Consider the following 55,384-nt stretch of genomic DNA (forward strand, 5'->3'; position numbering starts at 1 on the left):
ACAGCGACTCCCCGTCCGATGTCGTGGACGCGCTCTTCCTCGGCCGTTTCGCGACGGGCGAGCAGCCCTTCTCGCACAGCGCGAACATCGAGCGGGTCAAGTCCGGTTCCACGCTGCTGCCGCCGGGGGCGAAGGTGCTGCGCCAGGCCCGCGACGACGACCGCAGCGCGACGCTCGCCGAGGGCGGCGGCTGGACGCTGCTGGTCTCCCGCTGGAACCGCGGGGCGGACGTCACGGTGACGGCGACCACCGCCGAACTCGCCGAGAGCGTGCTGAAGCAGGCCACGGACGGCGCGCAGGACGAGCCCGAACCCCAGCCGGAGAACGTGACCATGGGCTTCTGGTACGTCTCCCCGCGGCGCGGCCCGCACCGCACCACTCGGCAGATCTCCGCCGGTACGTGGGAGGAGGTGCGGCCCAACTACACGGCGCCCGTCGCCGACGCCATGGACAAGCTGATGAAGACGGTGCCCGAGGACATCGCGGGCCGGCTGCTGCTCCTCCACGGGCCGCCGGGCACGGGCAAGACGTCGGCGCTGCGGACGCTCGCGCGGTCGTGGCGTGACTGGTGCCAGGTGGACTGCGTGCTGGACCCGGAGCGGCTGTTCAGCGACGTCGGCTACCTCATGGACATCGCGATCGGCGAGGACGACGGGACGGCGAAGGGCCGCTGGCGGCTGCTGCTCCTGGAGGACTGCGACGAACTGATCCGCGGCGAGGCGAAGCACACGGCGGGCCAGGCGCTCTCGCGCCTGCTCAACCTCACGGACGGGCTGCTCGGCCAGGGCCGGAACGTGCTGGTGGGCGTGACCACCAACGAGGACCTGGAGCGCCTGCACCCGGCCGTGGTCCGCCCCGGCCGCTGTCTGGCCCGCATCGAGGTCGGCGCGCTGACCCGCTCCGAGGCGGTGGACTGGCTCGGCACGGAGGAGGGCGTGGGCCGCGAGGGCGCCACCCTCGCCGAGCTCTTCGCCCTGCGCCGGGGCACGTCCCCGACGTCGGTACCGGACCAGCGGGAGGGCGCGGACTCGGGGCTGTATCTGTAGATCCCCGCCGAAGGCCGCGCGTCCCCGTCGGCGGCGCTAGCCGGAGGTTCCGTAAGCCGCGCGCAGCGCGTCCCGCGCCACGGCGAGTGCGTCCTCCTCCGAGAGCCCGACCCGCCGGGCGCGCTCGGCGAAGGCCTGCGCCTCCGCCGAGGCGGCGCGGGCCGCCGTACCCGCCGCCGCGACGAACGTCCCGTTGCGCCCCCGCGTCTCGATGACCCCGTCGGACTCGAGCGCCCGGTAGGCCTTGGCCACCGTGTTCGCGGCGAGCCCGAGGGTCTCGGCGAGTCCCCGGACCGTGGGCAGCTTGTAGCCGACCGGCAGCGCCCCGGACCTCGCCTGCTCGGCGATCCGGGCCCGCACCTGCTCGTACGGCGCGTCGCCCGCGCCCCCATCGATGTCGATCTTCAGCGTCACGGAGCGATTGTCCCGCACGCCGCGCCCCCGGCGGCACCGCCGTGCGCCGCGGCGGCCGAAAAGCCCCGCCGGTGAAAAATGGGAGGCGGCCCGGCGCACCCGCCCGTAGCGTGCCGCTCCATGACAGTGATCGTCCGAGCCCTCGACCGCGACGTGCCGACCGCCGCCGCGGACGACGCGGGCTTCGCCGCCGTGCGCCGCGCCTGCGTGCCCGCCATGCTCGCCACCCCCGCCTCGGTCGCGTTCGACCGGGCCCACGCCCATCCGGACTGCCGGTACCGGCAGTTGATCGCCGAAGTGGACGGCGAGATCATCGGCACGGCGCAGGTGGGCATCGCCTACGACAGCCCCGATCCCGGCCAGGGCTTCGCCAACATCTACGTGCATCCCGAGCGGCTCGGCAGGGGTGCCGGGACGCTGCTCCTGCGCACCGCGGAGGAGTACCTGGCGGACGCGGGCGCGCAGACCGTCTACTCGTGGGTGCTCGACGCGCCCGGGAACCTCGCCTTCGCCGCACGCCACGGCTACACGGCCCGGCGCAGCGCGCACTTCCTCCGCCTGGACCTGGCGCGGGGCACGCTGCCGCCCCGCCGGGAGCCGCCGGCCGGGGTGGAGCTGGTCAGCGGTTCGGTGTTCGCGGACGACGCGCGCCCGCTCTTCGCGCTGGACGCGGAGACGGTGGCGGACGAACCGAGCGACGTGGCGGCCGAGTTCACGGACTACGAGCACTGGGTCGCCGAGACCTGGCGGCACCCGCTGGTCAGCCAGGAGCTGACCACGGTGGCCCTGGTCGACGGCCGCCCGGCGGCGTTCAGCCTGGCCCGCGCGGACGGCGCGGGCCGCTACGGGTCCAACATGACGGGGACCGCGCGCGCCCACCGCGGCCGCGGCCTGGCCAAGCTCGCCAAGAACGACTCCCTGCACCGGGCCCGCGCGGCGGGCTGCACGGAGGCGTTCACGGGCAACGACGCCGGGAACGGACCGATGCTGGCGATCAACGAGTGGTTCGGTTACGAGATCTGCGCGACGGAGGTCCGCCATGTCCGCACCCTCGGCTGACCCGGCCCTGGCGGCCACGCCGGCCACGCTGGAGATCGCCCTGGTCAAGGCGGGCCGGACGAAGATCCGCTATCCGGCCCGGCTTCTCCACGACGACGGGGTCCGCATCACCGTCCGCGCCCCCTGGGCGGCCCCCGGCGCCCGGGACTTCGGCTTCGTGCGCTTCGAGCCGGGCGACGTCTTCACCGAGCACTACTGGCGCGACCGCTGGTACGCGATCAAGGAGGTGTACGCCGCGGACGGCACCCTGAAGGGCTGGTACTGCGACGTGACCCGGCCCGCCGTCCGCGACGGCGCCGTCCTCACGGTGGAGGACCTGGACCTGGACCTGTGGTGCTCGGCGGACGGCGGCACCGTACTGCGCCTGGACGAGGACGAGTTCGCGGCGAGCGGGCTGTCCGCCGCGGACCCGGTGGCGGCGGCCGCGGCGGTCCGCGCCCTGGACGACCTGGAAGCGATGGCCCGGGGCGGCGGCCTGCTCGTCGGCTGATCGCCGTGTGGAGCGTCAGATGGCCCGGGCCGGGGCGTGCGGCGCCACGCCCACCACTGCGTACCGCTCGTCGTCGACCTCTCTCCCCCACAGGCGCGCGTCGCCCGACAGGCGCTCGGGGCGGAGGTGCGAGACGAGCGGGGTCAGGGCGGAGACCAGGCGGGACATCGGCAGTCCGGCGGGGGCCACCGTCCCCCACACGCCCTCGATCAGGACCAGCCGGCCCCCAGGGCGCAGCAGGCCGCACCAGCGCCGCAGGGTCGCCTCGGGGTCGGGCATCATCCACAGGATGTGCCGGGCCAGGACCACGTCGAACTTCCGCTCTCCGACAGGCGGTTGCTCCGCGTCGCCGACCAGAACCTCGGCGTCCCGGCCCGCCAGTTTCTCGCGGGCCCGCTCCACCATGGCCGGCGACAGGTCGACCGCGGTGACGCGGTGGCCCCGCGCGGCGGCGAGCAGGGCGAGACTGCCGGTGCCGCAGCCCACGTCGAGGACGTCACCGGGGGTGTCGGGCAGCCACTCCCGCATACGGTCCGCCCAGGCCAGGCGCACCGTGTCGTCGCGCAGGCCGTGGTCCGGTTCGTCGTCGAAGGTGGCCGCCGCGGCATCCCAGTCGACTGGCTCGATCGCTTCGTTGTTCGTCATCCCCGGATGGTCGCAGCCACCACTGACAATCGGCCCTCGATCAGAAAGCGGGCGCCGAGAGGTCTACGGCGGGCTCCGAATGGACATCGGTAAGGCAGGGAGTCGGAAGTCAGGGAGGCCGCCATGCGCCGAGTGACCACGCACAAACCCGTCGGCAAGCCCGTCAGCCGCCGGGTGCGGGAGCGCCAGGAGGCCGAGGTGCGGCCGCGCGAGAGGCCCGAGGTGCGCAAGGACATCCAGCGGACCTGGTGGCCCGACGGGTGAGATTCCGCCACGGATGAGACGCCGTCAGCGGTCCTGGAGCCGCTTGCGGTAGTGGATCCGGTCGTACGGCCCGTCCACGCGCCGCTCGACGAACTCGTATCCGTACCGGGGGTAGATCTTCTGGTTCTCCCACATCAGCGCGTTGGTGTAGAGGCGGATCTCGATCAGGCCCAGCGCACGCGCGTGGTCGTCCGCGAAGGTGAGCAGGCGGCGGCCCACCCCCTGCCCGGCGGCATCGGGGTGGACCGCGATCGACTCCAGGAGGAGCCGGCCCTCGTACGGGCGCGGGACGAGCACCAGGAGACCCACCACGGGGTCTCCGGTGACGTACACGAAGCCCGCCGCCACATCGGCCTCGTGGTCGGCCTCCATCGGGCTCGGGACGCGCCCGATGCGTTCGATGTAGTGGTGGTACGCCGCGTCCGTGACGGCCCGCACGGCGGGTACGTCGGCGGCGGTGGCGAGCCGGATGTCCGTGTGCTGCGCGGGGTGTTCGGGTGTCGTCATGCCTCTACGTCTACGTCACGCCGGAGCAACCGCAACACCGCCTTCTTCAACAAGGGCCACATCACGATCAGGACGACGAGTCCATAGACCGTCACGGAGAACGGCGTGTCGACGAGTCCGCGGACGCTGCCGTCGCTGATCTGCAGGGCCCTGCGCAGCTGTTGCTCGGCGTTCGGGCCGAGGATGACGCCGAGGACGGCGGGCAGCACGGGCAGTCCGTAGCGCCGCATGCCGAAGCCGATCAGGCCGATGACGAGCAGGATGACGAGGTCGACGGTTTCGCCGCCGACCGCGTAGGCGCCCACGGCCGCGAAGAAGAGGATGCCCGCGTAGAGGTAGGGGCGCGGGATGCGCAGGAGCTTCGCCCAGAGCGGGGCGAGCGGCAGGTTCAGGGCCAGGAGCAGCACCATGCCGACGAACAGGGAGGCGATGAGGCCCCAGACCAGGTCCGCCTCGCGTTCGAAGAGGAGTGGTCCGGGCTGGATGCCGTACTGCTGGAAGGCGGCGAGCATCACGGCGGCGACGGCGGTCGTGGGCAGGCCGAGCGTGAGCATGGAGACGAGGGTGCCCGCGGCCGAGGCGGACGACGCGGACTCGGGTCCCGCGACGCCCTCGATGGCGCCCTTGCCCCACTCGTCCTTGTGCTTCGACAACCGCTTCTCCGTGACGTACGACAGGAACGTCGGGATCTCCGCGCCGCCCGCCGGGATCGCACCGAACGGGAAGCCGATGAGGGGGCCGCGCAGCCAGGACTTCCAGGTGCGCTTCACGTCGTCCCTGCCCAGCCAGGGGCGGCCGACGGGGATCGCCCGGGCGCTGGTGCGGCGCAGGTGGGCGGCGACCCAGAGGGCCTCGCCGATCGCGAAGAGGCCCACCGCGACGATCACCACGTCGATGCCGTCGGCGAGTTGGAGCGAGCCGAACGTGAGCCGCTGCTGGCCGGTCATCTGGTCCAGGCCGACCAGGCCGATGGTCAGGCCGATGAGGAGCGAGGCGAGGCCGCGGACGCGGGAGGAGCCGAGCACGGAGGTGACCGCGATGAACGCGAGGACCATGATGGCGAAGTAGTCGGGCGCGCCGATGTCGACGGCGAGGTCGGCGACCGTCGGCGCGAGCGCGACCAGGAGCAGGGTGCCGATCATGCCGCCCGCGAAGTGGCCGATGGCGGCGGCCGCGAGGGCTTGTGCGCCCCGTCCCGCCTTGGCCATCGGATGGCCTTCCATGGCGGCGACGACGGCGGCGCTCTCGCCGGGGGTGTTGAGCAGGATCGAGGTGGTGGAGCCGCCGAACATCGCGCCGTAGTAGATGCCCGCGAACATGATGAAGGCGCCGGTCGGTTCGAGTCCGTACGTCACCGGGAGCAGCAGGGCGACGGCCATCGCCGGGCCGATGCCGGGCAGCACGCCGATCGCGGTGCCGAGGAGGACGCCGACGGCCGCCCAGAGGAGGTTGATGGGCGTGAGGGCCGTGCCGAAGCCGTCCATCAGGGAGTTGAAGGCGCTCATGTCACAGCACTCCCATCAGGGGGCCGCCCGGCAGGGGCACGCCGAGCAGGTTGTTGAAGAGTTCGTACGTGACGACGGAGAGCGCGGCGGCGATGAGCGGATCGCGGTCGAGGTGGCGGCTGCCCAGGGCGTAGGCGGAGCCCCAGAAGAGCAGCGCCCCGGCGATGGGGAAGCCCACCGGCTCGATGAGGACGGCGGTGGCGAGGAAGACGCCCGCCAGGAGCAGCACGGTGCGCCAGTCGGCGGGTTCGGACAGGTCGATGTCCTCGCCGCCCTCGGCCTCGCCGCGGCCGCCGCGCAGCACGTCGATGGCGAGCAGGACGGCGACGACGAGCAGTCCGATGCCGACCGCGACCGGTACGGTCTTCGGGCCGATCGGGCCGCGCTGGGTGATCTCGACGTCCATGGTGAGGGCGTCGGTGAGGACGAGCGCGCCGAGGGCGAGGAGCAGGACGGACACGCCGAGTTCGGAGTGTTCGCGCAGCCAGGCGCGGCGGTCCCGCGGCTCGTGGGGCACGTCGGGGACATCGGGGACGTCGGTGGTGGTCACAGTCCCAGCTCCTTCAGTACCGAGACGACGCGCTTGTCCTGCGCGGTCAGGAAGTCGCCGAACGCGTCGCCGGTGAGGAAGGCGTCGTCCCAGCCGTTCTTCTTCAGGGAGTCGCGCCACTCCTTGGAGGCGTGCAGTTTCCTGACGAGCACGGTGAGCTTCTTGCGCTCGGCGCCGCTGAGGCCGGGCGGGGCGACGATGCCGCGCCAGTTGGTGAAGTCCACGTCGTAGCCGGACTCCTTGAGGGTGGGCCCGTCGAGGCCGCGCACCCGCTTCGGTCCGGTGACGGCCAGCAGCCTGAGCTCGCCCGACTTGATCTGGTCGAGGTACTCCCCCACTCCGGAGACGCCGAAGGCGACCTTGCTGCCGAGGATGGAGGCGAGCAGTTCGCCGCCGCCGTCGAAGGGGACGTAGTTGACCTTCTTCGGGTCGATGCCGGCGGCGCGGGCCATCAGCATCGGGGCGAGGTGGTCGGGGCCGCCGGGGGACGAGCCGCCGCCGACGGGCACCTTGCCGGGGTTCTTCTTCCAGGCGTCGATGAGCTGGTCGATGGTCTTGTACGGGGAGTTCCTGGCGACCACAACGACGTCCTGCTCCTCGGTGAGGCGGGCGATGGGCGTCGTGTCGGCGAGGGTCTTGGGCGAGTGGTTGGAGCGGGCGGCGCCCACGACGCCGAGACCCATGGACATGGCGAGCTTGCCGTTGCCGTGCTCGCCGACGAGCCGGCTCAGGCCGACGGTGCCGCCCGCGCCGGGCAGGTTGAACACCTCGATGTTGTGGGTGAGTCCGGCGTCCTCGGCGTTCTTCGCGGCGGTGCGTGCGGTGATGTCGTAGCCGCCGCCCGGGGTGTTGGGGACCATGAGGCGCAGGCCGGGGATCTGGGTGCCGGTGTCGGCGCCGCTGCCCGTGGTGAGCAGTGGCGGCGCCACGAGTACGAGGAGGGCGGCCCCGAGCAGGGCGAGGGGGGTGCGCAGGCGCACGTGTGCCACCACCTGTCGGTCGGTAGTCGGGTGTGAGGTGGCCCACATGTTGCCCGCGCGTTAACAACCTGTCTCTCTTCCGGAACCAACGGACGTTGTGGTCGTTGTGGTCGCGCCCATAGCCTGCGGCGATGACAAGGGTGCTGGTCGTGGACGACGACTTCATGGTCGCCAAACTGCACAGTCGGTACGTCGCCGCGGTGGACGGCTGCGCCGTGGTCGGGGTCGCGCACAGCGGCGCCGAGGCGGTCGACGCGGTGGAGCGGCTGCGCCCCGATCTCGTACTCCTCGACGTGTATCTGCCCGACATGGACGGCATCGCGGTCCTGCGTGAGCTGCGGGCGGCCGAGGAGCGCGATCCGGCGCGGCGGCCGGTGGACGCGCTGTTCATCACGGCGGCGCGGGACGCGCAGGTGGTGCGGGCGGCGCTGCGGGCCGGCGCCCTGCACTATCTGATCAAGCCGTTCAACCAGGCGGCGCTGCATGAGCAGTTGCGGCACGTGGCGGCGCTGCGGGCCCGGCTCGACGGGCTCCGGGAAGCCCGCCAGGAGGACGTCGACCAGCTCTTCGGGACGCGGCCGCCGGGCTCCCGCGAGCTGCCGAAAGGGCTTGCGGCGCACACGGCGGACCTGGTGGAGCAGACGCTGCGGAGGCATCCGGGCGGCCTCTCCGCCTCGGAGTGCGCGGAGGCCGGCTCGCTGTCCCGGGTGAGCGCCCGGCGCTACCTGGAGTTCTTCGCGGACACGCGCCGCGCCGAGGTGACGTTGCGCTACGGCGGGACGGGGCGGCCTGAGCGGCGGTACCGGTGGGTGGGGTGAGGGTGAGGGTCAGCGGCAGCGGGCGTAGCGGCCCGGGGGGACGCCCACCACGCGCTTGAAGTGCCGCGTCAGATGCGACTGGTCGTAGAAGCCGCAGGCCGCCGCCGTCGCACCGGGTGGCCGCCCGGCCAGCAGGAGGCGGCGGGCCCGGTCCACGCGGCGGGCCATCAGGTACTGGTGCGGGGCGATGCCGTACGCCGCTCCGAAGGAGCGCACCAGGTGGGCCGGGTGCGCGTGCAGGAGGCGGGCGGCCTCCTCCAGGGTGATGCCCTCGATCACGCGTGCGTCGAGGAGTTCGCGCAGGGCGCCCGCGACCCGGTGGTCCGGCGCGGGCCGGGCGGCCTCGGCAAGGCGCGGGCGCAGGCGCTCGCGCAGCCGCTCCCCGACGAGGGCGAGCCGGGCGGCCGCCTCCAGTTCGTCGCCCGGGTGCGCGAGGGCCGTGTGGAGCTGTCCGATGCGGCGCCGCAGCAGCGGGTCGACCAGGACGGGGGTGTCCGCGGCGGGCCCGACGAACGACGTGTCGAGCGGCCCGTCCTCCGTCGCCTCCAGATACAGGACGCGTTTGCGGAAGCCGTCCGGGGTGGCGGCGGAGCCGTTGTGCGGGACCTGCGGGGGCAGCAGCGAGACCGTGCCGAGGGGGGTGCCGTGCGCGTTCCGCTCCAGGTCGTAGCGGACGGCGCCCTCGTCGACCATCAGGAGCGTCCAGGTGTCGTGCACGTGCATGGGGTAGGCGTGGTGCGTGAAGTGGGCGTGGAAGACCTCCGCGACGCCCTGCACCGCGGGGCGCCACGCGGTGATCTCGTCGCCGGCCGCCATGCAAAGAACGTACAAGACGGGGGTGCGTGGTGATCGGCAGTCTCGATGCATGAGCACAGACACCGCCACCACGACACCCGCCGCGGTCACCGGGACCGACCGGCGGCCCGTCCGCTTCGACACCAAGATCGCCGTGCTGCTCCGGGACGACCTGGAGACCTGGCAGCGGCTGAACGTGACCGCGTTCCTCGTGAGCGGGCTCGGCACGCGCGTGCCCGAGGTCGTCGGGGAGCCGTACGAGGACGCCGACGGCACCGCCTATCTGCCGATGTTCCGGCAGCCGGTGCTCGTCTTCGAGGGCGGCAAGGAGGTGCTGACCGCCGCTCGCGGCCGGGCGCTGGGGCGGAGCCTGCCGTGCTCCGTGTTCACCTCCGACCTGTTCGCCACCGGCAACGACACCGACAACCGGGCGGCCGTCCGCGCCGTCGCCGGGGACGAGTTGGACGTGGTGGGGCTCGCCGTCCACGGGCCGCGCAACGCGGTCGACAAGGTGCTGAAGGGGGCCCGGATGCACCCGTGACCCTCGCGACGTGGGCTGATCCTCGTGACGGGGGCTCTACCTGAGCCCCCGGTTAGCCCTCCCTTAAAGCGACCATAAGGATCTCCATCGCCCGTCCTCAGCAGGGGTTTTCACGGTTTTCAGGGGCTAGCTTTCTGGTCACCCCCTGAACCGTCGTTGAGGAGAACCACCATGACCGCACGCCGCCGCAAGGCCGCCGCCATCGCCGCCGCCGGTGTCGCGCCGCTCGCCCTGACCGCCCTTTCGGTCACGCCCGCCGCCGCGCACGGCTCGATGACGGACCCGGTCAGCCGGGTCTCCGCCTGCTTCCAGGAGGGGCCGGAGTCCCCGAAGTCGGCCGCCTGCAAGGCCGCTGTCGCGGCCAGTGGCGCGCAGGCCTTCTACGACTGGAACGGCGTGAACATCGCCAACGCCGCCGGCAAGTCGAAGGAGATCATCCCCGACGGCAAGCTGTGCAGCGCGGGCAACGACAAGTACAAGGGCCTCGACCTGCCGCGCGCCGACTGGCCGTCCAGCAAGCTGGCCGCGGGCAGCCACACGTTCCGCTACAAGGGCACCGCCCCGCACAAGGGCTCCTTCGAGCTGTACGTCACGAAGGCGTCGTACGACCCGACGAAGCCCCTGAAGTGGTCGGACCTGGAGGAGAAGCCGTTCATCAAGGTCACCGACCCGAAGATGGAGAACGGCGACTACGTCTTCGACGGCAAGATCCCCGCCCGGGAGGGCCGTCACCTGATCTACTCGATCTGGCAGCGCTCGGATTCCCCCGAGGCGTTCTACACGTGCTCCGACGTCGTCTTCGGCAAGGACAGCGGAGGCTCCGGATCCGCGCCGGCCCCGGCCGCCTCCGCCCCGTCGGACGACGACATCGCGGCGGGCGCCGAGAAGTCCACGGTCGAGCACCACGGGCACGGTGACGACGACGCCGGCACGGGCGCCGAGGCCACCGAGGCCGAGCCGGCCGCCCCGGCCGCCGATGCCGGGGACGCGCCGGGCAACGCGCCCGAGGTCAACGGTGGCGCCGAGAAGCCGGTCACCACCGCGAACGACAACCTCGCCGAGACCGGCGGCGACAGCAACACCCCGTACATCGCGATGGGCGGTGCCGCCGCTCTCGCCGTCGGCGCCGCGGCGATGTTCACCACGACGCGGCGCCGCGCGGCCGGCCGCCACGGCCGCTGACAGGCCCTAGGACAGGCAGGTACTCGGGGTCGCGTGCGCCGGATCGAGGGCGTTCGCGACCTCGTGGTGGGCGACGCGGTCCAGGATGCCGATCGCGACGTGCTCCGACAGGTCGACGGGGCACAGGTCCTGGACGGTCACGTTGCGCACGCCGGGGCCGTCGAGGAACTGGCTGCGGTACGGGGTGACCACCTCGTCGTACTTGGTGGCGATGACGGTGTAGCGCACGCCGGGCACCGTGTCCCCGCCCTCGTTGAGCTTGGTCAGGAAGGGCGATCCCGCGACCTGGTCGGCGAGGCTCGGAGTCTTGGTGGTCAGCAGGTCCTCGACGCCGGGGAAGTACGGCAGCAGCCTGGTGAGGCCGAGCAGGGTGGTGCCGTGGTTGTCGGGGGCGAGGCCGATCAGGGCGTTCACCTCGTCGGCGCCGCCGAGGAACTTGAGGTAGTGGCGGGGCATCATGCCGCCCTGCGAGTGGCCGACGAGGTCCACCTCCTTCGCGCCCGTCGAGGCGAGCACCTTGTCGACGAAGCCGTCGAGCTGCTCGGCCGACTTGTCGATGGGGCCGAGGCCGTGGAAGAACGGCACGCCCTTCAACTGGCCGTAGTCCAGGGAGTAGACGCAGTAGCCGCGCTTGACGAGGTAGGGCGCGAGGACGAGCCAGTTGTCGACGGAGTTCCCGAACGTGCCGTGCACGAGGACGACGGGGCGGGGGTGCGCGGTGGACGGCTTGCAGCCGTAGTCGTTCCAGCCCCTCGACGTCGCGGACGGGGCGGTGTCGGCGGCGGCCGTGGCGGCGGGGGCGAGGGTGACCGCGCCCGTAACGAGCAGGGCGGCGGCGAGGGCGCGCAGCGCGCGTCTCCAGGGCAGCATCGTGTGATCTCCTTGCGGCTCAAGGGAGGTGCGAGGGGATGCCGTGCGGGGAGTGCAACATGTCGTGCTCGCGTCAAATTACGCGTGAGTAGGCGAGGAGTGAAGCAGCGCGTCGGCAAAACTTCCAGTGTTCACTGGCGCGTTCACCCGAACGCTCACCGGGTGGGCTCCACCAGCCCCACCTCGTAGGCGATGATGACCAGCTGGACCCGGTCGCGGGCGTCGAGCTTGGTGAACAGGCGCGCCACGTGCGCCTTGACCGTGGCCACGGTGATGAAGAGCTCGGCGGCGATCTCGGCGTTGGACAGACCACGCCCGACGAGCGTGAGCACCTCCCGCTCCCGGTCGGTGATGCCCTCCACCGCGGGAGGCTCCGGCGGCGGCCCTGGCTCGGGCCGGGCGGCGAACTCCTCGATCAGGCGCCGGGTGACGCTCGGCGCGATCAGTCCGTCCCCGGCGGCGACCACCCGGATCGCCGCGAGGATGTCGTCCAGCGCCATGTCCTTGACGAGGAACCCGCTCGCACCCGCCCGCAGCGCCCCGTAGACGTACTCGTCGTCGTCGAACGTCGTCAGGACGACCACGCGCGCCTCTCCCCCGCCCTCCCTGATCCGGCGGGTGGCCTCGATCCCGTCCATGCCCGGCATGCGGATGTCCATGACGACGACGTCCACCGGCCCGTCCCCGGCCAGCCGCACCGCTTCGGCCCCCGTGCCCGCCTCCCCCACGACCTCGATGTCGGCGGTGTCGGCCATCAGCACACGCAGCCCGGCGCGGACGAGCGGCTGGTCGTCGGCGAGGACGACACGTACGGTGCGGCCGCCGCTCATCGGACCACCGTGGGCGTTGCGGCGGGGGCGGGCAGCCGGGCCGTCACCCGGAAGCCGCCCTCCGGGCGCGGGCCCGCCGTGAAGCCGCCGCGCAGGAGGCCGACTCGTTCGCGCATGCCGACGATGCCGTGGCCCGTGGCCCCGCAGAGACCGCCGTCGCCGTCGTCCTCCACCTCGACGCGCACCTCGTCCGCGTCGTACGCGATGGTCACCCGGCACTTCTCCGTCCCCGCGTGCCGTACGACGTTGGTGAGGGACTCCTGGAGGATCCGGAACGCCGCCAGGTCGATGTCGGCGGGCAGCGGCCGCCGTTCACCGCGCAGGCGCACGTCGGCGCGGACCCCCGCGTCCGCGGTCGAGGCGATCAGGCGGTCGAGGTCCGCGAGGCCGGGGACCGGGTCGAGCGGCACGTACGGCTCGGACGAGGCGCGCAGCGCGACCAGTGTGCGGCGCAGCCCCGCGAGCGTCTCCCTGCTGGTCGCCTCGATGGTGGCGAGCGCGTTGCGCGCCTCGGCGGGCCGGGTGTCGATGACGCGGCTTCCGACGCCCGCCTGGATGGCGATGACGCCGATGCTGTGCGCGATCATGTCGTGCAACTCCCGCGCTATGCGCAGCCGTTCGGCGGCCACCGCCTGCTCGGCGGCCCGCGCGCCGAGCGCCTCGGCGTGCGCACGGCGCTCCCGTACGGAGTCGCCGGCCAGCCAGGCGGCGAGCGTCGCGAGGGCGATGAACGCGCCGAGCTGGACGCCCCGGGCCGGAGTCTGGCCGAGGCTGGTCAGATGCGTGCCGAGCTGCGCGCCGAACGCCAGGGCCGCCGCGACGACCGAGGTGCGCCGGGGCCGGACGGCGGCGATGTGGCCGACGGCGAGATCGCCGAGCAGCACCTGCAAGTACACGATCTCCGAGTTCTGCATCTGCGTGCGCGCGACGGCCCAGCCCGCGAGCAGCAGCGCGAGCGCGGGCAGCGGCCTGCTCCGCAGGAGGACGCCCACCAGCGCGGTGAGGAGGATCAGCGGAACGACGGTCGCGGCGCTGAAGCCGCCGCGTCCCTCGCGCATCGCGAAGTAGAGGGCGAAGGGGTAGGCGAGCGCGGCACACCAGGCGACCGGTGTGAGCCAGGCGTTCGGTGCCAGCCGGCCGCGCGGCGTCAGCCAGGCACGCGGCGGCCGGACCCGTGACAGCCGGGGCTGCGACAGCCGGGCGCGCGACGACCCGGCGACGGCCGACCGGGCACGCGGCAGCCGGGCACGTGACAGCCGCGTGTGCGACAGTCCGGCGGCGGCCGACCGGGCGCGTGACAGCCGGGCGCGTGCCCACGGCCACCGGGCCTGCGAAGCCGCCCGGGCCGCCGCGGTCGCACCGCCCGGCGCGGTCGGCGAGGTGGGCGGGGCAGGGGCCTCCGGCGTCGCGTCCATGCATCGATCGTAGGTGCGCGCCCCTGACCTGGGCATGGGCCCGAAGACGTACGTCCACGGGCTACCTTCACCGGCCCGGAGGGGCCGGAGGGCCGATGCCACGAACGCCCCCCTCGCGGCAGCGTGGAGCCCGTGATCGAAGTGCACGAACTGACCAAGCGCTACGGCGACATCACCGCGGTCGACCGTCTCTCCTTCACCGTGCTCCCCGGCAGGGTGACCGGCTTCCTCGGGCCGAACGGCGCGGGCAAGACCACCACCCTGCGGATGCTGCTCGGCCTGGTTTGCCGCGGGCCAGGGCCGACAGGTGGGCCGTGGCGGTGCGGCCGCCGTGCACGTCGCCCGCATCGAGCAGCGCGCCGACGTGCCGGCAGGCTGCGCGGGCGTGTCCGGAACGGGCGGCCGTCGATCGTGGCAGTCCCGCCGGTCGGCCGGAGACCCTCCGGTGTTGCTGTTCGACGAGCCCCTCAACGGGCTCGCGGTGATCGTGGCGGTGGCCGTGGTGTGCCGCCGCGACGCGTGACGCCATCACCGGACAGGTGACCGGACGGCTCACGCCGCCAGCGTGCCCGGCACGATCGCGCCCGGCCCGAACTTCTTCCGTGCCCGGTCGGCCACCTCCTCGATCCGGCGGGCCTTCTCGTCCGCCGGGTCGAACGTCAGCTGGTGGGCGGCGTGTTCGGCGGGGGCGATCCCCTCGGCGCGCAGGGACACGGCGCGCACCCGGGCCCGCTGCAGGCCGAGCGCCTCGTACATGCGGTACGCGGCCGTGGTCAGCGCGGTGGAGTGCGCGGTCGGCTCGGGCAGGGCCCGGGTGCGCACGGTCGTGCTCCGGTCCGCGTACCGCACGGTGAGGGTCAGCGTGCGGCACACCTGGTCCTCGCCGCGCATCCTGGCGCCCAGCTCCTCGGCGCCGGAGAGCAGGGCGCGGCGGTGCCGGAAGGGGTCCAGCTCGTCGCGGGGGAAGGGGCGTTCGACGGAGAGCGAGCGGGCGGCGGCGTTCGGCACGACGCGGGTGCGGTCGACACCCCGCGCCTTCTCGCCCAGTTCGCGGCCCGCGCGGGCGCCGACGAGCCGTTGCAGGGTGGACAGGGGCGCGGCGCCGACCTTCCCGAGGGAGTCGAGGCCGTACTCGCAGAGGGTGCGGGCGGTGGCGCGGCCGATGCCGGGCAGCTCGCCGACCGGCCGGTCCGCGAGGAACTCCCGTACGCCGTCCGGGCCTTCCGGCACCGAACGGGTCACGCCGGGGGCGGCGCCGCGCGCGGCCATCCGCGCCAGCATCGGCCCGGGGCCGGCGCCGATCGCGCACTCCACCCCGTACAGCGCGAGTGCCCGCACCCGGATCAGCGCGGCGAGGCCGACGGCGCTCCGCCCGAAGTACCGGCGCGCGCCGCGCACGTCGACGAGTGCGGCGTCCGGCGGCAGCGCCTCGACCTGCGGGGTGAACTCGCCGAGCAGGGCGAGCAGTTGGGGCAGCAGCGCCTCGTACATGGGGGGCAGCAGGAAGCGTACGTAGAGGGTGGTGATGCCATCGTCGTTCATCCCGCGCTCCCCGGGCTCTGGTGCCACAGCTTCCGTGTCGATGCCGTCCCCTCACCCGCCGGGCGCAGGTCCGCCCAGGGGTGCATCTCGTATCCGTTGGCCATGCGGATGCGGCGCCCCTCCGCCGCCGGGGCCCCCTCCTCCGGCTCCTCCGGCTCCGGTCCCGGTTCCGCCAGGCGCCGCGCCACCGCGTCGAGCCCTCCCTCCTTGCGCAGCTCCACCAGCTCCGCCAGGTTCCACGCCGCCGCGCCGACCACACTGAGGCTGCGCGGCCCGCGGCGCTGCACCACGCCGCGCACGAGCAGCAGCCAGGAGTGGAAGACGGTGTGCGCGCACCGCTCGTGGGCGTCGTCGAAGAAGGCCAGGTCGACCAGGCCGGTGCCGTCGTCCAGGGTGGTGAAGATGACGCGTTTCCCGGAGCGGATCGGCGGGGTCTGCGTGGCGGCCTTGGCGCCCGCGACCAGGACGGTCGCGCCGTGTTCGGCCTCGCGCAGGCGCCGCGCGCTGAACACGCCGAGCTCCGCCAGGAAGTCGCGGTGGTCTGCCATGAGGTGGCGCGACGAGTCCATGCCGAGGACGCCCAGTTCGGCGCTGAGCCGCTCCGCGTCGTCCAGGTCGGGCAGGCCCGCGGGGGCCGTCTTCCGCCCGCCGGACAGCGGCAGTTGGGCGCCGGCCGCACCCCGCGCGCCGCGCCGCAGCTCGGCCAGGTGCAGTTGCAGGTCACGGCGGTTGGCGCCGAACGCGTCGAGCGCGCCGACCTGGGCGAGCCGCTGGGCGACCGGCTTGGAGGGCCTGGCCCGTTCCCAGAAGTCGACGAGCGAGGCATAGGGCTGCCCGTTGGCGATCCGGGCGGCCTCGGCCTCGCTGATGCCGTGCACGTCGGCGAGGGCGAGCCGCAGCCCCCACCGGTCCGCCTCACCTTCAGAACCAGACACCAGTTCGATACGGTAGGCGACCGCCGACCGGTTCACGTCCAGCGGAAGGATCGGCACCCCCCGGCGCCGCGCGTCCGCGAGCAGCAGCCGCTTCGGGTACATCCCCGGGTCGTGCGTGAGCAGCCCGGCGTAGAACGCGGCCGGGTGATGGGCCTTCAGCCACGCCGACTGGTACGTCGGCACCGCGAAGGCCACCGCGTGTGCCTTGCAGAAGCCGTACGACCCGAAGGCCTCGACGATCTCCCAGGTGCGGCCGATCGTCTCCGCGTCGTACCCCCTGGCCGCCGCGTGCTGCGCGAACCAGAAGCGGATCCGGCCCTGCGACTCGGGGTCGGAGAGCCCGCGCCGCACCCGGTCCGCCTCGTCGCGCCCGCAGCCGGTCATGATGTCCACGATCTGGATGACCTGCTCGTGGAAGACGACGACGCCGTACGTCTCCTTCAGCGGCCCGGCGAGGTCGGGATGCGGATAGCGGACGGGCGCGCGGCCGTGTCTGGCCTCGATGAAGGGCCGCACCATGTCGGCGGCGACCGGTCCTGGCCGGAACAGCGAGATGTCGACCACCAGGTCGTGGAAGGTCGCGGGCTGCAGCCGCCCGACCAGGTCGCGCTGGCCCGGCGACTCGATCTGGAAGCAGCCGAGCGTCTCGGTGGACTGGATGAGCCGGTACGTCGCCGGGTCGCCCGGCGGGACCTGGCGCGGGTCGTCGAGGTCCACGGCGTCCCCCGTGGCCCGCTCGACCTCCGCCACCGCGTGCGCCATCGCGGACTGCATCCGCACCCCGAGCACGTCCAGCTTGAGCAGGCCGAGGTCCTCGACGTCGTCCTTGTCGAACTGCGACATGGGCAGGCCCTCGCCGCTGGTCGGCACCACGGGCGTACGGGCGAGCAGCGAGGCGTCGGAGAGCAGCACCCCGCACGGGTGCATGGCGACGCCGCGCGGCAGCGCGTCGAGGGCCTCGACCAGCTCCCACAGCCGCTTGTGGTCGCCCAGCTCCTCGGCGACCGCCCGCAGTTCGGGCAGCTCCTCCAGCGCGGCACGGGCGTCGCGGGCGCGGATGTGCGGGAAGGCCTTGGCGATCCGGTCGATGTCGGCCGGGTCCATGGACAGGGCGGCGCCCACGTCGCGCACGGCGTGGCGCACCCGGTAGGTCTCGGGCATGGCGACCGTCGCGACCCGCTCGGGGCCGAAGCGGCCGAGGATCGCGCGGTACACCTCGATGCGGCGGGCCGACTCGACGTCGATGTCGATGTCCGGCAGGACCTGGCGCCGTTTGGACAGGAACCGCTCCATGAGCAGTCCGTGCTCGACGGGGTCGGCGTGCGCGATGCCGATGAGGTGGTTGACGAGGGAGCCGGCGCCCGAGCCGCGGGCCGCGACCCGGATGCCCAGATCGCGCACGTCGTCGACGACCTGCGCCACGGTGAGGAAGTACGAGGCGTAGCCGTGGTGGTCGATGATGTCCAGCTCGTGGTGCATGCGCTCCCAGTAGTCGCGCCGGGAGTCGTAGCCGCGCAGCACCATGCCGGCCGCCGCGCGCGAGGCGAGGACGCGCTGCGCGGTGCGGCGCCCGGCGCCGACCAGGTGCGGCTCGGGGAAGCGCACGGATCCGATGCCGATGTCGTCCTCGGCGTCGACGAGGCACTCGGCGGCGGTCGCCCGGGTCTGGTCGAGCAGGCGGTGGGCGGTGTCGCGGCGGAAGCCCGCGGCCTCGACGACGCGCTCGGCGACGCGCAGCATGTCGTCCGCGCCCTTCAGCCACCGCTCGCCGCCGTCGAGCTCCTTGGTCGGGTCGACGGGGACGAGGCGGCGGGCGGCGTCGAGGACGTCGGCGACGGGGCCCTGGCCGGGGTCGGCGTAGCGCACGGCGTTGGTCAGGACGGGGCGCACGCCCTGCTCGGCGGCGAAGCCGACGGTGCGGGCGGCGAGGCGCAGCGAGCCGGGGCCTGTTCCCTCGCGGCCGTGCCAGACGGACTCCAGGCGCAACGCGTCGCCGTACCGCTCGCGCCAGGGTTCGAGGAGGCGGGCGGCCCGGTCGGGGCGGCCCGCGGTGAGCGCGCGGCCCACGTCGGAGGCGGGGCCGAGCAGCACGGTGAGGCCCTCGCCGTGGTTCTCCTGCCAGGACAGGACGGGCTGTCCGTCCGCGGCGTCCCGGTGCGCGGCGGTGACCAGGCGGCAGAGCGCGGCCCAGCCGGTGGCGCCGTCCCGGGCGAGGAAGGTGACGCGCGGGGTCGACTCGTCGATGAAGGCACCGCCGCGCACGGGGGCCCGGCGCCGCTCGCCCCTGGCCGGGGCGGGCGCGCCCACCGCGAGCTCGGCCCCGAACAGCGGCCGTACGCCCGCCTTGGCGCAGGCCTTGGCGAACCGGACGGCGCCCGCGAGGGTGTCCCGGTCGGTGAGGGCGAGGGCGTCCATGCCCCGCTCGGCGGCGCGCTCGGCCAGTCGCTCCGGGTGCGAGGCCCCGTACCGCAGGGAGAACCCGGAGACGGTGTGCAGATGCGTGAACCCGGGCACACGCACCTCCTGAAACCCTGAATCGATCCGATCTCACATCCCCCGCCTCCACCATAGACCAGTTTCGAACTTACGTACGACACGTATGTTCGATTCACGGGTCCGGCGTGCTCCACAGCCCGAGACGTCGTCCGTTCGGCCCATCCCACCTGCGGAGACGCCCCGCGACCCGGAGCGTGGGGGCATGAGGTTCGCCGACGAATTGAAGAGCGCCGTCACTCCGCGAGCAGCCCTGCTCGTCATCGGCGTACTCGCCCTGCAACTGCTGTTCATCGCCTCCTACGTAGGAGCCCTGCACCATCCGGAACCGAGAGACGTGCCCTTCGGGGTCGTCGCCCCGGGTCCCGCGGCCGAGCAGACGTCCGACCGCCTCGAGAAGCTCCCCGGCGACCCCCTCGACACCCGCGTCCTCAAGGACGAGGCCGCGGCCCGCCGCCAGATCATGAACCGCGACATCGACGGCGCCCTGCTCGTCGACCCGCGCGGCACCACCGACACCCTCCTGGTCGCCTCCGGCGGCGGCACCGCCCTCTCCAGGACCCTCACCGAGCTCGTCACCGAGGCCGACGCCGCCCAGAAGCGCACGGTGAAGACCGTCGACGTGGCCCGGGCGTCGAACCAGGACTTCAACGGCCTCTCGTCCTTCTACCTGGTCGTCGGCTGGTGCGTCGGCGGCTACCTGTGCGCGTCGATCCTCGCGATCAGCGCGGGCTCCCGGGCCTCCAACGTGCCGCGCGCGGTCATCAGGCTCGGCACCATGGCGCTCTACTCGATCGTCGGCGGGCTCGGCGGCGCGGTCATCATCGGGCCGATCCTCGGCGCCCTGCCGGGCAGCGTCATGGGCCTGTGGGGCCTCGGCACCCTGGTGATCTTCGGGGTCGGCGCGATCACGCTCGCCCTCCAGGCGCTCACCGGCATCGTGGGCATCGGCCTGGCCGTCCTCCTCATCGTCATCGCGGGCAACCCGAGCGCGGGCGGCGCCTTCCCGCTGCCGATGCTGCCGCCCTTCTGGCAGGCGATCGGGCCCTGGCTGCCGCCGGGCGCCGGCACCTGGGTGGCACGCTCCATCGCGTACTTCGAGGGGAACTCGGTCACCCGGCCGCTGCTCGTCCTCTCCGCCTGGGCGGTCCTCGGCGTCGTCGTCACCCTCGCCCTGTCCGCCCGGCGCAGGACGCGCAGCGGCTCCATCGACCTGAGCGGCACGAACTACGGCAGGGGCAGCACAGTCATCGAGTAGCCGCCGGACCAGGCACGGCAAAGCCCCGCCCCCGCTTTCACGGGGGCGGGGCCTTTCCGCGACCGGTCCGACCGACTCAGCCGATCTCGGCCCCGTACGCGCTCAGCGCCTCGGGAACCGGCTGGAAGAAGGTCTCTCCGCCGGCGGAGCAGTCACCGCTGCCGCCCGAGGTGAGACCCAGCGCGGTGTCGTCGGCGAAGAGCGCGCCGCCGCTGTCGCCGGGCTCGGCACAGACGGTGGTCTGGATCAGACCGTCGACCTGGCCCTCCTGGTAGTTCACCGTCGCGTCGAGCGCGGTGACCTCGCCGTCGTGGACCTGCGTGGTGCTGCCGCTGCGCGTCACCTTCTGTCCGACGGTGGCGTCCCCGGCCTTGCTGATCGCCTGGGAGCTGCCGTTGTAGAGGTTCACCTCGCTCGGGTGCGGGGTGTCGGCCGTGTACTTCACGAGGGCGTAGTCGTTGCCCGGGAAGCTCGACTCCTCCGTGGCGCCGATCTCCGAGCCGCCCTGCGAGTCGGACCAGCTCTTGACCGCGTTGCCGCAGTGGCCGGCCGTCAGGAAGTACGGCTCGCCGCCCTTGACGACGTTGAACCCGAGCGAGCAGCGCGAGCCGCTCCCCCAGATCGCGTCGCCGCCCGCGAGGAAGGCCTTGTACTCGCCCTTGCTGTGCTTGAGCTCGGCCTTGCCGCCGAGGCTCTTCACGACCGAGGTGACCTTGTCGAGCTTCGCGCCGCCGACCGTGCGGTCCGCCGTGACGACGATCTTGTTCGTGGCCGGGTCCATCGCCCATGAGGTGCCGGGCACGGCGGCCTTGTCGTCGAGCGTCGCGCGGGCGCTCTTCAGCTCGGCGAGGGAGTTCTTCACGATTCTGGCCCTGCCGCCCGCCGACTCGACGGTGTCGGCGGCGTCCTGGTTCAGCACGTTCACGACGAGGGCCTTGGCCTTCGCGTCGTAGTACGTGCCCGCGGCGTCCGCGCCGAGGTCCTTGCCGAGGGCCGAGGCGAGCTTTCCGGCCTTCGCCACCGAGAGGGTGTCCGGTGTGGGCGTCGGGGAGTTCTCGCTCGCGTTCGCAGTCTGGAAGGTGATTCCCGCGGCGACCAGCGCGGCGATGCCCGCGCCTGCCACGGCGGCACGCCGCTTGGGTATGCGTCGGTGCTTCAAAACTCACGACCTCCTGTGGGGGGAACGGCTCGCCGGGCGTGGGGGCCTGACGGGCCGCAAGGTTGCACCGCACGGAGTTGCCACGCTGAAAAAGCCGCGTCCATGCCAAAGTTGCCTCGTCTACTATCCCGAGCGCATCCGGTAGCACACAAGGTCGACTTCAGGACGCGCACGCGAGATCGACAGTGCGCCCCCCGCACAACGAGTGAGCCCGGTCACGCCACGTCGGTTCCCGTTGCAAACACCGCGCGCGAGGAACGGTCGTCAGCCTGTGAGGACTAGTCCTGTCCGGTTGTCGACCCTTCCACCGGGGGTACCTGCGGCGGCTGTTGCTGCTGTGGCTGCTGCGGCAGGTTCTGCTGGGCCCGCTCCAGGAAGCGGAGCAGCTCCACCGGGAAGGGCAGGACGAGGGTGGAGTTCTTCTCGGCGGCGACGGCCACCACGGTCTGCAGGAGCCGCAGTTGGAGCGCGGCGGGCTCCTCCGCCATCTCGTGGGCGGCCTCGGCGAGCTTCTTGGAGGCCTGGAGTTCGGCATCGGCGTTGATGACGCGGGCGCGCCGCTCGCGGTCGGCCTCGGCCTGCCGGGCCATGGAGCGCTTCATGGTCTCGGGCAGCGACACGTCCTTGATCTCGACGCGGTCGATCTGCACGCCCCACCCGATGGCCGGCGAGTCGATCATCAGCTCCAGGCCCTGGTTGAGCTTCTCGCGGTTGGACAGCAGGTCGTCCAGATCGCTCTTGCCGATGATGGAGCGCAGCGACGTCTGCGCCATCTGCGAGACCGCGAAGCGGTAGTCCTCCACCTGCACGACCGCCTCCGCGGCGTCGACCACCTTGAAGTAGATGACCGCGTCGACCCGGACCGTGACGTTGTCGCGCGTGATGCCGTCCTGCGCCGGCACCGGCATCGTCACGATCTGCATGTTGACCTTGCGGAGCCGGTCCACGAACGGCACGATCATGGTGAACCCCGGCCCGCGCACGGAGCGTTGCAGCTTTCCGAGGCGCAGCACCACACCCCGCTCGTACTGCTTGACGACGCGCGCCGCCGCCATCACGTAGACCACTCCGACCGACCCGAGGGTCAGTCCCGCCGCCACCAGCTCCTCGACCATGCCGGCCCCCCAGGGTCCGAATTGGGCGTGTTGGCCGTTCTCTTCGAAGGTAGCCCTCCCCCAGGACAAGAGCGAGCCCCCGCCCGGTGTCCGGACGGGGGCTCACCCGCTGCTGGCTGCGGCCTCGAACGCCGTTCCCAGGACTCAGTAGACGCTCACGCTGTAGGCGCGCAGCGCCTCGGTGACCGGCTGGAAGAAGGTCGTGCCGCCCGACGAGCAGTTGCCGCTGCCGCCGGAGGTCAGGCCCAGCGCCGTGGTGCCCGAGTACAGCGGGCCGCCGCTGTCGCCCGGCTCGGCGCAGACCGTGGTCTTGATCATGCCGTAGACGACGTCGCCGCCACCGTAGTTGACCGTCTGGTTCAGCGCGGTGACGCGGCCGCTGTGCGTACCGGTCGTGGAACCGCGCCGGGTGACGTTCTGCCCGACGGTGGGATCGGCGGCGCGGGTGATGTCCTGGCTGCCCACGGTGCCGGACTTGGTGATCGAGTTGTTGGTGTACCGCACGATGCCGTAGTCGTTGGTCGGGAAGCTGGAGCCCGACGTGGTGCCGAGCACGGTGGTCCGCGCCGAGTTGGCGTACCAGGTGGTCGCCCCGTCGGTGCAGTGCCCGGCGGTCAGGAAGTAGTAGGCGCCCGCGCTGTTGCGCACGTTGAAGCCGAGCGAACAGCGCCAGCTGCTCGCGTAGATCGCGTCGCCGCCGGAGATGTACTTCTGGAACTTGCCCGGGGTGCGCTCGATCTTCAGGGCGTCGGCATTGGCTCCAGCCGCGTCCTTGAGCTCGGCGATCTCGGACTTGGAGACCGTGCTGTCGGCGGTGACGACGACCTGCTTGGTCTTCGGGTCGACACCCCAGGCGGTGCCCGCGACATCGGCGTCGAGGACGGCGTCGCTCGCCTGTTCCAGCTGGGACGCGCTGAAGGACGCCATGCCGTCCTGGGCGTTGGCCGCGGGCACGGCGAGCGCTCCGGCGGCGACAAGTCCGGTGGCTATGGCGAGCAGACGGGTGCGTCTCGCCGTGCCGCTGTGGGGGATGGTGCGCTTGATCCTCACGTTGTTCCCTCCCGAGGGAAGTCAGTGGGTCCTTGTGGGTTGAGGACCCGTGAGGCGCAGCCAAAGAGCAAGCCCGGATTCCGGATACGCCGTGCTCCTGACAAGCGCTGCTCGGGAGTATTGAGGGGCGGACACCAGCCGCACAAGGGCGCCTTTCGGCCGCGACCGGTCACTCCTTCCCCGTGGGCGCGCGCAGTCCGAGGTGGGAGCGCAGCGTCGTACCCCGGTACTCCGTGCGGTATGCGCCGCGCTCCTGGAGCAGCGGCACCACCTTGTCGACGAAGTCGTCGAGGCCTCCCGGGGTGAGGTGCGGGACGAGGATGAAGCCGTCGGCGGCGTCGGCGCGCACGAACTCCGTGAGGTCGGCGGCGACCCGGTCCGGGGTGCCGACGAAGGACTGGCGGGCCGTGGTCTCGATGACGGTCTGCCGGATGGAGAGCCCCTTGGCCTCGGAGAGCGCCCGCCACTTCGCGGCGACGGCGAGGGGATCGCCGGTCTTCACCCGGCCCTGGACCAGCTGCGACTCCGGGTCCGGGTCGATGTCGGGCAGCGGCCCGTCCGGGTCGTACGCGGAGAGGTCCACGCCCCACACCTGCTCCAGGGCGAGGATCGCGTTCTGCGGTGAGACCTGCTGCCGGCGGATCCCGGCGGCCTTCTCCTGCGCCTCGGCGGCGGTGTCGCCGAGGACGCAGGTGACGCCTGGCATGATCTTCAGGTCGTCGGCGGTCCGGCCGTACTTCGCGAGGCGCCCCTTCACGTCGGCGTAGAACTCCCGGCCGGCCTCCAGCGTGCCGTGCCGGGTGAAGACGACGTCGGCGGCCGACGCGGCGAACTCCCGCCCCTCCGGCGAGTCGCCCGCCTGGATCACGACGGGGTGCCCCTGCGGGGAGCGCGGCACGGTGAATTCGCCCTCGATCGCGAAGTGTTCGCCGTGGTGCGCGAAGGGCCGCGGCCGGCCCTGCGGCGTCCAGGAGTCCCACAGCTCGCGCGCCGTCGCCAGGAACTCGGCGGCGCGCGTGTACCGGTCGGCGCGGTCGAGGTAGCCGCCGCGCCGGAAGTTCTCGCCGGTGAAGGCGTCCGACGTGGTGACCACGTTCCAGGCGGCGCGGCCCGCGCTCAGGTGGTCGAGGGAGGCGAACCTGCGGGCCAGTTCGAAGGGTTCGTTGAAGGTCGCGTTGACGGTGCCGGCGAGGCCGAGCCGGTCGGTGACGGCGGCGAGCGCGGTCAGGACGGTGAGCGACTCCGGCCGTCCGACCACGTCCAGGTCGTGGATCCGCCCCTTGTGCTCGCGCAGCCGCAGCCCCTCCGCCAGGAAGAAGAAGTCGAAGAGACCGCGCTCGGCGGTGCGGGCCAGCGCCTCGAAGGAGGAGAAGTCGATGTGCGAGCGGGATCTCGGGTCGGACCAGACGGTGGTGCTGTTGACCCCGGGGAAGTGGGCGGCCAGGTGTATCTGCTTCGGCCGCCGTGTCGTCTCGGCTCGCTGTGTCATGCGGACTCCTTCGCGCGTGCGGCGTAACGGTTGGCCGGCCGGGCGAGCCCCAGGTGTTCGCGGAGCGTGCTGCCCGGATAGAAGGTGCGGAACAGGCCGCGGTGCTGGAGCAGCGCGACGGTGCCGTTGACGAGCCGCTCCAGGTCCCGGCGCGGCTCGACGGGCGTGAGGTGGAAGCCGTCGACGGCGCCCGCGCGGTGCCAGTCGGCGATGAGCTCGGCCAGGTCGACGGGTCCGCCCCGGTAGACGGGCCCGTCGGCGGTGGGCAGCGGCCCGCCCCCGTGCCCCGGCTCGGCGGCGCACTCCCCGCCGCCGAGGTCGACGTGGAGGGCCGCGAACACCAGCAGCGTCCGCGGATCGCGCCCCCACCGTGCGGCCACGCCCCGCAGTTCGGCCCGGGCGGCGTCGGCCCGCGCGGCGGAGGCGACCCGCACGAGGGCGATGTCCGCATGCCGGGCAGCCGTCTCACGGGCCTGCGGCGCGGTCGCGTCGACCACCCGCACCGGGTGGCCCTGCGGCGGCCGCGGCACGATGGACGGGCCGCGCACCGAGAAGCCGCGCCCCTCGAAGTCGACGTAGTGCAGCTTGTCCCGGTCGATGAAGCGGCCGGTCCGCACGTCCCGTATCTCCGCGTCGTCCTCCCAGCTGTCCCACAACCGGGCGGCGACGTCGGCCACTTCACCCGCCTCGCGCCACAGCTCCTCGCGGGACGCGGCGCCGCGCCGCCCGAAGAGCCGGGCCTCGGCCTCGGTCGCCGACACGTCGACCGCCCAGCCGGCCCGCCCGTGGCTGACCCAGTCGAGGGTCGCCACGGCGGCCTGCACGTGGAACGGCTCGGTGTGGGTGGTCGTGACGGTCGGCACCAGGCCGATGCGTCCGGTGCGGGGCGCGAGCGCGGCGGCCACGGCGAGCGCGTCGAGCCCGGGCCGGGCGAAGGAGTCGCCGAGGGTCACGAAGTCCAGCGCCCCGCGCTCGGCGAGCAGCGCCGGTTCGGCGTAGGCGGCGGCTTCGTAGGCCTCGGGCTGGTCGAGGGCGGCGGCGAGGCGGAGGGTGTGTGGCGCGTGCATACGGAAGGCTCCTGTGGGGTTCAGCGGGCCGGGGAGGCGCGCAGGAAGTCGAGTACGGCGCGGGCGGTGGCGTCGTTCTGCCGGAAGGTGGGGCTGTTGGTACGCGGCCGGGTGAACGCGCCCGCGCCGCGCGCGTCGGTGTGCGGGCCGAGCGCGAACCGGCGCGGGTGCGCCGCGCCGGCCCGGTCGAGCACCCGTCCGTCCACCGGGTCGACGGCGAGCAGCCCCGCCGCGGTCGACGCGGCACCCTCGGCGTGCAGGGCGCGCAGCAGCGGGTCGCGGGTGCGGGCGAGGGTGGGCTGCGGCAGCCGCGCCTCGACGAGCGCGCGGGCCTCGGTGACCTGCCCGGGCAGGGTGGGGCTCCGCGCGCGGAACACCCCGCCCTCGGCGGCGACCCGCACGTCGGCGCCGAGGAACCGCACGACTCCGGCGCGGGAGAGCGCGAGCAGCTGCCGCAGCCGGGGTCCTGGCGGCCCGGACGCGAGGTAGCTGAAGAAGCCGTGCCACCACGGCCCCACGTCGCCGAGCCGCACCAGCTGCCCGTAGACGGAGAGCAGCCCGAGGAAGACGGCGAGGTCGGGGCTGTGTCCGGGGTCGTGCCTGCGGGCGAGGTCGGCGGCGATGTGGCCGCGCAGCCCGTCCTGCAGCGCCTCGTACGAGGTGTGGCGCACCCCGGCGAGGGGGTGGTCGAGCGCCGTGAGGTCGAGCCGGTCGGCGGGGTCGGGCACGGCGGAGGCGATGAGGGCGTCCAGCGCGGGGCTGCCGGGCTCGCACGCCTCGTACTTCTCGTCGAAGTCCGTCCAGGCGGTCCGGGTGCGCTCGGGGTGGGCGGTGAAGAGGCGGTGGTAGTGGGCGAAGCCGAGCTCCTTCTCGACGAGCGGCCACACGTCCCGCCCGAAGTCGAACCCGCCGGGGGCGGCGAGGAGCGCGTCGATCTCGGCGGGCCCCAAGTAGCGCGGCAGCGGCGGCCGTTCGCCGTCCCAGTCGTAGCCGATCTTCGAGCGGTAGGGGACGCCGCGCCGCGAACCGACGTACAGGACGGGCTCACGCCCCGAGGGCAGGTACGTGCCGTTCGCGTACCGTCCGCCGCGCCCCTCGGTGAGCAGCACCATCAGGTCGACGAAGGCGAGGCCGAAGCCGCGCACGATGACGGGTGCGCCGGGCGCGAGCCGTGACAGGTCGCTGTCGGCGGTGAAGTCGGGCGGCAGGTGGACGAGTCCGTTGCGCTCGGCGTACGCGGCCAACGCGGCCTGCTCCGGGTCGAGTTCGGCGTCCAGGTGCCCTTGGGCGAGGATGACGAGGTCGGCGGCGAGGGGCTCCGCGACGCCCTCCAGGGTCACCTCCTGGCGGGTGTCGCGCGCCCCGGTGACGCGCAGGGCCCTGCGCGGGTGGTGGTGGACGGCGACGCCCGCGGGCAGGGCGGCCACGGCTCTCTCGTACACCCAGCGCAGGTAGTCGCTCTGTTCGCGGCGGCCGAGGAAGGCACGCCCGTCGCGCCCGGCCCACTCGTGCAGGGCGGGGCCCGGCAGGACAGGACCCGCCACCTCCACCGTGTCGTCGGTGAACATCGTGACGTCCTGGGCCTGCGAGTTCATCCAGAGCAGCGGCGACTGGTCGCGCCGCCAGACGCGGCCGCCGCCCGGCGGGTAGGGGTCGACAAGGTGGATGTCCAGACCTGGACTCCCGGGGACCGAATCTCCGTACAGCTCAGGCGCGTTGGCGCCGATGCGCTCCAGGATTCCGGTGGCGCGCGGGCCCGCCCCCACGATCACCAGCGAGCGCCTCATCGGGCGACGGGGGTGGCGGGGAGGGCGAGCGGGGGGCTCTCAAGGGTGCCGGAAGGCATGCGGAAGGCTCCGTGGTGACAGAAGACCGAACACGGGTGACGCCTTCACACGGACCGAGCCCCTCAGCACGATCCGCCCCGAGATTACGGTCTCCTTCACGCGCACTGTCAAGGCTGTCCAGCACACTGTCCAGCATATGAGCCGCACGTCTCACGGCAGTTGACGCGGAAACGGATGCCTGTTCCACTTGGGCCATGCATCCGCAGCAGTGGCTGGTCACGCGCTCCCACATCGACTTCGGTCGAGTGTGGTCGGCGTCCTGTTGATGCTCTTCTGATGCCCTTCTGAGCCGACCCGCCGCGCGTTTCCCGCACTTCCGTGCGCTGCCTCCTGCGGTCGGCACCCCCCGCGCTCTCCTCACGACGCCGCGCGTCCGCACGACGTCGCCCTCGCCTTCACACGCGTACGCCGCCGCCCACTTCCGTCACGGGCGACGGCACCCCTCCCTCGTACGTCCGCTCCACCCGGCCGGGCCGGGCTACAGCCCGCAGTCGCAGCAGGAACAGCACTCACAGATACCGCAGCAGCCACAGTCGCAGTCGCCGCAGTTGCTGCAGCAGCCCTCGCGCTTCTTGCGTGACCAGGGGCCTTCGTACTCGTCGGCACAGCACATCTTGCAGGTGCAGCAGAGCCCGATGGCGACGGCACACCCCGCCCAGAAGCCGCGCTTGCCGGGCTTCTGGGGCGGCTGCGGCTCGAAGGCGGGCCCGCCACCGAAGCCACCGGGCCCGCCGGGACCGCCGGGGCCACCCGGCCCGACCGGCCCACCGGGCGCGCCGCCCCCGTACGGATTACCGCCTCCGTAGGGATTGTCACCCCCGTACGGATTCTGCGAGCCGTACGGCCCACCCTGCTGCGGCGGCCCGAACGAGCCGCCGCCCTGATGCGCTGTCACCTCATGCGCGTGACCGCACGCGGTCGTCCCGAAGGCCCGGTCGACCGACCTGCCCAGCTCGTGGGCGAGCAGCATGTGCGCCAGCTTGCCGTCGGTGAACTCGGCGTCGCGCAGTGCGAGCCGGATGCCGTGCAGCGCGTCGTCGGCCAGCCGGCGCGCCTCGGTCAGGGACGTGCCCGTCGCGGTGAGCGGGTTCCAGGCGCCCGACGCGGCGTCAGCTTCCCTGTCCTCCACGGCGTCGAGCAGGTGCGCGAGCCTGCCGAAGAGCCGGCCCGCCTCGGCGAGCGGCGCCGCGTTGCCGGGCCGTCCGGCGAGCACGGCGGTGTGCGCGAAGGCCGCGGCGGTCGCGGTCTCGGTCGGCTCGGTGACCGTGAGCAGCGAGCTGCCGGGTCCCGCCAAGGCCTCGATGCCCGCCTGCCGTTCGACGGCGTCGACCAGGACCGCCGTGTCGAACCCCACGTCGGCGCCGGTCCGGGCGCCCGCCCTGTCCCAGTTCCTGGCCACGCGCCGGGCGGCGACGGCCACCGGCTTGCGCGCCAGGAGCCCGTCGCCGTCGACGACATGGTCGCGGACCTTCGCCGACGCGAGCACCAGCGAGACGGCGGCGGCGAGCCGCGCCCCCTCCCCCCGGGCCACGGAGGCCGTCCGCATCCCGCGCAGCGGGCAGGGCCCGGCGGTGCGCCGCCAGCCGGTCGACCGGTCGGCCTGAGCCTCCGTCAGGACCGAGATAATGAGCCCGTCGTAGTTGGTGACGACGCGGGCGAACTGCCCGTGGTCTCCGCGGAGCGCGAGACAGAGGCCGCAGAGGTGCGCCATCCACTGCGTCTTGAGGCCCTCACCGAGGCGGTGGCTGCAGGGCCTGACGATTCCGAACAAGACGACTCCCCCGAGTGGCCCGGATATGATCAACTCCGGCATCGTAGCGAGGGCCTCGTTCACCCGTACGCACCGGCCGTCACCCGTACGCCGTGCACCATCATATTTCACTCACAGTCAGCAGCCGTGCACAGCACGACCCTTGGAGCGCACCGCACATCGGCGTGTTGACTCTGCACCAGTACCGTCACGAAAACCCCGCGCGGCGACTATCCACTTGGCGCATCATCCGCATCATGGACGACGATAGGGATGCGGAATTCAGGGAAACCGCTGCGAGAGGAGGCGTCCATGGGATCGGTGCGCAAGGCGAGTGCCTGGCTTGGCCTCGTCGACGACAACAACGACGAGCGTTACTACGACGACGGCTACGAAGACGACCGGGCCGAGGGACCCGAGCAGCCCGAGGCCTGGGTCACCGACCCGCGCGCGCGGGTGGCGAGTGAGCCTGCCCAGGGCCTGGAGCACCGGATCGGAACCGTGACGCCGGACAGCTTCCGGGACGCGCGCCACATCGGCGAGCTCTTCCGGGACGGCGTCCCGGTCATCATGAACCTGACGTCCATGGAGCCCGCCGACGCCAAGCGCGTGGTCGACTTCGCGGCCGGTCTCACCTTCGGTCTGCGCGGTTCCATCGAGCGCGTGGCCACCCGGGTCTTCCTGCTCACCCCCGCCGACACCCAGATCGTCAACGGCGAGGCCGCGGGCCGCCCCTCGGACGGTTTCTTCAATCAGAGCTAGGGGCAGGGACGCTCACCGGAAGGCATCGAGACCGGTGAGCGCCTTGCCCAGTACGAGCTGGTGCATCTCGGAAGTGCCCTCGTAGGTGAGCACGGACTCGAGGTTCGTCGCGTGCCGCATGACGGGGTACTCGAGCGAGATGCCGTTGGCGCCCAGGATCGTCCTGGCCGTGCGGCAGATCTCGATCGCTTCCCTGGCGTTGTTGAGCTTGCCGAAGCTGATCTGCTCGGGACGGAGCCGCCCCGCGTCCATGCGCCGCCCCAGGTGGTGGGCGAGCAGGACTCCCTTGTGCAGCTCGACCGCCATGTCGGCGAGCTTGGCCTGGGTGAGCTGGAAGCCGCCGATGGGCCGGCCGAACTGCTCACGGCTCTTCGCGTACTCCACGGCCGCCTCGAAGGCGGAGCGGGCCGCGCCCATCGCACCCCAGACGATGCCGTAGCGGGCGTGGGAGAGACAGCTCAGCGGCCCCTTGAGGCCGACGACCTCGGGCAGCACGGCGTCCGCGGGCAACCGCACCTCATCGAGGACCAGCTCGCTGGTGACGCTCGCGCGCAGCGACCACTTGTGCTTGATCTCGGGCGCCGAGAAGCCCTGCGTGTCGGTCGGTACGACGAATCCCCTGATGCCGTCGTCGGTCTGCGCCCAGACGACGGCGACCCCGGCCACCGAGCCGTTCGTGATCCACATCTTCCGCCCGCTGAGCACCCAGTCGGTGCCGTCCTTCTTGGCGTGGGTCCGCATGGACGCCGGGTCGGAGCCGTGGTCCGGCTCGGTGAGCCCGAAGCAGCCGATGATCTCACCGGCGGCCATGCCCGGCAGCCACCGCTGCTTCTGCTCCTCGGAGCCGAAGCGGTGAATGGCGTACATGGCGAGGGAACCCTGCACGGAGACGAGGGAGCGGATGCCGGAGTCGGCGGCCTCCAGCTCCAGACAGGCGAGCCCGTACTGCACCGCACTGGCGCCCGCGCAGCCGTACCCCTCCAGCGACATGCCGAGCGCCCCGATGGAACCGAGCTCCCGCGCGAGCTCGCGGATGCCGGGCAGCTCGCCCTTCTCGTACCAGTCGGCGATGTGCGGCAGAACCCGGTCGGTCGCCCACGTACGGACGGTGTCCCGGATCGCGAGGTCCTCCGGTTCGAGGAGATCGTCGATGCCGAGGGGATCGGCGGGATCGAAGGGCGGCAGAAGGGTTCGGGCACTTACGGACATGCGGGCCTCCGGCAACACAAAACTAGCACTGGTAGTTAGCACGACTCGCGCCGACGTTACGACGCAGTGTCCCGCACGTCCAGAGCCCCTTGAGGGGCCGGGGAACCCGGGCTACCCCAGGGGCGCGGGGAACTGCGCGACCAGCCACACCCAACCCGCACCCAAAGAACAACACCGGCCGACTCAGGGGCGCGGGGAACTGCGCGACCAGCCACAAACCACCCGCACCCGAAGAACCGCCACCCCCCGAAGGCTCACGCGTCCAAGGAAGACCCGGCCCGGACCCTCGCGGGGTCCCGAGGCCCAGGCACCCCCCGCTCCCCCGGCTCAACCCGCCCCGCAGGCACCCCACACTCCATCCCCCGAGGCAACCGCAGCGCCGCCACCGCCCCGAGCAGCAGCAGCCCCGCACTCACCAGCAGAGTCACATGCAGCCCGTGCACGAACGAGTCCCGCGCCGCGGCCCGCAACGCCGCCCCCGAATCCCCGCCGAGCCGCGCAGCGACCTCGTACGCCTCGCCGAGCGAGTGCCCCGCCGCGGCGCTGTCCGCGGCGGACACCCCGGGCACGGAGGAGAGCCCCGGCGTGTACGCCGCGTTCATGACGCTGCCGAGCAGCGCGATACCGATGCCCGCGCCGAGCTGGTAGGACGTCTCGCCGATCGCCGCGGCGCCGCCCGCCTGCGCCGGCGGCGCCTCGCTCAGCATCGACTCGTACGCGCCGAAGAGCGTGGTCTCCAGGCCGAAGCCGAGCAGGACGAAGCCGACGAGGAGCAGCGTGTCGTTGGCGTGCGCGCCCATGCCGGTGAGCAGCAGCACGGCGACCGCGGTGAGGCAGAAGCCGGCGCAGACCATGGTGCGCGGCCCGAGCCCGCCGAGCATCTTCGATCCGGCGAGACCCGCGGCCATCGCGGCGACGGTGAGGGGCACAAGTCGCAGGCCCGTCTCCAGCGGCGAGAGCCCCAGCACGAGCTGGAGGTACTGCGCGGCGATCAGTTCGAGCCCGACCAGGGCGAGCATGGCGAGGACGATGCAGCCGACCGACGTGCTGAACGCGGGCCGCGCGAACATCGACAAGTCGACGAGTGGATGCTTGCGCCGCCGCTGTCTGCGGACGAAGCCGGCGAGCAGGGCGCCGCCGACGGCGAGGGCGACCAGGGTCGTGGCGCCGAGCGGCGACTCGCCGCCGCCGAGCCGCTTCACCCCGAGGACGAGGCCGAAGAGCCCGCCCGCGGCCATCAGCGCGCCGGTCACGTCCCACGGCCCGTTCCTGTCGCCGGTCGACTCGGGCAGGAGCAGGCGTCCGATCGGCAGGCTGACCAGCATCAGCGGGATGTTTATGAGGAAGACCGAGCCCCACCAGAAGTGTTCGAGGAGGAACCCGCCGAGCAGCGGTCCGACGGCCGCGCCGACCGCGGCCACCGCGCTCCAGATGCCGATGGCGAGGGCCCGCTCGCGGCGGTCGGGGAAGACCTGGCGGAGGATCGACAGGGTCGCCGGCATGATCATCGCGCCGCCGACGCCGAGCAGCGCGCGGGCCGCGACGAGGACCTGCGCGTTGTCGGCGAGGGCCGCGATCGCGGAGGCGACGCCGAAGAGGGCGTAGCCGAGGAGTAGGACGCGTCTGCGGCCGACGCGGTCGCCGAGCGTGCCGAAGAGGATGAGGAGCGAGGCGCAGACGAGCGGATAGATGTCGACGATCCACAGCAGTTCGATCGCGCCGGGCTTCAGGTCCTCGGTGACCGCGGGAACCGCGACGTGCAGGACGGTGGCGTCGACGGCGACGAGCAGCAGGCTGACGCAGAGGACGACGAGCACGACCCAGCGGTTGGCCCCGGCACCGGCCCCGGATCCCCGACGGCCCTGCGGTGCTGCGGCCGTGGTCGTCCCGGACATGTGCGTACCTCCCAGTGGTCCCTCGCATCAGCGGCCTGCGGGATGGGAACTCCCTGCTCCGGCGGCACAGACAAGGCGAGTGAGCCGTCAGAGTACGCGAGTCCACCGCTGAGGCACGTGGCGGACCTCTCACGGTTGTACGGATGCGGTGTGGCGTGCACCACGCCGTCGGCTTCCGGCCATGCCCCGCCGAGGTGTCCGGCTGTCCCGACGGCCGATAATCGAGCCCGTGACCGATCTTGATCAACGCCGCACGCCGTCCCGGGCGGGCCACGCACTGCGCCGCGCGGCGCCCGCCCTCCTCGTGTACGCGGGGGTGCGCGCGCTGGGCCTCGCCGTCCTCGCGGTGTGGGGCGCGGCGGTCGGCAAGAGTCCGCACACGCTGCTGTCCGCCCGCTGGGACTCGCTCTGGTACACCCGGGTCGCCGAGCACGGGTACGGCTGGGAGGTGACGCTCCCGGACGGCAGCGTCCACTCGAACCTGGCGTTCTTCCCGCTGCTGCCCTGGCTGGAACGGCTCGTGGCGGCGGTCAGCCCCTTGTCGTACGCCGACGCGGGTCTTGTGGTGAGCTGGCTCGCTTCGCTCTTCGCCGCCGCGGGGATCTTCGCGGTCGCCGACCATGTGTACGGGCGGCGGGCGGGGGTCTGCGCGGTCGCGCTGTGGGCGGTGCTCCCGGTCGGGATCGTGCAGTCGATGGCGTACAGCGAGTCGCTGTTCACGGCGTTCGCCGCGTGGTCGCTGTACGCGGTGGTCAGGGGCCGCTGGGTGGTGGCGGGCGTGCTCGCCTCCGGCGCGGGGCTGACCCGGCCGGTGGGTGCCGCGGTGGTCGCCGCGATCTGGGTGGCGGCGGCCGTGCAGGTATACCGGGAGCGGCGGGCCGACCGGCGCATGCTCCTCGGGGTGGTCCTCGCTCCGCTCGGTGCCGCGGGCTACGTGCTCTGGGTCGGGCACCGCACCGGCGGCGGCCTCCTCGGCTATCTCGACGTCCAGGCGGGCTGGGGCAACGGCTTCGACTTCGGCTACGCCTTCGCGCGTTTCGTCGGGGAGAAGTTCACCTCGGTACCCGGCGCCCTCGCGGGCCTCGGCCTCATCGCGGGTGTCGTCCTGGTCGGTTGGCTGTACGTCCTCGGCGTTCGCGGGAAGCAGCCACTGCCGCTGCTCGTCTACTGCGGGATCGTCGTCGTGCTCGCTCTGTGCGCGGCGGGCTACTTCGGCTCGAAGCCGCGGCTCCTGATGCCCGCGTTCCCGCTGCTGCTGCCGGTCGCGGTGGCGCTGGCCCGGCTGCGTACGTCCAGGTCGGCGCTGGTCCTCGGGGGTGTGGCCGTGCTGAGCGCGGTCTACGGGGCGTTCTGGCTGCACGGCTCGGGCCCGCCCTGATCACGTCATGATCATTTCGGCGGGCTCCCGGTGATCGAACGGGAAATTCCACACCAGGCTCCGGTGAACCAATTTAAAAGAGCCATAAAACAGCACCGGAAATGATCAACCAATTGGGTAAGCGGTCGGTGCTCAATAAAGAATCCACCGGAATAAACCCCCGTCCTGAGATCAATCCCACATCACATCGTCATCACAAAGCCACTGATTCGGCCTAGTGCCGCACTCACTCGCTGTAACGTCGATTGGGTGCGTACCGAACGAAACCTCACCCGTCTTGACCGGGTCTTCGCCCGGCTGGACCGTGAGCCGGAACGACCGGCCCACCTCACCATGCCGAGGATGAGCCGGCACAGGGTCGTGCTCTTCGGCGCGACCCTGGCCTTCTACCTCGCCATCGTCGTCGCCGTGCTGACCACCTCGTGGCTGGTGCGGTTCGACTGGCAGGTCATGTTCTTCCGGCCCTACCAGCAGTGGCCGGAGATCCACGCCTTCCTCGACTACTGGGTCGTCCTCGGCCAGCGCGGCCCGACGGCCGTCATGGTCGCGGCCTGGCTCGGCTGGCGCTCCTGGCGGCAGCACACCCTGCGCCCGCTCCTGATGTTCGGCGCCTCGCTGCTCCTGCTCAACGTCACGGTGGGCGCCGCCAAGATCGGCATGGGCCGCCTCGGCCCGCACTACGCGACCGCGATCGGCTCGAACGAGATGTGGCTCGGCGGCGATATATTCCCTTCGGGCCACACCGCCAACGCCGTCGTGACCTGGGGAATCCTGGCCTACCTCGCCTCCACCCCGCGCACCCGCCGCTATCTGTCGGCGCTGTCCGCGGTGGTCTCGCTGAGCGTCGGCCTCACCACCGTCTACCTCGGTACGCACTGGCTGAGCGACGTCTTCCTCGGCTGGGCCGCGGGCCTGCTCATCCTGCTCGCGCTGCCCTGGTTCGAGTCGCTGATCGCCCGCGTCGAGGCCGTGATCTTCAGCGTCCGCGACTCCTGGCGCGCCCGCCGCGCCGGGATCATCACGGTGCCGGATCCCGCTCCCTCGCCGGTCGGCGCCCCCGCGATGGTGCCGCAGCGCCCGGTCGCGGACGACAGCGTGCCCGCGCGCGAGCCGGTCGGCGCCGCCCGCGGCGGCCGCCCCCCGGCCTATCTGGCGCCGGGCCCGCACACGGCCCGCTCCGAGCGGACCCCCGTCACCCCGGCGGGCAGCCGCCGCCCGCCGCACTCCGACCGCGTGACCCGCGGCACCACGTCGGCCCGCCCGGTGGCGGGTGGCTGACTCCACTGACAGCACAGCCGGCACGACAGCACAGCCGGCACGACAGCGGGGGCCGGTACGCACAGCCCATCCCCCGCACCGCGAAGGCCCCGGTTCCGTTCAGGAGCCGGGGCCTTCTGCCGTGGGTGCTGCCGTGGGTGTGCTGCCGTGGGTGTGCTGCCGTGGTGTGCCTCGCTCAGCCCTTCCAGCAGCGCGTCACGACGCCGTCCTTGACCTCGAAGTTGAGCCGCCCCGCGAGGTACTCCATGGTGATGATCGTGCCCGGGGGCAGCGACCTGACGGTGGACCAGCCGCGCTCGCGCGCCTGCCGCTCGGCGCCGTCGGCCGCCAGGCCCACGTAGCTTTCCGGGCTGTCCTGGGGCTCGGTGGGAGGGGTCGGAATAGGTGCCATGGCCGCCACGTTAGGCCGCGCGGCCCCGGCGGGGGAAGCCCGGGAGGCGGACACCATGCGTCACCGGTACCTCTCCGGTCACGCTTCTGTCACAGGATCACCACGTGCGTTTCGGTCGAACTCCGTCACACGTATGGGCGGTTCCGTCCTTCTACCGACGTAATTCGACGGTGTCTTCGCGTCACTCGGAAGGAGTCATGCGCATCGCCGGAAATGCGCGGTCCTAATGAGATGGCGGGCCCTTTGCGGGCCCTCCGCATTTCCGAATCCCGGGGCCCGCACGGGATGTGACGGGGCATGGGGGAATTCCTCATTCCGGCACCGGTGTCCGCTCACCGGTCACCCGGAACCGGCGTACGCCCCCTGTCGGAGCCGCCGCGACGCGAGCATCATGGCGTGAGCTTCGAACACCCTGCGGGCGGGGCCCGGGACGCGATGGCGAAGGGGCGGGCGATGGGGACCGAGACGGCGCGGGAGACCGGACGACCGGTGCGGGAACAGCGCCCCGGCCGGGTGGTCGTGGACTGGCTGACCACCACGGACCACAAGAAGATCGGTCACCTCTACCTGATCACGTCGTTCGTCTTCTTCCTGCTCGCCGGCGCGCTGGCCCTGCTGATGCGGGCCGAACTGGCCCGGCCGGGGCTGCAGCTGATGAGCAACGAGGAGTTCAACCAGGCCTTCACCATGCACGGCACGATCATGCTGCTGCTCTTCGCGACGCCGACGTTCGCCGGGTTCGCCAACGAGATCATGCCGCTGCAGATCGGCTCGCCCGACGTGGCCTTCCCGCGGCTGAACATGCTCTCGTACTGGCTGTTCCTCTTCGGCGGCCTGATGGTCATCGGCTCGCTGCTGGTGCCGAGCGGGCCCGCCGCGTTCGGCTGGTTCGCGTACGCCCCGCTCAACAGCATGGAGCGGTCGCCGGGCATCGGCGCCGACCTGTGGATCATGGGCCTCGCGCTCTCCGGCTTCGGCACGATCCTCGGCGCGGTGAACTTCCTGACCACCATCATCGGGATGCGCGCACCCGGCATGACCATGTTCCGGATGCCGGTCTTCACCTGGAACGTGCTGTTCACGTCGATCCTGGTGCTTATCGCGTTCCCCGTGCTCGCCGCCGCGCTGCTCGTCCTGGAGGCCGACCGCCGCTTCCACTCGGTCGTCTTCGCCTCGGAGAACGGCGGTGCGCTGCTGTGGCAGCACCTCTTCTGGTTCTTCGGGCATCCCGAGGTCTACATCATCGCGCTGCCGTTCTTCGGCATCATCACGGAGATCATCCCTGTCTTCAGCCGGAAACCGATCTTCGGCTATCTGCCGCTGGTCGGCGCGACGATGGCCATCACCGGGCTCTCCGTGGTCGTGTGGGCGCACCACATGTTCGCCACGGGCGCGGTCCTGCTGCCCTTCTTCGCCTTCATGTCCTTCCTCATCGCGGTCCCAACGGGCGTGAAGTTCTTCAACTGGACGGGCACGATGCTCAGAGGGTCGCTCTCCTTCGAGACGCCCATGCTGTGGGCGGTCGGCTTCCTGGTGAGCTTCCTCTTCGGCGGCCTGACCGGCGTCATCCTGGCCTCGCCGCCGCTCGACTTCCACGTCACCGACTCGTACTTCGTCGTCGCGCACTTCCACTACGTCGTGTTCGGCACCGTCGTCTTCGCGACCTTCGGCGGCTTCTACTTCTGGTGGCCGAAGCTGACGGGCAAGATGCTCGACGAACGGCTCGGGAAGATCCAGTTCTGGACGCTCTTCGTGGGCTTCCACACCACGTTCCTGGTCCAGCACTGGCTGGGCGCCGAGGGCATGCCGCGCCGCTATGCCGACTACCTGGCGGCGGACGGCTTCACGGTGCTCAACACCGTCTCGTCCATCGGGGCGTTCCTGCTCGGCCTCTCCACGCTGCCGTTCCTCTACAACGTCTGGAAGACCGCCAAGTACGGCGAGAAGGTCGACGTCGACGACCCGTGGGGCTTCGGCCGCTCCCTGGAGTGGGCGACCTCCTGCCCGCCCCCGCGGCACAACTTCGTCACGCTGCCCCGGGTCCGCTCGGAGTCCCCGGCGTTCGATCTGCACCATCCCGAGTACGCGGCGTTCGAGGCGCGGGACACGGACCGGCCGCGCCAGGATCCGCAGACGGAGCACCCCGGTCCAGGGCCCGGCTCAGGAGGTCCCGCAGGGAGCTGACCCGGTCGGCGAGCTCGGCGGGCTCGACGATTTCGAACTCGAAGCCCATGAACATCACGTGGAAGACCATCACGTCCAGGCTCGTCGCCCCTGTGCGCAGCAGGCAGCTCTCCTCGGTCTCGGCCTCCAGGGTGCCGTCGGTGGGCGTGATCCGCTGGGCCGCCTCGGCGAGCGGGACGAGGAGCCGGACCACGGCATGGGCGGCGTACGCGCGCGTGGAGACGCCCTTCGAGACGTACGCGGCGAGATCCTCGGCGGGCGGGGTGCGCGGCGCGAAGCGCGGCCCGTGCGGCGGCCGCGGCTCGATGCGGTCGGCGCGGAACGTGCGCCAGTCGTCGCGGTCGAGGTCCCAGGCCACGAGGTACCAGCGGCGCTCGGTGCAGACCAGGCGGTGCGGTTCGACGGTCCTGCGGGACGAACTGCCGCCGTGGTCGCGGTAGTCGAAGCGCAGCCGCTCCGAGTCCCGGCACAGGTCGGCGAGTTCGGTGAGGACCGCCGGGTCGACGCCCTGCGGCTGCGGGGTGCGCAGCATCGGCACGGTGTACGCGTGCAGGGCGCCGACGCGGCGGCGCAGCCTGTGCGGCAGTACCTGTTCGAGCTTGGAGAGCGCGCGCACCGACGTCTCGCCGATGCCCTCGACGCCCTGTCCCGCGGCGGTGCGCAGGCCGACGGCGACCGCGACCGCCTCGTCGTCGTCGAGGAGCAGCGGCGGCAGCTCGGCCCCCGCACCGAGCTGGTAGCCGCCGCCGGTGCCGGGGGTGGCGTTGACGGGATAGCCGAGCTCCCGCAGCCGGTCCACGTCGCGCCGGACCGTGCGCGGGGTGACGCCGAGCCGCTCCGCGAGGTCCGCGCCGGACCAGTCGCGGTGGGCCTGCAGCAGCGAGAGCAGGCGGAGCAGTCGTGCCGAGGTCTCCAACATGGACGTGATTGTGCCCGGCGGGTCAGCCCTCCCCGCCGCCCCCCTCCCGCGCGTCCACGTCGCGGACCCGCACGGACAGGTCGTTGTCGAGCGTGTAGTACGGGCCCGCCTCGAGCGTGCCGTGGTCCGTGGTCACGCACTTCACGACGGGGTACGTGAAGATCGCCTTCTTGTCCGGGACGTCGTCCAGTATCCGGGCCAGGCGCACCCGCGGGCCGCTCTCGCCGGCCGGGCACAGCCACAGGTCCCAGGGCCCGGTGCCGCGTCCGGCGAGCGGGCCGTACGGCAGGGTGAAGGTGAACTCGGGGCCTTCGAAGGAGACTTCGGCGCGGTGGACGTGGTCCGGCTCGTCGCGGCGGACGGCCTCGACGTACGCGGTGTCGGTGAGCCCGGTGCCGTAGACCCGGCCGTGCACGGTCATGGCGGTGTCGGTGATGTCGATCTCACCGGCCTCGGCGTGCGGCGCGCGCAGCCAGCTGCGCACCGAGAGGTTGCCCTGTTTGGTGGCGTAGGGTATGCGCACCGCGACGTGGCCGCGGCTGCCGCTGGGCGCCCGGTCGACCAGCGAGCGCAGGTCGTTGACGCCCGGCATGAGGCGGCGCGGCTCGCCGCCCGCGACCTGCGCGTACGCGTTCCAGCGGCCCTCGGCGAGCTCGACGCTGCTGGGCAGCGCGGCCCGCAGCCGGCCGTCGGCCGACGGGGAGAGCGGCAGCCGCACGTAGTCCTCCGCCGAGTCGGCGTCGCGGCGGCGCAGCAGCAGGTGCGCGGCGTCCTCCGTGCCGGGCTCGCCGGGGTCGGTGACGTCGAAGGTGAGTCCCCCGGCGGAGTCGGCGATGCAGTCGGCGCGGGGTGCACCCGACGCCTCGTGGTCGTCCCCGGCGTGCGACGCCGACTGCGAGGTGGCCAAGGCCGTCATGCGGTCGATCCCTTCGTCTGTACGCGGCCGAGATCACGCACGGCGTAGGCGCCCCCGAGCAGCGCGCCTCTCGTGCGGTGCAGGGAGCCGCGCATCCGGCCCCCCATCGAGCTCCCGCGGGCGATCATCCCGGAGAACATCGCGTCGTAGCGCTCGGCTATGCGCTCCGGGTCGAAGCGCTCGGAGTCCTGGAGCGCCGCGCCCGCCATCCGCTGCCGGAGCGAGTCGTTGTTGATCAGTTCGAGCAGTCCGCCCGCTATGGCGTCGGCGTTGCCCGTCTCGACGAGCCGCCCGTCGACACCGTTGTCGATGATCTCGCCGGGTCCGTGCGGGCAGTCGGTGGCGACCACGGGGAGCCCGCAGCGCATCGCCTCGACGATCGTCATGCCGAAGGACTCCAGGCTGGAGGTGACGGCGGCGATGGAGCCCTTGGCCCACTCGGGCTCGATCGGGTGCGCGGGGCCCATGAGGAAGACGTGGTTGTAGAGGCCGAGTTCGTCGATCAGGGCGCGCAGCTTCTCCTTCTGCTTGCCGCCGCCGTAGATCCGCAGCCGCCAGTCGGGGCGCTCGCGCCGCACCTTGTCGAAGGCCCTGATCAACAGGTCGTACCGCTTGACGGGTGCGAGCCTGCCTGCCGCGACGACCCACTTGTGGGTGCCGTCGGCGGGCTCTATGCCGGGGGCGGGCACCGGGTTCGGCACCGCCTGGACGTGTACGCCCGGCAGCCGCATCTTCCGGGTGTAGGCGCGGGCGTCGGCCTCGGTCGTCGTGGTCAGGACGTCGAGGCGCGGGTAGACGCTGCGCAACTGGCGGCGCAGTTCCTTGCTGTGGCTGTCGAGCGTGAGGTGTTCCTGGCCCACCCGCAGCGGGCCGCGCGCGGTCTGGCGCGCGATGTGCACGTTGAGGCCGGGCCGGGTGCCGACGACGACGTCCGAGTCGAGGGCCGCGAGGTGGGCGGCGATGCGCCGGTCGGTCAGGGCGCTGTACTGGTCGTAGCGGCCCTCGGCGTCGGGGAACGTCCGGGCGGGGCGCAGGTGCTCCGGATCCTCCCCCTCGTAGCCGGGGGTGCCCTTGCGGAGGTCGACGAGGTGGCTCAGCCGTACGCGCTGGTCAGGCGCGAAGACCGGCTCGTCGCGGTGCCGGAAGACGGATACGACCTCGACGTCATGCTGTTGGGCCAGCGTGTTCGCCAGGTTGTACGTCGTCCGGATCGTCCCTCCGATTCCGTACGCGTTGTGAATCAGGAAAGAGATGTGCATGCGTCCCCGTATTCCGCGCTTCCATGCGGACAGTCCCCCTCGTCCGCCTACCGCAGGGTTAGACGGGGATTCCTGGCCAATGGTTGGGTGACATTCCCATCCTGTTTCCGAACAGATGCCTGATCGCAAGCCAAGGATGGGAACCTTTTCGCGATTTCACGCATCAAGGCTGGTAGGCGAGCTGGGGAACGTCGAAGCAGTTCTCGTTCATGTCGCCGCCCTGGGTGACCCAGCCCTTCCCGTCCCGCCAGCGGGCCACCGACACACACGTCCTGCGCGTCGCGGGCGGCTCCGCCCACCGCTCGAACGTCACGGGCACCAGCAGTCCCCGCGCGGAGTACGGCTCGTCGCGGCCCATGAAGCGGTCCACGCACGCGCGCGTGACGTCACCGCCGCCCCCGGCCAGGCAGGACCGCGCCGCGTCGGTGAACCACATCGCGGCGGCCCATCCCTCCAGCTGCCACTGCGAGAGCGCCTCGCCCTTCATGGCCGCGCGGAACTCCCGTACCGCCGGGTGGCCGGTGTCCTCGTGGTTCCTGCTCGACCCGGTGGCCCACAGGGCGTTGCGGCAGCGGGGCGCGTCCTTGTAGTCGTCGCCGACGGCCGAGGTCCAGTTCTGCACGTTGGTGACCTTGGCGGTGACCCGCGCGCCGACGTCGTCCATCGCCTCGCACAGCTGGACGTTGCCGTGCGTGTCCATCGCGTCGAAGACGAGGTCGGCGCCCTGCTCCTTCAGATCGGCCGCCGCGGCGCGGAAGTTGGGCAGCGCGAAGTCGACCTGTTCGGTGACCACCTCGTACCCCTCGGCCTTCAGGCCCCGGGTGACGAGCCGTGCGTACGCGGCGGACGCTGCCTGGTTGTAGGAGACGACGGCGGCGGTCCGCGCGCCGTGCTCCCGCTTGAAGTAGCGGTAGACCTCGGTCCCGCCGTACAGCTCGCCGTCCCAGCCCGGCTTCCCGTTCCGCGGGGCGAGGCTGCCGTAGATCCCGTACAGATGCGGATACGTGTCGTACGCGGCGCCGATGGGCTGGCCGCCGATGTCGGGCACGCGCGCGCGTGACACGCGTGCCGCGCCCGCGTAGTCCAGCGAGGACGTGGCGACGAGCGCGACCACGTGCTGCTCCTCGACCAGCTTGCGCACGCAGTCGTTGTTGCCGACGCCGCTGCCGCCGTCGTCGCAGGTGCGCACCTCGACCCGGCGTCCCGCGATGCCGCCGCGCGCGTTCAGCCGGTCGAAGTAGGCCTTGGCGCCGTCCCGCGGCCCGGTGAACGCGGCGCCGCCGACCGGACTGGTCGCGCTGGTGATGATGCCGACCCTGACCGGCGCCCCGCCCGCAGGGGCGGACCCGGTGGCGCGCCGCTCGAAGTCGCTCTCGGGCAGCCGGCTCCCACAGGCGGCACACGCCACCAGGAGGGCGACGGCACACAGAACCTCAGCAGCCCGGACCGGGCGACGCATTCCCGCTCAGCTTCACCAGGGCGCAGAGGGTCTTGACGGACACCTTCCAGGTGCCGTCCTCGTCGACGGCGGTCCCGGAGGCGTCGGGCAGCGCGGTGGCGCCCTTCAGCGTCAGCGCGTACGTCACGTCGGCCTCGGTGGCGGAGTTGAACTCGACCTCGCCGACCTCCGCCGCGACCTGCTCGCCCCGCTCGTCGCCGCTGAAGCTCTTCAGGACGGCGCGCATCCCGGCGCCGTTCTCCAGGACGGTCTCCTTCTCCTTCAGCGACACCTTCGGGTCGAAGAACTTCTCCCAGTTCTCCCGGACTTCGTCCTCCGCGGCGGCCGGGTCGGCGGGCGCGGACGCGCTGTCGTCGGGGGACTCGGTGGTCTTCTGCACGGACGGCTCGGGCGGCGTGCCGCCGTCCCCGCCCCCGCTGTCGTCGCCGCAGGCCACGGCGGCCGGTGCGATCAGCAGGACCGCGGCGGCCGCCAGCGCCGCGCCCCGCGCCCTTCCCCGCCCGCGGTACGTCCCCCGCCTTGGGCTGCTCCCGAGAACCATCTGGCTCACCACCGGGTGTCGGTCCGGACCGTGCGGGCCCGGAGCTTTCAGGGTCGGCTTCCAGAAGGCATAGTGCAAGCCATCGGCTGACATGGACAGCCCATCGACAGCACTGACGTGACCGACGACGTGTCCCAGGGGGCTCGATGCGGGCGGATCGGACAGCTCGGACGGCCGGGGCGTCCGGCCGGGACCGCTCGCCCGCCGCGCACCCCCTGCTGTGGGCGGCCTTCGCGGCGCTCGCGGGCGGCGCGGTGCTCTGCGTGATCGGCTGGTACGGCGTCTCCGGAGAGCGGTTCGCGGAACGGCAGTTGCCGTACCTCGCCTCCTGCACGGTGCCGGGCGCCGCGCTCATCGTCGCGGGCGCGGTGCTGCTCACCCACGGCAGGAGCGCCCTGGCGACGGCACGCGTCGAGGAGCTGTACGGACTCCTGGTCGCCACGGAGCCGACGCTCTCCGGGGAGCGGCCCCCGGCCCCCGTGGCGACCGGCGACGCGCTCCTCATGGTCCCCGGCGGAACGCTCTGGCACCGCGCCGACTGCCCACTGGCCGAGGGAAAGCCGACGGCCGTCCCCGCGGACGCCACGATCCTCGCGGCGGGCGCCCTGGCCCCCTGCCCGATCTGCGAACCACCGCGTCCCCCGGAGCCCGACGACCCGCCCGCCGCCCCCGAACCGGCGCCGGAGCACTGACCCGGTGGCGTCCCTGAGCTACGACCTCACACTGGCCGGGCTCTCGGTCGGCAGCGCCGCCGCCCTGACCGGCATCGGCCTGATCGTCACCCACCGCGCCACCGGCGTCCTCAACTTCGCGCACGGCGCGATCGCCATGCTCTGCGCCTACGTCCTGCGCCAGTTGACGGCCGACTGGCACTGGCCGCTCCCCCTCGCGGCCGCGGTCACCCTGCTCGTCGTCGCCCCGGCCATCGGCCTGCTCCTCGACCGCGCGGTCTTCCGCCCCCTGGCGGTCCTCGGCGGCGACCCCGCACAAACCCTGGTCGCCTCGATCGGCGTCTTCGTCCTGCTCGTCGGCGGAGCGGCGCTCCTCTGGGGCCCCGGCGCCCGCGACGACGCGCCCGAACTCCTCTCCGCCGACCCGTGGGCGCAGCTCGGCACGGCCGTCGCCCTCGCCGCCGCCGTGGGCGCGCTGACCCGCTGGACCCGCTTCGGCGGCGAGCTGCGCGCGGTCGTCGACAACCGCGGCCTCGCCGTGCTCTCCGGCATCGACGCGGACCGGGTGGCCGCGGCGGGCTGGGCCTTCGGCTCCTTCACGGCGGGCCTCACCGGCGTCCTGCTCGCCCCCTACGTACGTCTCGACCCGTACGGCATGCCCCTGCTGGTCATGGAAGTGGTGGCCGTCGCCGTGGCGGCCGGCATGCGCAGCCTGCCCGTCGCCGTGACCGTCGCCCTCGGCCTCGGCGTGGCCCAGAGCCAGTTGACGCGCCTGCACCCAGGGGACTGGCAGGAACAGCTCCTCCAGACGGCGAGCGCGAACCTCTTCGTGATCGCCCTGCTCATCGCGGCCCTCGTCCTGCCCGGCATCGGCTCCCGGGACGCCCTCCCCCGCACGGCGACGGCCCGCGTCCCCACACCCCCCGGCGCCTGGATCGTGGCGGCGGTCCTCTTCCTCATCCCGCTGGGCTTCGCGGGCAGCGACCTCACGACGTCGGTGCGGGTCCCGGCCCTCGCGGTGATCCTCCTCTCGCTGGTGATCGTCACGGGCCGCGGCGGCCAGATCTCCCTGGGCCAGGCGGCGTACGCGGGCCTGGGCGCCCTCTTCACGGCGCTCCTCACGGCGGGCCGCTTCCCCGGTCTCCCCGAACTCCCGCACCTGCCCGCCCTGGCCGTCGCGGTCCTCCTCGTCGCGCCCCTCGGCCTGCTCACCGGGTGGCCCGCGATCAGCCGCCACGGCCTGGCGCTCGCCCTGGCGACGTTCGCGGTCGGCGTGGGCGTCAGCCGCTTCGTCTTCACCCAGCCGTACGCGACGGCGGGCCTGACCCTGGACCGCCCCGCGGGCTTCACGGGCGACCGCGCGTACTACGTCCTCGAACTCGCCCTGTTGGCCGGGGCGTTGCTGCTCGTCACCGCGCTGCGCCGGGGCCGCACGGGCCGGGCCCTCGCGGCGATGCGGGACCACGAGGCGGGCGCGTCGGCCGCCGGGGTGCCGGTCCCCGCGCTGAAACTCGCCGCGTTCGTCACCGGGGCGGCGCTGGCCGCACTCGGCGGCGGCATGCTCGCCATGGGCCACCGGGCGTTCGACGCGGGCGCGTACGACCCCGTGCGCGGGCTCCTCTGGTTCGCCGCGATCGTGGTCCTGGGCTCGGACAGCGTCCTCGGCGCGCTGGCGGCGGCAGCGCTCCTGGTCGGCCTGGACGCGGGGACGCAAGGCGGCATGGCGGCGGCCGTGATCGGCTTCCTGGCCGTCCTGATCGGCCGCTTCCCGGGCGGCCCGTACGAGGCACTGCACGCGGCCACCCGCAGACTCCGCCGCACCCCGCGCCTCACCCCCGCGGGCCGGGCGGCCCGCGAGCTGCTGGCAGGCACGGGAAGCGCCACCGTCCCGCGGCCGCCGGCCCCACGGGAGGGTACGTGGGGGTTTCCGCGAGCACAGCACCGAGCCAACGCCGACGGAGCCGAAGCAGTGGGACCCGGCCGCAGGGACGGCGACCGCGCAGGCACCCCCGCGGCCCCGCACCCCACCCACACGGACCACGCAGGCACCCCCGCGACCCCGCACCCCACCCACACGGACCGCGCAGACACCCCCGCGGCCCCGCACCCCACCCACACGGACCGCGCAGACGCCTCCACGACTTCGCACTCCACCCAGGCCGCGCGCGCGGACGACCCCGCGAGCCGCACTCCCCCACGTATCCCGAGCCGCACTCCCCCACGCCCCGCCGCGAACGAGAAGAAGACCACCCCCACAACCCCGCAGCCGCCGACCCACCGGCGGACGACTCGGGCCCTCACCCGGACGGCGCGCGCGGGCGATCGCCCGGACACCACACTGGCCGCCCACCACCTCACCGTCACCTACGACGGCTTCAAGGCCCTCGACGACGTGACCCTCACCGTCGCCCCGGGCCACATCACCGCGATCGTGGGGCCCAACGGCGCGGGCAAGAGCACCCTCTTCCACTGCCTGGCCGGCACGCTCCGCCCCGTCTCCGGACGCGTCACCCTCGGCCCGCGCGACATCACCGCGCTGCCCGCGCACGCCCGCACCCGCACCGGCCTGGCCCGCACCTTCCAGCAGCCGGCGGTCTTCCCGTCACTGACGATCGCGGAGAACGTCCAGGTGGGCGCGGACAGAACCGGCCAACACCCCCGGGCCACCGCTCACGCCCTCCGCCTCCTGGACCTCACGCCTCTCGGCGCCCACCCCGCCGCCGGCCTCCCCACCGGCACCCTCCGGCGCACGGAACTGGCGAGAGCCCTCGCGGGCGACCCCCACACCCTGCTTCTGGACGAGCCGGCCGCCGGACTGGACGAGTCGGAAGTGGCGGCGCTGGCCACCCTGTTGCGCGCCCTCGCCGCCGACGGCACGGCGCTCCTCGTGGTCGAGCACGACCTCGACCTCGTGGCGGGCCTCGCCGGCACCGTGCACGTGATGGCGGCGGGCCGCATCGTGACCACGGGCACCGCCGGCCAGGCCCTGGAGGAGGTCCGCTGAATGCGCGGAGGCATCGGACTGCGAGCGGCCCGCGTCCACTACGGCCCCCTGGAGGCCCTGCACGGCGTCACCCTCGCCGCGCCCGCCGCCGCCCTCACCGTCCTCCTGGGCCGCAACGGCGCCGGCCGCACCACGGCCCTGCGCGCCCTGGCCGGCACGGTCGCCCTCACCTCGGGCGCGGTCGTCCGCGACGGACGGGACATCACGCGCAGGCCGGCCCACGAGCGGGCGGCGAACGGCGTGTGCTTCATACCGGACCGCCGGGCGGTGTTCGCCTCGCTCACCGTCGCGGAGAACCTCCGACTCTCGTACCCCGCGGGCGACTTCACGCGCGCGCTGGACGCCTACCCCGAGCTGCGCCCGCTGCTGCGCCGCCGCGCGGGCACCCTCTCGGGAGGCGAACAGCGCATGCTGGCCCTGACCCGGGCGCTGCTCCCGGGCGTCGATGTGGTCCTCGCCGACGAGCCGGCACAAGGCATGTCACCCGCCGTCGCGGCACGCACGTACGCCCTCCTGACCGGCCTGGACGCGTGTGTGGTCCTGGCCGAGCAGCGCCTGCCGCCCGCCTTGCGCGAGAGCACGGGCCGGACGGCGGTCGTCCACGAACTGCGCCGGGGCGCGGTCGTGTTCAGCGGCGAGGCGGCGGAGTTCGGCGGAGAGCCGGGGACGCTCAGGCCCGCCCGGACGCGGCGCGCCCCGGAATGACGAGCACGGCGCCCACGCCGATCCGGTCGGGACTGCCGCCGACCGTGTCGCGGTTGGCCTTGTACAGGGCGGGCCAGCCCCCGGCCACCTGGTACCGCCGGGCGATCGAGCTCAGCGTGTCCCCCGTCCGCACCGTGTGGACGCGGCGGCCGAACCGCTCCATGCCCACCTTCTTGGAGCAGGCGGGCCAGGCGCCCCAGCCCTGGATGCGCACCACCTTCTCGGCGACCTTGATCTGCTCTTCCTTGGTGGCGAGGTCGGCGCGCGGCGCGTACTTGAGGCCGCCGAACGCCTCCCAGGTGGGCTGCCGGAACTGCAGTCCGCCGTAGAAGCCGTTGCCCGTGTTGGTCTGCCATCGGCCGTTGCTCTCGCACTCGGCGAGGCAGTGCCACCGCCCCTTGGCCGCGGAACAGTCGTACGTCGTGGCAGCGGCGCCCGGCCGCGACGGTGGATGCGACGGCGGAGCCGCGGACGCGGCGGCCGACGGCAGCGTCACCGCCGCCAGGACCGCGCCGAGGACCAGGGACACGGACTGGACATGCTTGGTCAACTTCGGGTGCATCGCTGCACGCTAGGCAGCTCCGCGACGGGCCCCGGCGATGCCGCGCCGCCGCGGAGCCGACCCCACCCGGTCGGACTATCGGATCAGACGCTCAGCCGCTGACCCGGCACGATCACGTCCGGGTCACCGCCGATGACCTGCCGGTTGGTGGCGTAGAGCCGCTGCCAGCCGGTGCCGTGGCGGGCCGCGATGCGGCTCAGGGTGTCGCCCTGCTGGACGGTGTAGTTGCCGGAAGCACCCCGCGATGCCCCCTGGTCGGTCCGGCCGGGTACCTCACCGGGTCGCTGCTGCACGGCCTTCGGCGCCGGCTTCGCGGCCTTCGGGACCGGGGCCGCGGCGGACGGCGCGCTGCCGTACGCGCCCGCCCGGGCCGCACAGGTGGGCCACGCACCCCAGCCCTGCGCGCGCTGGACCTTGGTGGCGACCGCGATCTGCTGCGCCTTCGACGCCCTGTCGGCGGTCGGCGCGTAGGCCCCACCGCCGAAGGCACGCCACGTGCCGGCGGAGAACTGCAGCCCGCCGTAGTAGCCGTTGCCCGTGTTGATCTGCCAGTTTCCGCCGCTCTCGCACCGTGCGATGCGGTCCCACACTCCGCTGTCGGCCGCGCCGGCCTGGCCGGTCGCGGCGAGCAGGCCCAGCGGGGCCAGGAGTGCGGCCCCTCCGATCACTGCCTTGGTGCGCGTGTTCCTGGGACGTGCGGACATGTATTTCCCTCTCGGAGGACCCGGGCTCCCCCTGGCCGTACGAGCCCCTCACGCATCCGGCGATCGGGGTCCGGCCGGCCCCGCCCGCCGGTGTTCGTGCTCGAGCTGGCTGGTGCGACCGGCGGACGTACCCGAGCGGTGCTCGCTGCACACGGCGGTGGAATCTAGGAGTCCCCTCGCCCGGTATCAACCAAGTCCTTGTCATTCCAGGCCAGTTGCGCGTTACCTGCGGTATCAGCGAGTTCCGGCCACCCACTTCATAGGCCGATATCACGATTTGTCGACCACTCGCCCTGTCGATCTGTGACTCAGCTCACCGGCCCAACTTCCTTGCCCCCAGCACCTGTTGGCGCGGAGTGACGGATTCCGCCGCGCGCTTCACCCTCCGCTGCGGATGGTTCGATTCCGTTCGCCTTCGCGCGTGACTTGCGCCACTGATCCGGCGTTGTCTTCTTATGAGCCGGACGGCGTCCGGCTCGGCACACCTTCCCCATGCACCCCAGAAGACGATCCCGAGGAGCCACCCGTGCCGCGCATGCTCGACCTCAGCGACGAGGTACGCGCCGAGATCGGCGACGAAGAAGCCGACCGGCTGCTGGCCGGAGACAACACCCCGGGCAGTTACGACTGCACGTCCTGCCGCACCCCGGGCGACGCCGAACAGGAGCGCACCAGCACGGTCCTGTTCGTCGGCGACGAGACCGCCGTGCTCGCCTTCGCCCACTCCAGCTGCCTGCCCTCCCAGATCGTCACGGTCTCCGAGGAGCAGCTGCAGGGTGCCGTGCGGTCGATCACCGGTGACGACGGCGGAGCGGCGTCCGAAGCGGCCTCGCAGGCGGCCTCGCAGGCGGTGTCCGACGCGGCGCCGAGCCAGGCCGTCCTCGGTGTGACCAGCGGCCTCGTCCTGATCGAGGGCGAGCTGCGCCCCGCGCTCGTCGTCGAGCCGACCGGCCCCATCGCCCGCCCCGGCGCCGCGCCGGGCGGCGGCGACGACTTCCTGCCGCTCCTCATCGAGCAGGGCTTCATGCCGGTGACCTCGCTCGACTCCCCGCCACCCGCGCTGCCCGGCTGGTCGGTGCTGCTCGCCATGGGCCAGCTGCACGCCGTCCTGCAGCCCGGCACCGGGGGCGGCTCCCCGGTCGCCTGGTGGCAGGCGCACCACCCGCTCCAGGTCACCGAGGACTGGCGGACCGCGGCCAACAAGACGCAGACCGTGCTGCTCTTCGCGGCGCCCGTCGGCTCCATCGGCAGGCAGCCGCGCGAGGACATGCTGCGGGCCGCCCTCGACAAGGCGGCGACACACGGCCGGCTCGTCGCGGCCACCATGCCGCTCGCCGGGACCTGAGCGTCCGGACATCGGTCGAGCAGTACCTCCATGAGGAGTACCCGGAGGGCCGCTCCGAACCCCGAAAGTGCCGGTCACACCCCTGCCGGACCGGGGAAAGCGGCGCGGCCCCCGCATCCGTAGGGCGGTGGTTTCGTTGGCACAGTCGTGCACCCATACGACCCCTCCCGTCACCGGCCGGCGTACCAGAGCCCCATCCCGTCCATGCGCACCGCGCCGGACGCCGCGGGCAGCCACTCGGCCACACCCATCTACGACAGGCTGTACTCGGAGTACCTCAGGTCCTTCCGGGCCCTGCCGGGCGACCGGTCCGGCGAGGAGGACCTGGGGTTCACCGCTTTCGGCTCGGGGCCGTACGGCGGCCAGCACCGCGGCGACGGACGGCACGAACCGCGCCACAGCTCCTACGGCCAGTTCCAGGTGGCCCGCTACGGCCAGCAGGACCACTACGCCACGGGCCACTACCAGTTCCCCGCGGCCCTGCCGCCGGGACCGCGCCGCGAGCACTGAGCCGGGCACCCCGGACAGCCGAATGCCCGGCCTCCCCACGACGGGGGGCCGGGCATTTCGCACGTATCGACGCGCCCGCGGGCGGCGCTACTTCTTGCGGCCGCGCTTCTCGCGCACGCGCACCGAGATATGGATCGGCGTCCCCTCGAAGCCGAACTCCTCGCGCAGGCGGCGCTCCAGGAAGCGGCGGTAGCCCGCCTCGATGAAGCCCGACGCGAAGAAGACGAACCGCGGCGGCTTGGTGCCCGCCTGCGTGCCGAAGAGGATGCGGGGCTGCTTGCCGCCGCGGACCGGGTGCGGGTGCGAGGCGACGATCTCGCCCAGGAACGCGTTCAGGCGGCCGGTCGGGACGCGCGTCTCCCAGCCCTCCAGGGCCGTCTCGATCGCCGGGACCAGCTTCTCCATGTGGCGCCCGGTGGTCGCCGAGACGTTCACCCGCGGCGCCCAGGCGACCTGGCCGAGCTCGGTCTCGATCTCCCGCTCCAGGTAGTAGCGGCGCTCCTCGTCGAGGGTGTCCCACTTGTTGTACGCGACGACGATCGCGCGGCCCGCCTCGACGGCCATCGTCACGATGCGCTGGTCCTGGACCGAGATGGTCTCGGAGGCGTCGATGAGGATCACCGCGACCTCCGCCTTCTCGACGGCGGCCGCCGTGCGCAGCGAGGCGTAGTAGTCGGCGCCCTGCTGGAGGTGGACACGCTTGCGGATGCCCGCCGTGTCGACGAACTTCCAGGTGATGCCGCCCAGTTCGATGAGCTCGTCGACCGGGTCGCGGGTGGTGCCCGCGAGCTCGTTGACGACCACGCGGTCCTCGTTCGCCACCTTGTTGAGCAGCGAGGACTTGCCGACGTTCGGCCGGCCGATGAGCGCGATGCGGCGCGGTCCTCCGATGGCCGTGCCGAAGGTCTGCTCGGGCGCCTCGGGCAGCGCCTCCAGGACGGCGTCCAGCATGTCGCCGGTGCCGCGGCCGTGCAGCGCGGAGACGGGGTGCGGCTCGCCGAGGCCGAGGGCCCACAGGGCGGTGGCGTCGGCCTCGCCGGACGGGCCGTCGACCTTGTTGGCGCAGAGCACGACGGGCTTGCCGGCCTTGCGAAGGAGGCGGACGACCGCCTCGTCGGTGTCGGTGGCGCCGACCGTGGCGTCGACGACGAAGACCACGGCGTCCGCGGCCTCGATCGCGTACTCGGCCTGGGCGGCGACGGACGCGTCGATGCCGAGCACGTCCTGCTCCCAGCCGCCGGTGTCGACGAGCTTGAAGCGGCGGCCAGCCCATTCGGCCTCATAGGTGACGCGGTCGCGGGTCACGCCGGGGCGGTCCTCCACGACGGCCTCGCGGCGGCCGATGATGCGGTTCACCAGGGTCGACTTGCCGACATTGGGGCGGCCGATCACGGCGAGGACGGGCAGCGGGCCGTGGCCCGCCTCCTCGATGGCGCCTTCGACGTCCTCGATGTCGAAGCCCTCTTCGGCGGCGAGCTCCATGAACTGTGCGTACTCGGCGTCGCCGAGCGCCCCGTGGTCGTGCTCGGCGGAGCCGTCGCCCGCGGGCTGGATCTGGTCGTTCATGAAGTCCGTACCTCGTCGTTCATCGTGGTGATCGGTGCACCGTCCTGCCTGTCGGGCCGGGGCACTACTGATAAGTCTCGCTCAGCGCCCGGTGAGGCGCCTGGCGTTTTCCAGGTGGGCGGTGAGCCGCTCCTGGATGCGCACGGTCGCCTCGTCCAGCGCCTTCCGGGTGCGCCGCCCGCTTCCGTCACCCGCGTCGAAGGGGTCGCCGAAGACGACGTCGACCCGGCTGCGCAGCGGCGGCAGCTGCTTTATCAACCGTCCGGGACGCTCGGTGCTTCCCAGCACCGCGACCGGCACGATCGGGGCGCCCGCCCGCACCGCGAAGTACGCGAGGCCGGCCCGCAGCGACGCGAAGTCACCGTCCCCCCGGGTGCCCTCCGGGAAGATGCCGAGGACACCGCCCTGCTCCAGCACGCCCAGGGCGCGGGTGATCGCCGTGCGGTCGGCGACCGAGCGGTCCACCTCCAGCTGGCCGATGCCGTGCAGGAAGGGGCCGAGCGGTCCGATGAACGCTTCCTTCTTGATCAGGAAGTGCGTGGGCCGGGGCGCGACGCCCATGACCATCGGGCCGTCGACGTTGTGCGAGTGGTTGACGGCCAGGATGACCGGGCCGCTGACGGGCACCCGCCAGGCGCCGAGCACGCGCGGCTTGAACAAGCCGTACATGAGGCCGACGCCGATCCGGCGGCCGACCTCGGCGCCGCGCTCGGAAGCACCTTCTGTCACTTGGCCGCCCGCTTCTCCTCGACAAGGGTGACGACGCACTCGATGACCTGCTGGAGCGTGAGTTCGGTGGTGTCGACCTCGACGGCGTCGTCGGCCTTGGCCAGCGGGGACGTCTTGCGGCTGGAGTCGGCCGCGTCCCGCTTGATCAGGGCCTCCTGGGTCGCCTTGACGTCGGCGCCCTTGAGCTCGCCGGAGCGGCGGGCGGCGCGCGCCTCGGGCGACGCGGTGAGGAAGATCTTCAGGTCGGCGTCGGGCAGCACGGTCGTACCGATGTCACGGCCCTCGACGACGATGCCCTTCTCCGCCGACACCGCGATGGTGCGCTGCAGCTCCGTGATGCGGGTGCGCACCTCGGGGACGGCGCTGACCGCGCTGACCTTGGAGGTGACGTCGGTGGTGCGGATCGGGCCCGCGACGTCCGTGCCGTCGACCGTGATGGTCGGGGCGGCCGGGTCGGTGCCGGAGACGATCTCGGGCTTGCCCGCGACGGCGGCGATGGCGGTCGGGTCGGTGAGGTCGATCCCGTGGTGCACCATCCACCACGTGATGGCCCGGTACTGGGCGCCGGTGTCCAGGTAGCTGAGACCGAGCTGGGCGGCGACGGCCTTCGAGGTGCTCGACTTGCCCGTGCCGGACGGTCCGTCGATGGCGACGATCACGGCTGCCGGGGCGGCGGTTTCGGCTGTTTCCACGGGGCGGTGGGCACCTTTCGCTGTACGCGGGCCAGGGAATCGGGCGCGACCGCGCCCCGGACAAGGTTACTGGCTCGCACACCCTGCCCCGACAGCCCCTGCGGAGAACGCCCGGGCCCGGCCCCTACTGCGTACCCTTACTGCCTGATCGACCAGCCCCGCTCCCGCAGCGCCGCGCTCAGCACGGGCGCGGACGCCGGCTCGACCATCAGCTGCACCAGACCCGCCTGCTGCCCGGTCGCGTGTTCGATGCGGACGTCCTCGATGTTGACCCCCGCCCAGTCGGCGTCGGCGAAGATCCGGGCCAGCTGGCCCGCCTTGTCGTCGATGAGCACCGCGACGATCTCGTACGCCGCCGGGGCCGCCCCGTGCTTGCCGGGCACCCGGGTCTGGCCCGCGTTGCCGCGCCGCAGCATGCTCTCGACGCCGGCCGCGCCCTCGGACCGCTTCGCGCCGTCCGCGGACTGCAGCGCGCGCAGCGCCGTGACCGTCTCCTCCAGGTCGGCGGCGACGTCGGCGAGCAGATCGGCGACCGGGCCGGGGTTGGCGGAGAGGATGTCGATCCACATCCGCGGGTCGGAGGCGGCGATCCGCGTGACGTCCCTGATGCCCTGGCCGCAGAGCCTGACCGCCGACTCGTCGGCGTTCTCCAGGCGGGCCGCGACCATGCTGGAGACCAGGTGCGGCATGTGCGAGACGAGCGCGACGGCGTGGTCGTGGGCGTCGGCCTCCATGACGACCGGCACGGCCCGGCAGAAGGCGACGAGCTCCAGGGCGAGGTTGAGCACCTCGGTGTCGGTGTCCCGGGTCGGGGTCAGCACCCAGGGCCGGCCCTCGAAGAGGTCGGCGGTGGCGGCCAGCGGGCCGCTGCGCTCGCGCCCCGACATGGGATGCGTGCCGATGTACGGGGTCAGGTCGAGGCCGAGCGCCTCGAGCTCGCGGCGCGGGCCGCCCTTCACGCTCGCCACGTCGAGGTAGCCGCGCGCGACGCCGCGCCGCATGACGTCGGCCAGCGTGCCCGCGACGTGCGCGGGCGGCACGGCGACGACGCAGAGGTCGACGGGGCCCTCGGGCGCCTCGTCCGTACCG

General features: G+C 72.8%; 50 protein-coding genes and 1 pseudogene (2 of these 51 cut by a window edge). 18 read left to right on the forward strand and 33 right to left on the reverse strand.

Annotation, left to right across the window (positions count from 1 at the left end; genetic code table 11):
• Positions 1–1,046, forward strand: the 3' portion of a protein-coding gene (locus tag ACI2L3_RS24780) for a DUF5925 domain-containing protein (RefSeq protein ID WP_404754578.1). The gene continues 49 nt to the left of window position 1, outside the view; the window shows 1,046 of its 1,095 coding nt (coding positions 50–1,095); its start codon lies beyond the left edge, outside the window; its stop codon occupies positions 1,044–1,046.
• 36 nt (positions 1,047–1,082) lie between these two features.
• Here the strand turns inward: ACI2L3_RS24780 and ACI2L3_RS24785 are convergent, their stop codons facing one another.
• Positions 1,083–1,460, reverse strand: a complete 378-nt coding sequence (locus tag ACI2L3_RS24785) for a GntR family transcriptional regulator (RefSeq protein WP_404754579.1) — start codon at positions 1,458–1,460, stop codon at positions 1,083–1,085.
• 120 nt (positions 1,461–1,580) lie between these two features.
• On the opposite strand from ACI2L3_RS24785, the gene ACI2L3_RS24790 reads away from it, so the two are divergent.
• Together ACI2L3_RS24790 and ACI2L3_RS24795 are read left to right on the forward strand one after the other, a co-directional pair.
• Positions 1,581–2,519: a GNAT family N-acetyltransferase gene (locus tag ACI2L3_RS24790; protein WP_404754580.1), complete on the forward strand. Its 939-nt coding sequence runs from the start codon at positions 1,581–1,583 to the stop codon at positions 2,517–2,519.
• Positions 2,500–3,009, forward strand: a complete 510-nt coding sequence (locus ACI2L3_RS24795; RefSeq protein ID WP_404754581.1) for a DUF402 domain-containing protein — start codon at positions 2,500–2,502, stop codon at positions 3,007–3,009. Before ACI2L3_RS24790 ends, ACI2L3_RS24795 begins: the two co-directional genes overlap by 20 nt.
• A 15-nt stretch (positions 3,010–3,024) precedes the next feature.
• Here ACI2L3_RS24795 and ACI2L3_RS24800 read toward each other — a convergent pair whose 3' ends face one another.
• Positions 3,025–3,654 carry a class I SAM-dependent methyltransferase gene (locus tag ACI2L3_RS24800; RefSeq protein ID WP_404754582.1) on the reverse strand — a complete coding sequence of 210 codons (630 nt, stop codon included), beginning with the start codon at positions 3,652–3,654 and terminating at the stop codon, positions 3,025–3,027.
• A 123-nt stretch (positions 3,655–3,777) separates the two neighbouring features.
• Here ACI2L3_RS24800 and ACI2L3_RS24805 point away from each other — a divergent pair, with 123 nt between their 5' ends.
• Entirely contained in the window at positions 3,778–3,918 is a 141-nt protein-coding gene (locus ACI2L3_RS24805) for a hypothetical protein (RefSeq protein ID WP_404754583.1), read from the forward strand.
• Positions 3,919–3,942: 24 nt separating this feature from the next.
• Here ACI2L3_RS24805 and ACI2L3_RS24810 read toward each other — a convergent pair whose 3' ends face one another.
• Genes ACI2L3_RS24810 through ACI2L3_RS24825 form a run of 4 tightly spaced genes read right to left on the reverse strand, consistent with a single transcriptional unit; the run spans position 3,943 to position 7,460 of the window.
• Entirely contained in the window at positions 3,943–4,425 is a 483-nt protein-coding gene (locus ACI2L3_RS24810) for a GNAT family N-acetyltransferase (protein ID WP_404754584.1), read from the reverse strand.
• Positions 4,422–5,930, reverse strand: a complete 1,509-nt coding sequence (locus ACI2L3_RS24815) for a tripartite tricarboxylate transporter permease (RefSeq protein ID WP_404754585.1) — start codon at positions 5,928–5,930, stop codon at positions 4,422–4,424. Before ACI2L3_RS24815 ends, ACI2L3_RS24810 begins: the two co-directional genes overlap by 4 nt.
• A gap of 1 nt (position 5,931) precedes the next feature.
• Entirely contained in the window at positions 5,932–6,480 is a 549-nt protein-coding gene (locus ACI2L3_RS24820) for a tripartite tricarboxylate transporter TctB family protein (protein ID WP_404754586.1), read from the reverse strand.
• A complete protein-coding gene (locus tag ACI2L3_RS24825) occupies positions 6,477–7,460 on the reverse strand; it encodes a Bug family tripartite tricarboxylate transporter substrate binding protein (protein ID WP_404754665.1) in 984 nt (327 codons plus the stop codon). Before ACI2L3_RS24825 ends, ACI2L3_RS24820 begins: the two co-directional genes overlap by 4 nt.
• A gap of 131 nt (positions 7,461–7,591) precedes the next feature.
• Between ACI2L3_RS24825 and ACI2L3_RS24830 the strand changes: the two genes are divergently transcribed.
• Positions 7,592–8,278 (forward strand): response regulator, encoded by a 687-nt coding sequence (locus ACI2L3_RS24830; protein ID WP_404754587.1) that lies wholly within the window; start codon positions 7,592–7,594, stop codon positions 8,276–8,278.
• 9 nt (positions 8,279–8,287) lie between these two features.
• On the opposite strand, the gene ACI2L3_RS24835 is transcribed toward ACI2L3_RS24830, so the two are convergent.
• The gene (locus ACI2L3_RS24835) at positions 8,288–9,094 is read right to left on the reverse strand and encodes an AraC family transcriptional regulator (RefSeq protein WP_404754588.1); all 807 of its coding nucleotides are present in this window, start codon (positions 9,092–9,094) and stop codon (positions 8,288–8,290) included.
• 49 nt (positions 9,095–9,143) lie between these two features.
• Between ACI2L3_RS24835 and ACI2L3_RS24840 the strand changes: the two genes are divergently transcribed.
• The gene (locus ACI2L3_RS24840; protein ID WP_404754589.1) at positions 9,144–9,614 is read left to right on the forward strand and encodes a DUF2000 family protein; all 471 of its coding nucleotides are present in this window, start codon (positions 9,144–9,146) and stop codon (positions 9,612–9,614) included.
• 171 nt (positions 9,615–9,785) lie between these two features.
• The gene (locus ACI2L3_RS24845) at positions 9,786–10,796 is read left to right on the forward strand and encodes a lytic polysaccharide monooxygenase (RefSeq protein ID WP_404754590.1); all 1,011 of its coding nucleotides are present in this window, start codon (positions 9,786–9,788) and stop codon (positions 10,794–10,796) included.
• A 6-nt stretch (positions 10,797–10,802) separates the two neighbouring features.
• Here the strand turns inward: ACI2L3_RS24845 and ACI2L3_RS24850 are convergent, their stop codons facing one another.
• The 3 genes from ACI2L3_RS24850 to ACI2L3_RS24860 form a co-directional block, all read right to left on the reverse strand.
• The gene (locus ACI2L3_RS24850; RefSeq protein ID WP_404754591.1) at positions 10,803–11,666 is read right to left on the reverse strand and encodes an esterase/lipase family protein; all 864 of its coding nucleotides are present in this window, start codon (positions 11,664–11,666) and stop codon (positions 10,803–10,805) included.
• 155 nt (positions 11,667–11,821) lie between these two features.
• Positions 11,822–12,496 (reverse strand): response regulator, encoded by a 675-nt coding sequence (locus tag ACI2L3_RS24855; RefSeq protein ID WP_404754592.1) that lies wholly within the window; start codon positions 12,494–12,496, stop codon positions 11,822–11,824.
• Positions 12,493–13,911: a sensor histidine kinase gene (locus tag ACI2L3_RS24860; protein ID WP_404754593.1), complete on the reverse strand. Its 1,419-nt coding sequence runs from the start codon at positions 13,909–13,911 to the stop codon at positions 12,493–12,495. Before ACI2L3_RS24860 ends, ACI2L3_RS24855 begins: the two co-directional genes overlap by 4 nt.
• A 307-nt stretch (positions 13,912–14,218) precedes the next feature.
• Between ACI2L3_RS24860 and ACI2L3_RS24865 the strand changes: the two genes are divergently transcribed.
• The gene (locus tag ACI2L3_RS24865) at positions 14,219–14,434 is read left to right on the forward strand and encodes a hypothetical protein (protein WP_404754671.1); all 216 of its coding nucleotides are present in this window, start codon (positions 14,219–14,221) and stop codon (positions 14,432–14,434) included.
• A gap of 29 nt (positions 14,435–14,463) precedes the next feature.
• On the opposite strand, the gene ACI2L3_RS24870 is transcribed toward ACI2L3_RS24865, so the two are convergent.
• Together ACI2L3_RS24870 and ACI2L3_RS24875 are read right to left on the reverse strand one after the other, a co-directional pair.
• Positions 14,464–15,438, reverse strand: a complete 975-nt coding sequence (locus tag ACI2L3_RS24870) for a DNA polymerase thumb domain-containing protein (protein ID WP_404754666.1) — start codon at positions 15,436–15,438, stop codon at positions 14,464–14,466.
• Positions 15,439–15,449: 11 nt separating this feature from the next.
• Positions 15,450–18,902 carry a DNA polymerase III subunit alpha gene (locus ACI2L3_RS24875; protein WP_404754594.1) on the reverse strand — a complete coding sequence of 1,151 codons (3,453 nt, stop codon included), beginning with the start codon at positions 18,900–18,902 and terminating at the stop codon, positions 15,450–15,452.
• Between the two features lie 184 nt (positions 18,903–19,086).
• Between ACI2L3_RS24875 and ACI2L3_RS24880 the strand changes: the two genes are divergently transcribed.
• Complete coding sequence (locus ACI2L3_RS24880; protein ID WP_404754595.1) at positions 19,087–20,139, forward strand: DUF3533 domain-containing protein; 1,053 nt, start codon at positions 19,087–19,089, stop codon at positions 20,137–20,139.
• Positions 20,140–20,215: 76 nt separating this feature from the next.
• Here ACI2L3_RS24880 and ACI2L3_RS24885 read toward each other — a convergent pair whose 3' ends face one another.
• The 7 genes from ACI2L3_RS24885 to ACI2L3_RS24915 all read right to left on the reverse strand — a co-directional run bounded on the left by ACI2L3_RS24885 (position 20,216) and on the right by ACI2L3_RS24915 (position 29,637).
• Positions 20,216–21,298: a S1 family peptidase gene (locus ACI2L3_RS24885; RefSeq protein WP_404754596.1), complete on the reverse strand. Its 1,083-nt coding sequence runs from the start codon at positions 21,296–21,298 to the stop codon at positions 20,216–20,218.
• A 278-nt stretch (positions 21,299–21,576) separates the two neighbouring features.
• The gene (locus ACI2L3_RS24890) at positions 21,577–22,413 is read right to left on the reverse strand and encodes a slipin family protein (RefSeq protein ID WP_404754597.1); all 837 of its coding nucleotides are present in this window, start codon (positions 22,411–22,413) and stop codon (positions 21,577–21,579) included.
• A 144-nt stretch (positions 22,414–22,557) separates the two neighbouring features.
• Complete coding sequence (locus ACI2L3_RS24895; RefSeq protein ID WP_404754598.1) at positions 22,558–23,463, reverse strand: S1 family peptidase; 906 nt, start codon at positions 23,461–23,463, stop codon at positions 22,558–22,560.
• A 169-nt stretch (positions 23,464–23,632) separates the two neighbouring features.
• Complete coding sequence (locus ACI2L3_RS24900; protein WP_404754599.1) at positions 23,633–24,952, reverse strand: NtaA/DmoA family FMN-dependent monooxygenase; 1,320 nt, start codon at positions 24,950–24,952, stop codon at positions 23,633–23,635.
• Positions 24,949–26,019: an LLM class flavin-dependent oxidoreductase gene (locus ACI2L3_RS24905; protein ID WP_404754600.1), complete on the reverse strand. Its 1,071-nt coding sequence runs from the start codon at positions 26,017–26,019 to the stop codon at positions 24,949–24,951. Before ACI2L3_RS24905 ends, ACI2L3_RS24900 begins: the two co-directional genes overlap by 4 nt.
• 20 nt (positions 26,020–26,039) lie before the next feature.
• On the reverse strand, positions 26,040–27,806 hold the full coding sequence (locus ACI2L3_RS24910) for an FAD/NAD(P)-binding protein (RefSeq protein WP_404754601.1): 1,767 nt from the start codon (positions 27,804–27,806) through the stop codon (positions 26,040–26,042).
• 538 nt (positions 27,807–28,344) lie between these two features.
• Entirely contained in the window at positions 28,345–29,637 is a 1,293-nt protein-coding gene (locus tag ACI2L3_RS24915) for a DUF5685 family protein (RefSeq protein WP_404754602.1), read from the reverse strand.
• A gap of 291 nt (positions 29,638–29,928) precedes the next feature.
• Here ACI2L3_RS24915 and ACI2L3_RS24920 point away from each other — a divergent pair, with 291 nt between their 5' ends.
• Positions 29,929–30,378, forward strand: a complete 450-nt coding sequence (locus ACI2L3_RS24920) for a cell division protein SepF (protein ID WP_404754603.1) — start codon at positions 29,929–29,931, stop codon at positions 30,376–30,378.
• Between the two features lie 12 nt (positions 30,379–30,390).
• Here the strand turns inward: ACI2L3_RS24920 and ACI2L3_RS24925 are convergent, their stop codons facing one another.
• Both ACI2L3_RS24925 and ACI2L3_RS24930 read right to left on the reverse strand, forming a co-directional pair.
• Entirely contained in the window at positions 30,391–31,587 is a 1,197-nt protein-coding gene (locus ACI2L3_RS24925; RefSeq protein ID WP_404754604.1) for an acyl-CoA dehydrogenase family protein, read from the reverse strand.
• Positions 31,588–31,841: 254 nt separating this feature from the next.
• Positions 31,842–33,482 carry an MFS transporter gene (locus ACI2L3_RS24930; protein ID WP_404754605.1) on the reverse strand — a complete coding sequence of 547 codons (1,641 nt, stop codon included), beginning with the start codon at positions 33,480–33,482 and terminating at the stop codon, positions 31,842–31,844.
• Positions 33,483–33,711: 229 nt separating this feature from the next.
• On the opposite strand from ACI2L3_RS24930, the gene ACI2L3_RS24935 reads away from it, so the two are divergent.
• Together ACI2L3_RS24935 and ACI2L3_RS24940 are read left to right on the forward strand one after the other, a co-directional pair.
• On the forward strand, positions 33,712–34,860 hold the full coding sequence (locus tag ACI2L3_RS24935) for a glycosyltransferase family 39 protein (protein WP_404754606.1): 1,149 nt from the start codon (positions 33,712–33,714) through the stop codon (positions 34,858–34,860).
• A gap of 249 nt (positions 34,861–35,109) precedes the next feature.
• Positions 35,110–36,138 (forward strand): phosphatase PAP2 family protein, encoded by a 1,029-nt coding sequence (locus ACI2L3_RS24940; RefSeq protein ID WP_404754607.1) that lies wholly within the window; start codon positions 35,110–35,112, stop codon positions 36,136–36,138.
• 175 nt (positions 36,139–36,313) lie between these two features.
• Here ACI2L3_RS24940 and ACI2L3_RS24945 read toward each other — a convergent pair whose 3' ends face one another.
• Positions 36,314–36,529: an I78 family peptidase inhibitor gene (locus tag ACI2L3_RS24945; protein ID WP_404754608.1), complete on the reverse strand. Its 216-nt coding sequence runs from the start codon at positions 36,527–36,529 to the stop codon at positions 36,314–36,316.
• A 453-nt stretch (positions 36,530–36,982) separates the two neighbouring features.
• Between ACI2L3_RS24945 and ACI2L3_RS24950 the strand changes: the two are divergent.
• Positions 36,983–38,512 (forward strand): annotated as a pseudogene (locus ACI2L3_RS24950) (cbb3-type cytochrome c oxidase subunit I); the annotation flags it as partial.
• 43 nt (positions 38,513–38,555) lie between these two features.
• On the opposite strand, the gene ACI2L3_RS24955 reads toward ACI2L3_RS24950, so the two are convergent.
• From ACI2L3_RS24955 to ACI2L3_RS24975, 5 genes are all read right to left on the reverse strand, one after another.
• Positions 38,556–39,632 (reverse strand): helix-turn-helix transcriptional regulator, encoded by a 1,077-nt coding sequence (locus ACI2L3_RS24955; RefSeq protein ID WP_404754609.1) that lies wholly within the window; start codon positions 39,630–39,632, stop codon positions 38,556–38,558.
• A gap of 22 nt (positions 39,633–39,654) precedes the next feature.
• Entirely contained in the window at positions 39,655–40,548 is an 894-nt protein-coding gene (locus tag ACI2L3_RS24960) for a hypothetical protein (protein WP_404754610.1), read from the reverse strand.
• Positions 40,545–41,807 carry a glycosyltransferase family 4 protein gene (locus tag ACI2L3_RS24965; protein ID WP_404754611.1) on the reverse strand — a complete coding sequence of 421 codons (1,263 nt, stop codon included), beginning with the start codon at positions 41,805–41,807 and terminating at the stop codon, positions 40,545–40,547. The genes ACI2L3_RS24960 and ACI2L3_RS24965 overlap by 4 nt, the downstream gene beginning before the upstream one ends.
• A gap of 163 nt (positions 41,808–41,970) precedes the next feature.
• Positions 41,971–43,266: an ABC transporter substrate-binding protein gene (locus tag ACI2L3_RS24970; RefSeq protein ID WP_404754612.1), complete on the reverse strand. Its 1,296-nt coding sequence runs from the start codon at positions 43,264–43,266 to the stop codon at positions 41,971–41,973.
• Positions 43,241–43,807, reverse strand: a complete 567-nt coding sequence (locus ACI2L3_RS24975) for a hypothetical protein (RefSeq protein WP_404754613.1) — start codon at positions 43,805–43,807, stop codon at positions 43,241–43,243. Before ACI2L3_RS24975 ends, ACI2L3_RS24970 begins: the two co-directional genes overlap by 26 nt.
• A 146-nt stretch (positions 43,808–43,953) precedes the next feature.
• On the opposite strand from ACI2L3_RS24975, the gene ACI2L3_RS24980 reads away from it, so the two are divergent.
• Genes ACI2L3_RS24980 through ACI2L3_RS24990 form a run of 3 tightly spaced genes read left to right on the forward strand, consistent with a single transcriptional unit; the run spans position 43,954 to position 48,187 of the window.
• Entirely contained in the window at positions 43,954–44,499 is a 546-nt protein-coding gene (locus ACI2L3_RS24980) for a hypothetical protein (RefSeq protein WP_404754614.1), read from the forward strand.
• 4 nt (positions 44,500–44,503) lie between these two features.
• The gene (locus tag ACI2L3_RS24985) at positions 44,504–47,482 is read left to right on the forward strand and encodes an ATP-binding cassette domain-containing protein (protein WP_404754615.1); all 2,979 of its coding nucleotides are present in this window, start codon (positions 44,504–44,506) and stop codon (positions 47,480–47,482) included.
• Complete coding sequence (locus ACI2L3_RS24990) at positions 47,483–48,187, forward strand: ATP-binding cassette domain-containing protein (protein WP_404754616.1); 705 nt, start codon at positions 47,483–47,485, stop codon at positions 48,185–48,187.
• On the opposite strand, the gene ACI2L3_RS24995 is transcribed toward ACI2L3_RS24990, so the two are convergent.
• Positions 48,153–48,749 carry a transglycosylase family protein gene (locus ACI2L3_RS24995; RefSeq protein WP_404754617.1) on the reverse strand — a complete coding sequence of 199 codons (597 nt, stop codon included), beginning with the start codon at positions 48,747–48,749 and terminating at the stop codon, positions 48,153–48,155. The genes ACI2L3_RS24990 and ACI2L3_RS24995 overlap by 35 nt on opposite strands.
• Positions 48,750–48,832: 83 nt before the next feature.
• Complete coding sequence (locus tag ACI2L3_RS25000; protein ID WP_404754618.1) at positions 48,833–49,453, reverse strand: transglycosylase family protein; 621 nt, start codon at positions 49,451–49,453, stop codon at positions 48,833–48,835.
• A gap of 526 nt (positions 49,454–49,979) precedes the next feature.
• Here ACI2L3_RS25000 and ACI2L3_RS25005 point away from each other — a divergent pair.
• A complete protein-coding gene (locus tag ACI2L3_RS25005; protein WP_404754619.1) occupies positions 49,980–50,798 on the forward strand; it encodes a hypothetical protein in 819 nt (272 codons plus the stop codon).
• Positions 50,799–51,002: 204 nt separating this feature from the next.
• Complete coding sequence (locus tag ACI2L3_RS25010; RefSeq protein ID WP_404754620.1) at positions 51,003–51,308, forward strand: hypothetical protein; 306 nt, start codon at positions 51,003–51,005, stop codon at positions 51,306–51,308.
• An 87-nt stretch (positions 51,309–51,395) separates the two neighbouring features.
• Here the strand turns inward: ACI2L3_RS25010 and der are convergent, their stop codons facing one another.
• From der to ACI2L3_RS25030, 4 genes are all read right to left on the reverse strand, one after another.
• The gene (der, locus tag ACI2L3_RS25015; protein WP_404754621.1) at positions 51,396–52,874 is read right to left on the reverse strand and encodes a ribosome biogenesis GTPase Der; all 1,479 of its coding nucleotides are present in this window, start codon (positions 52,872–52,874) and stop codon (positions 51,396–51,398) included.
• Positions 52,875–52,955: 81 nt separating this feature from the next.
• Positions 52,956–53,543, reverse strand: coding sequence for a lysophospholipid acyltransferase family protein (locus tag ACI2L3_RS25020; RefSeq protein ID WP_404754667.1), 588 nt, complete (start codon positions 53,541–53,543; stop codon positions 52,956–52,958).
• A 56-nt stretch (positions 53,544–53,599) separates the two neighbouring features.
• Positions 53,600–54,295, reverse strand: a complete 696-nt coding sequence (cmk, locus tag ACI2L3_RS25025) for a (d)CMP kinase (protein ID WP_404754622.1) — start codon at positions 54,293–54,295, stop codon at positions 53,600–53,602.
• Positions 54,296–54,432: 137 nt separating this feature from the next.
• On the reverse strand, positions 54,433–55,384 hold the 3' portion of the coding sequence (locus ACI2L3_RS25030) for a prephenate dehydrogenase (RefSeq protein ID WP_404754623.1). 134 nt of this gene lie beyond the right edge of the window; only the last 952 of its 1,086 coding nucleotides appear in the window; the start codon falls outside the window, past its right edge; it ends in the stop codon at positions 54,433–54,435.

Source organism: Streptomyces sp. NPDC029674 (assembly GCF_044903205.1).
GTDB lineage: Bacteria > Actinomycetota > Actinomycetes > Streptomycetales > Streptomycetaceae > Streptomyces.

Coding starts and splice junctions, on each gene's coding strand:
- ACI2L3_RS24900 (WP_404754599.1), bottom strand. CDS start 24,952: ATGACACAGCGAGCCGAGACGACACGGCGGCCGAAGCAGATACACCTG.
- ACI2L3_RS24965 (WP_404754611.1), bottom strand. CDS start 41,807: ATGCACATCTCTTTCCTGATTCACAACGCGTACGGAATCGGAGGGACG.
- ACI2L3_RS24880 (WP_404754595.1), top strand. CDS start 19,087: ATGAGGTTCGCCGACGAATTGAAGAGCGCCGTCACTCCGCGAGCAGCC.
- ACI2L3_RS24845 (WP_404754590.1), top strand. CDS start 9,786: ATGACCGCACGCCGCCGCAAGGCCGCCGCCATCGCCGCCGCCGGTGTC.
- ACI2L3_RS24890 (WP_404754597.1), bottom strand. CDS start 22,413: ATGGTCGAGGAGCTGGTGGCGGCGGGACTGACCCTCGGGTCGGTCGGA.
- ACI2L3_RS24830 (WP_404754587.1), top strand. CDS start 7,592: ATGACAAGGGTGCTGGTCGTGGACGACGACTTCATGGTCGCCAAACTG.
- ACI2L3_RS24800 (WP_404754582.1), bottom strand. CDS start 3,654: ATGACGAACAACGAAGCGATCGAGCCAGTCGACTGGGATGCCGCGGCG.
- ACI2L3_RS24840 (WP_404754589.1), top strand. CDS start 9,144: ATGAGCACAGACACCGCCACCACGACACCCGCCGCGGTCACCGGGACC.
- ACI2L3_RS24930 (WP_404754605.1), bottom strand. CDS start 33,482: ATGTCCGGGACGACCACGGCCGCAGCACCGCAGGGCCGTCGGGGATCC.
- ACI2L3_RS24805 (WP_404754583.1), top strand. CDS start 3,778: ATGCGCCGAGTGACCACGCACAAACCCGTCGGCAAGCCCGTCAGCCGC.
- ACI2L3_RS24850 (WP_404754591.1), bottom strand. CDS start 11,666: ATGCTGCCCTGGAGACGCGCGCTGCGCGCCCTCGCCGCCGCCCTGCTC.
- ACI2L3_RS24860 (WP_404754593.1), bottom strand. CDS start 13,911: ATGGACGCGACGCCGGAGGCCCCTGCCCCGCCCACCTCGCCGACCGCG.
- ACI2L3_RS25010 (WP_404754620.1), top strand. CDS start 51,003: ATGCGCACCGCGCCGGACGCCGCGGGCAGCCACTCGGCCACACCCATC.
- ACI2L3_RS24975 (WP_404754613.1), bottom strand. CDS start 43,807: ATGGTTCTCGGGAGCAGCCCAAGGCGGGGGACGTACCGCGGGCGGGGA.
- ACI2L3_RS24970 (WP_404754612.1), bottom strand. CDS start 43,266: ATGCGTCGCCCGGTCCGGGCTGCTGAGGTTCTGTGTGCCGTCGCCCTC.
- ACI2L3_RS24835 (WP_404754588.1), bottom strand. CDS start 9,094: ATGGCGGCCGGCGACGAGATCACCGCGTGGCGCCCCGCGGTGCAGGGC.
- ACI2L3_RS24855 (WP_404754592.1), bottom strand. CDS start 12,496: ATGAGCGGCGGCCGCACCGTACGTGTCGTCCTCGCCGACGACCAGCCG.
- ACI2L3_RS24810 (WP_404754584.1), bottom strand. CDS start 4,425: ATGACGACACCCGAACACCCCGCGCAGCACACGGACATCCGGCTCGCC.
- ACI2L3_RS24945 (WP_404754608.1), bottom strand. CDS start 36,529: ATGGCACCTATTCCGACCCCTCCCACCGAGCCCCAGGACAGCCCGGAA.
- ACI2L3_RS25000 (WP_404754618.1), bottom strand. CDS start 49,453: ATGTCCGCACGTCCCAGGAACACGCGCACCAAGGCAGTGATCGGAGGG.
- ACI2L3_RS25020 (WP_404754667.1), bottom strand. CDS start 53,543: ATGTACGGCTTGTTCAAGCCGCGCGTGCTCGGCGCCTGGCGGGTGCCC.
- ACI2L3_RS24925 (WP_404754604.1), bottom strand. CDS start 31,587: ATGTCCGTAAGTGCCCGAACCCTTCTGCCGCCCTTCGATCCCGCCGAT.
- ACI2L3_RS24920 (WP_404754603.1), top strand. CDS start 29,929: ATGGGATCGGTGCGCAAGGCGAGTGCCTGGCTTGGCCTCGTCGACGAC.
- ACI2L3_RS24815 (WP_404754585.1), bottom strand. CDS start 5,930: ATGAGCGCCTTCAACTCCCTGATGGACGGCTTCGGCACGGCCCTCACG.
- ACI2L3_RS24955 (WP_404754609.1), bottom strand. CDS start 39,632: ATGTTGGAGACCTCGGCACGACTGCTCCGCCTGCTCTCGCTGCTGCAG.
- ACI2L3_RS24990 (WP_404754616.1), top strand. CDS start 47,483: ATGCGCGGAGGCATCGGACTGCGAGCGGCCCGCGTCCACTACGGCCCC.
- ACI2L3_RS24980 (WP_404754614.1), top strand. CDS start 43,954: ATGCGGGCGGATCGGACAGCTCGGACGGCCGGGGCGTCCGGCCGGGAC.
- ACI2L3_RS24790 (WP_404754580.1), top strand. CDS start 1,581: ATGACAGTGATCGTCCGAGCCCTCGACCGCGACGTGCCGACCGCCGCC.
- ACI2L3_RS24960 (WP_404754610.1), bottom strand. CDS start 40,548: ATGACGGCCTTGGCCACCTCGCAGTCGGCGTCGCACGCCGGGGACGAC.
- ACI2L3_RS24795 (WP_404754581.1), top strand. CDS start 2,500: ATGTCCGCACCCTCGGCTGACCCGGCCCTGGCGGCCACGCCGGCCACG.
- ACI2L3_RS24995 (WP_404754617.1), bottom strand. CDS start 48,749: ATGCACCCGAAGTTGACCAAGCATGTCCAGTCCGTGTCCCTGGTCCTC.
- ACI2L3_RS24905 (WP_404754600.1), bottom strand. CDS start 26,019: ATGCACGCGCCACACACCCTCCGCCTCGCCGCCGCCCTCGACCAGCCC.
- der (WP_404754621.1), bottom strand. CDS start 52,874: ATGAACGACCAGATCCAGCCCGCGGGCGACGGCTCCGCCGAGCACGAC.
- ACI2L3_RS24910 (WP_404754601.1), bottom strand. CDS start 27,806: ATGAGGCGCTCGCTGGTGATCGTGGGGGCGGGCCCGCGCGCCACCGGA.